The sequence below is a fragment of the Myxococcus sp. CA023 genome, assembly GCF_010998615.1.
GTDB lineage: Bacteria > Myxococcota > Myxococcia > Myxococcales > Myxococcaceae > Myxococcus.
The window spans coordinates 1-47,012 of sequence record NZ_JAAEAH010000074.1; the positions used below are offsets into that span (position 1 = coordinate 1).

The 47,012-nt window shown below is 69.2% G+C and carries 43 protein-coding genes, 1 tRNA gene, 1 rRNA gene and 1 pseudogene; 22 read left to right on the top strand and 24 right to left on the bottom strand.

What is annotated here, in order from left to right; all coding sequences use genetic code 11:
* From F8M74_RS28280 to F8M74_RS28290, 3 genes and pseudogenes are all read right to left on the bottom strand, one after another.
* Positions 1–185 (bottom strand): annotated as a pseudogene (locus F8M74_RS28280) (energy transducer TonB); the annotation flags it as partial.
* An 83-nt stretch (positions 186–268) separates the two neighbouring features.
* A complete protein-coding gene (locus tag F8M74_RS28285; protein WP_141254589.1) occupies positions 269–1,588 on the bottom strand; it encodes a glycosyltransferase family 87 protein in 1,320 nt (439 codons plus the stop codon).
* A gap of 29 nt (positions 1,589–1,617) precedes the next feature.
* Positions 1,618–3,009, bottom strand: coding sequence for an NAD(P)/FAD-dependent oxidoreductase (locus F8M74_RS28290; RefSeq protein WP_141254588.1), 1,392 nt, complete (start codon positions 3,007–3,009; stop codon positions 1,618–1,620).
* 501 nt (positions 3,010–3,510) lie between these two features.
* On the opposite strand from F8M74_RS28290, the gene F8M74_RS28295 reads away from it, so the two are divergent.
* The 7 genes from F8M74_RS28295 to F8M74_RS28325 all read left to right on the top strand — a co-directional run bounded on the left by F8M74_RS28295 (position 3,511) and on the right by F8M74_RS28325 (position 8,161).
* On the top strand, positions 3,511–3,873 hold the full coding sequence (locus F8M74_RS28295; protein WP_090490908.1) for a ribosome-binding factor A: 363 nt from the start codon (positions 3,511–3,513) through the stop codon (positions 3,871–3,873).
* A complete protein-coding gene (locus tag F8M74_RS28300; RefSeq protein WP_141254587.1) occupies positions 3,870–5,027 on the top strand; it encodes an RtcB family protein in 1,158 nt (385 codons plus the stop codon). Before F8M74_RS28295 ends, F8M74_RS28300 begins: the two co-directional genes overlap by 4 nt.
* Before the next feature lie 205 nt (positions 5,028–5,232).
* A tRNA-Gln gene (locus F8M74_RS28305) sits at positions 5,233–5,306 on the top strand.
* A gap of 61 nt (positions 5,307–5,367) precedes the next feature.
* Positions 5,368–5,895: a non-proteolytic archaemetzincin-like protein gene (locus F8M74_RS28310; protein ID WP_141254586.1), complete on the top strand. Its 528-nt coding sequence runs from the start codon at positions 5,368–5,370 to the stop codon at positions 5,893–5,895.
* A gap of 90 nt (positions 5,896–5,985) precedes the next feature.
* Positions 5,986–6,948 (top strand): PD40 domain-containing protein, encoded by a 963-nt coding sequence (locus F8M74_RS28315; RefSeq protein ID WP_141254585.1) that lies wholly within the window; start codon positions 5,986–5,988, stop codon positions 6,946–6,948.
* A 132-nt stretch (positions 6,949–7,080) separates the two neighbouring features.
* The gene (locus F8M74_RS28320) at positions 7,081–7,605 is read left to right on the top strand and encodes a DUF6484 domain-containing protein (protein ID WP_141254584.1); all 525 of its coding nucleotides are present in this window, start codon (positions 7,081–7,083) and stop codon (positions 7,603–7,605) included.
* A gap of 85 nt (positions 7,606–7,690) precedes the next feature.
* Positions 7,691–8,161, top strand: a complete 471-nt coding sequence (locus F8M74_RS28325; protein WP_171410342.1) for an ankyrin repeat domain-containing protein — start codon at positions 7,691–7,693, stop codon at positions 8,159–8,161.
* 99 nt (positions 8,162–8,260) lie between these two features.
* On the opposite strand, the gene F8M74_RS28330 is transcribed toward F8M74_RS28325, so the two are convergent.
* Entirely contained in the window at positions 8,261–10,468 is a 2,208-nt protein-coding gene (locus tag F8M74_RS28330; RefSeq protein ID WP_141254583.1) for a (Fe-S)-binding protein, read from the bottom strand.
* A 544-nt stretch (positions 10,469–11,012) separates the two neighbouring features.
* Here F8M74_RS28330 and F8M74_RS28335 point away from each other — a divergent pair.
* From F8M74_RS28335 to F8M74_RS28355, 5 genes are all read left to right on the top strand, one after another.
* Entirely contained in the window at positions 11,013–11,174 is a 162-nt protein-coding gene (locus F8M74_RS28335) for a hypothetical protein (protein ID WP_163884598.1), read from the top strand.
* Positions 11,175–11,439: 265 nt separating this feature from the next.
* A complete protein-coding gene (locus F8M74_RS28340; protein ID WP_171410341.1) occupies positions 11,440–12,687 on the top strand; it encodes a VWA domain-containing protein in 1,248 nt (415 codons plus the stop codon).
* Between the two features lie 199 nt (positions 12,688–12,886).
* Positions 12,887–15,211, top strand: a complete 2,325-nt coding sequence (locus F8M74_RS28345) for a protein-disulfide reductase DsbD (protein ID WP_141254581.1) — start codon at positions 12,887–12,889, stop codon at positions 15,209–15,211.
* 46 nt (positions 15,212–15,257) lie between these two features.
* Positions 15,258–15,839: a thioredoxin family protein gene (locus F8M74_RS28350; protein WP_141254580.1), complete on the top strand. Its 582-nt coding sequence runs from the start codon at positions 15,258–15,260 to the stop codon at positions 15,837–15,839.
* A gap of 148 nt (positions 15,840–15,987) precedes the next feature.
* Entirely contained in the window at positions 15,988–16,224 is a 237-nt protein-coding gene (locus F8M74_RS28355) for a hypothetical protein (RefSeq protein WP_090490897.1), read from the top strand.
* Between the two features lie 113 nt (positions 16,225–16,337).
* Here the strand turns inward: F8M74_RS28355 and F8M74_RS28360 are convergent, their stop codons facing one another.
* The gene (locus F8M74_RS28360) at positions 16,338–17,768 is read right to left on the bottom strand and encodes an MFS transporter (RefSeq protein WP_141254579.1); all 1,431 of its coding nucleotides are present in this window, start codon (positions 17,766–17,768) and stop codon (positions 16,338–16,340) included.
* 165 nt (positions 17,769–17,933) lie between these two features.
* Between F8M74_RS28360 and F8M74_RS28365 the strand changes: the two genes are divergently transcribed.
* The gene (locus F8M74_RS28365; RefSeq protein ID WP_141254578.1) at positions 17,934–18,227 is read left to right on the top strand and encodes a UBP-type zinc finger domain-containing protein; all 294 of its coding nucleotides are present in this window, start codon (positions 17,934–17,936) and stop codon (positions 18,225–18,227) included.
* A 71-nt stretch (positions 18,228–18,298) separates the two neighbouring features.
* On the top strand, positions 18,299–18,598 hold the full coding sequence (locus F8M74_RS28370) for a hypothetical protein (protein ID WP_090490894.1): 300 nt from the start codon (positions 18,299–18,301) through the stop codon (positions 18,596–18,598).
* Between the two features lies 1 nt (position 18,599).
* Here F8M74_RS28370 and F8M74_RS28375 read toward each other — a convergent pair whose 3' ends face one another.
* From F8M74_RS28375 to F8M74_RS28385, 3 genes are all read right to left on the bottom strand, one after another.
* Positions 18,600–19,517 carry a S1C family serine protease gene (locus F8M74_RS28375; RefSeq protein WP_141254577.1) on the bottom strand — a complete coding sequence of 306 codons (918 nt, stop codon included), beginning with the start codon at positions 19,515–19,517 and terminating at the stop codon, positions 18,600–18,602.
* Positions 19,518–19,529: 12 nt separating this feature from the next.
* Positions 19,530–20,423 (bottom strand): S1C family serine protease, encoded by an 894-nt coding sequence (locus F8M74_RS28380; RefSeq protein ID WP_141254576.1) that lies wholly within the window; start codon positions 20,421–20,423, stop codon positions 19,530–19,532.
* Between the two features lie 90 nt (positions 20,424–20,513).
* Positions 20,514–20,741, bottom strand: coding sequence for a hypothetical protein (locus F8M74_RS28385; RefSeq protein ID WP_228560480.1), 228 nt, complete (start codon positions 20,739–20,741; stop codon positions 20,514–20,516).
* Positions 20,742–20,961: 220 nt separating this feature from the next.
* Here F8M74_RS28385 and F8M74_RS28390 point away from each other — a divergent pair, with 220 nt between their 5' ends.
* Positions 20,962–21,474, top strand: a complete 513-nt coding sequence (locus F8M74_RS28390; RefSeq protein ID WP_228560478.1) for a pyridoxamine 5'-phosphate oxidase family protein — start codon at positions 20,962–20,964, stop codon at positions 21,472–21,474.
* A gap of 18 nt (positions 21,475–21,492) precedes the next feature.
* On the opposite strand, the gene F8M74_RS28395 is transcribed toward F8M74_RS28390, so the two are convergent.
* The 3 genes from F8M74_RS28395 to F8M74_RS28405 are packed head-to-tail and all read right to left on the bottom strand — an operon-like array spanning position 21,493 to position 24,811.
* Complete coding sequence (locus F8M74_RS28395; protein ID WP_216620330.1) at positions 21,493–22,338, bottom strand: ROK family protein; 846 nt, start codon at positions 22,336–22,338, stop codon at positions 21,493–21,495.
* 8 nt (positions 22,339–22,346) lie between these two features.
* Positions 22,347–23,540 carry a glycosyltransferase gene (locus F8M74_RS28400; protein ID WP_141254573.1) on the bottom strand — a complete coding sequence of 398 codons (1,194 nt, stop codon included), beginning with the start codon at positions 23,538–23,540 and terminating at the stop codon, positions 22,347–22,349.
* Positions 23,525–24,811 carry an asparagine synthase C-terminal domain-containing protein gene (locus F8M74_RS28405; RefSeq protein WP_216620336.1) on the bottom strand — a complete coding sequence of 429 codons (1,287 nt, stop codon included), beginning with the start codon at positions 24,809–24,811 and terminating at the stop codon, positions 23,525–23,527. Before F8M74_RS28405 ends, F8M74_RS28400 begins: the two co-directional genes overlap by 16 nt.
* Before the next feature lie 74 nt (positions 24,812–24,885).
* Between F8M74_RS28405 and F8M74_RS28410 the strand changes: the two genes are divergently transcribed.
* Positions 24,886–25,674: a radical SAM protein gene (locus F8M74_RS28410; protein WP_141254571.1), complete on the top strand. Its 789-nt coding sequence runs from the start codon at positions 24,886–24,888 to the stop codon at positions 25,672–25,674.
* Between the two features lie 26 nt (positions 25,675–25,700).
* Here F8M74_RS28410 and F8M74_RS28415 read toward each other — a convergent pair whose 3' ends face one another.
* The 9 genes from F8M74_RS28415 to F8M74_RS28455 form a co-directional block, all read right to left on the bottom strand.
* Positions 25,701–26,711, bottom strand: a complete 1,011-nt coding sequence (locus F8M74_RS28415) for an aldo/keto reductase (protein ID WP_141254570.1) — start codon at positions 26,709–26,711, stop codon at positions 25,701–25,703.
* Positions 26,712–26,793: 82 nt separating this feature from the next.
* Positions 26,794–28,881, bottom strand: a complete 2,088-nt coding sequence (locus F8M74_RS28420) for an ATP-binding protein (RefSeq protein ID WP_216620329.1) — start codon at positions 28,879–28,881, stop codon at positions 26,794–26,796.
* Between the two features lie 122 nt (positions 28,882–29,003).
* Positions 29,004–30,323 carry a phenylacetate--CoA ligase family protein gene (locus F8M74_RS28425; RefSeq protein WP_141254568.1) on the bottom strand — a complete coding sequence of 440 codons (1,320 nt, stop codon included), beginning with the start codon at positions 30,321–30,323 and terminating at the stop codon, positions 29,004–29,006.
* Positions 30,311–30,874, bottom strand: coding sequence for a hypothetical protein (locus F8M74_RS28430; protein ID WP_171410340.1), 564 nt, complete (start codon positions 30,872–30,874; stop codon positions 30,311–30,313). Before F8M74_RS28430 ends, F8M74_RS28425 begins: the two co-directional genes overlap by 13 nt.
* A gap of 5 nt (positions 30,875–30,879) precedes the next feature.
* Positions 30,880–32,547: a VWA domain-containing protein gene (locus tag F8M74_RS28435; protein ID WP_141254566.1), complete on the bottom strand. Its 1,668-nt coding sequence runs from the start codon at positions 32,545–32,547 to the stop codon at positions 30,880–30,882.
* Positions 32,544–33,371, bottom strand: a complete 828-nt coding sequence (locus F8M74_RS28440) for a hypothetical protein (protein WP_171410339.1) — start codon at positions 33,369–33,371, stop codon at positions 32,544–32,546. The genes F8M74_RS28435 and F8M74_RS28440 overlap by 4 nt, the downstream gene beginning before the upstream one ends.
* The gene (locus tag F8M74_RS28445; RefSeq protein WP_141254564.1) at positions 33,368–34,903 is read right to left on the bottom strand and encodes an AAA family ATPase; all 1,536 of its coding nucleotides are present in this window, start codon (positions 34,901–34,903) and stop codon (positions 33,368–33,370) included. The genes F8M74_RS28440 and F8M74_RS28445 overlap by 4 nt, the downstream gene beginning before the upstream one ends.
* A gap of 63 nt (positions 34,904–34,966) precedes the next feature.
* Complete coding sequence (locus F8M74_RS28450) at positions 34,967–35,596, bottom strand: response regulator transcription factor (RefSeq protein WP_141254563.1); 630 nt, start codon at positions 35,594–35,596, stop codon at positions 34,967–34,969.
* A 49-nt stretch (positions 35,597–35,645) separates the two neighbouring features.
* Positions 35,646–36,014, bottom strand: coding sequence for a hypothetical protein (locus tag F8M74_RS28455; protein WP_141254562.1), 369 nt, complete (start codon positions 36,012–36,014; stop codon positions 35,646–35,648).
* A 239-nt stretch (positions 36,015–36,253) separates the two neighbouring features.
* Between F8M74_RS28455 and F8M74_RS28460 the strand changes: the two genes are divergently transcribed.
* Genes F8M74_RS28460 through F8M74_RS28470 form a run of 3 tightly spaced genes read left to right on the top strand, consistent with a single transcriptional unit; the run spans position 36,254 to position 38,038 of the window.
* Entirely contained in the window at positions 36,254–37,003 is a 750-nt protein-coding gene (locus tag F8M74_RS28460; protein ID WP_228565841.1) for a transposase, read from the top strand.
* A gap of 49 nt (positions 37,004–37,052) precedes the next feature.
* Positions 37,053–37,763, top strand: a complete 711-nt coding sequence (locus F8M74_RS28465) for a GNAT family N-acetyltransferase (protein WP_141254561.1) — start codon at positions 37,053–37,055, stop codon at positions 37,761–37,763.
* Positions 37,760–38,038 (top strand): TatD family hydrolase, encoded by a 279-nt coding sequence (locus tag F8M74_RS28470; RefSeq protein WP_203330825.1) that lies wholly within the window; start codon positions 37,760–37,762, stop codon positions 38,036–38,038. The genes F8M74_RS28465 and F8M74_RS28470 overlap by 4 nt, the downstream gene beginning before the upstream one ends.
* 366 nt (positions 38,039–38,404) lie before the next feature.
* On the opposite strand, the gene F8M74_RS28475 is transcribed toward F8M74_RS28470, so the two are convergent.
* Positions 38,405–39,481, bottom strand: coding sequence for a dipeptide epimerase (locus tag F8M74_RS28475; RefSeq protein ID WP_141254560.1), 1,077 nt, complete (start codon positions 39,479–39,481; stop codon positions 38,405–38,407).
* 78 nt (positions 39,482–39,559) lie between these two features.
* Here F8M74_RS28475 and F8M74_RS28480 point away from each other — a divergent pair, with 78 nt between their 5' ends.
* Positions 39,560–41,635: an ATP-binding protein gene (locus tag F8M74_RS28480; protein ID WP_141254559.1), complete on the top strand. Its 2,076-nt coding sequence runs from the start codon at positions 39,560–39,562 to the stop codon at positions 41,633–41,635.
* 36 nt (positions 41,636–41,671) lie between these two features.
* On the opposite strand, the gene F8M74_RS28485 is transcribed toward F8M74_RS28480, so the two are convergent.
* From F8M74_RS28485 to F8M74_RS28495, 3 genes are all read right to left on the bottom strand, one after another.
* Positions 41,672–42,358 (bottom strand): suppressor of fused domain protein, encoded by a 687-nt coding sequence (locus F8M74_RS28485; protein WP_140786764.1) that lies wholly within the window; start codon positions 42,356–42,358, stop codon positions 41,672–41,674.
* Between the two features lie 84 nt (positions 42,359–42,442).
* Entirely contained in the window at positions 42,443–43,642 is a 1,200-nt protein-coding gene (locus F8M74_RS28490; protein WP_141254558.1) for a GNAT family N-acetyltransferase, read from the bottom strand.
* A gap of 55 nt (positions 43,643–43,697) precedes the next feature.
* A complete protein-coding gene (locus F8M74_RS28495) occupies positions 43,698–44,492 on the bottom strand; it encodes an acyl-CoA desaturase (protein ID WP_141254557.1) in 795 nt (264 codons plus the stop codon).
* A gap of 224 nt (positions 44,493–44,716) precedes the next feature.
* Here F8M74_RS28495 and bioA point away from each other — a divergent pair, with 224 nt between their 5' ends.
* Positions 44,717–46,048: an adenosylmethionine--8-amino-7-oxononanoate transaminase gene (gene bioA, locus F8M74_RS28500; protein WP_141254556.1), complete on the top strand. Its 1,332-nt coding sequence runs from the start codon at positions 44,717–44,719 to the stop codon at positions 46,046–46,048.
* A gap of 878 nt (positions 46,049–46,926) precedes the next feature.
* Positions 46,927–47,012 (top strand): 16S ribosomal RNA (locus tag F8M74_RS28505); the annotation flags it as partial.

Consider the following 47,012-nt stretch of genomic DNA (forward strand, 5'->3'; position numbering starts at 1 on the left):
GGAGGGGGCGGCGGACGGAACACCACGTCCGTGCCCTTCTTCTCTTTGATGACTTCCGTCACCTTGCCGGCAGCGGTGACGGCGGCGATGCCCATCAGCGCGAACACGGCGACGGACGCCGTAGTGGAGAGCGCGAATCGCCGCGCCGATTGGACGTCCGGGCCGCTGTCGAAGGTCTCGAACATGACTGGACGCGCATATAGCGACGCCATGTGTCGGGCCTGTCCGGGGCCCGTGACACTTTGCTTCCATCAACTTGACGGAAGCGTCACGGCGCGAGCCCGCCACCAAAGCAACGTGGCAGGCGTGACACGGCGTCGGCGTCCGCCACCGCTCGCGGTGCGCCCATGCGGCGCATCTGCGACAGCAGGACGATCAGCAACGCCGTGTAGACGAGCGCGAAGGGGCGCCACAGAAGGACGTGGCGGCTCCATTCCGCGCCCAGTCCCGAGTCAGAGACCAGGAGACCCGTGAGGGCGATGAGTGCCACCAGCACCAGGTTGGGTCGGTGGCGGCTCTCCACCGCGGCGCGGATCAACGGCCAGGCCAGCACGTAGTTCGCGCGCCACGCCAGCGGTGACAGCAGGGTGACACCCAGGCAACACACGGCGATGAGGTCCGCCGGCCCGGGTCTTGCCCACACCACGGCGGCGACGAAGAGGACCATCGCCACGGCCTGCGCCAGCGACATGTCACCGGGGGGCACCACGGTGTCGGGCGGGTACACCAGCGCCAGCAGCACGGTGGGCAGGCCCTGGGTGTTGGACTGGAGCGCCCAGGGCGGCGTGGTGCGCGCCAGTGTGTCGCTCCACAGTTGGAACTGGACCAGCGTGCCGTCCCATCCGTAGCGGGCGAGCGTGGGCAGGGTGAGCACCCCTCCCACCACGGCGGTGGCGCCGATGACGCGCCAGTGCCGGCGCCACAGGAAGAAGAGGCCGACGAGGGCGGCGGGCGGCTTGAGCAGGAAGGCGACGGCGAAGGCGGCGCCAGGGCGCCACACCTGTCCACGTTCGGCGCCGAGTGTGCACAGGAGGATGAGCAACAGGATGACGGCGTCCACCTGGCCGTAGAACAGCTCGAAGGTGAAGGCCGGCAGCAGGGCCAGCGTCGTCAGCGCGGGCGCCCAGGCCCAGGGCGTGGCTTCCCCCGACGAAGGCGTGGCGCGCATGGTGAGGCGGGCCACGGCAGCGAGCGCGGCGATGGAGCCCAGGTTCCACAGGGCCACGGCGGCTCGCGCGGGGAGCAGGGTGAAGGGAAGGAAGAGGGGCGCGGTGATGGGCGCGTACTTGAACGGCATGGTGCCGTCGGACAGGCGGTAGATGTCCGTGGCTTCCCAGAAGCGCTCCGCCGCCATGAGGTAGACGCGGAAGTCCACGCCCCTGCGGGGATGCTGGCCCACTGCGATGGCGGCCACGGCCAGGACGGCCAGCACGAGCCACCAGGCCCAGCGCGCCCAGCGCGCACTCACTCCAATGGATGTCCCCTCACCCGCGGCCGGTGGGGGGGATTCGGAGCCGGAGGGCCCCGGGGCGACGGCGGTCATCAGTAGGGAGGGGTGGGGTGGGCAGCGGCACCATTCCACGCCCACCCCCGCGCACGCAACGGAGGGGCGGCGCGCTAGAGGCCGTACGCCTCCAGCAGCTTCAACCACACCTCGCTCATGGTGGGGAACGACGGCACCGCGTGCCATAACGTGTCGAGCGGCACCTCCCCCGCCACGGCGATGGTGGCCGCGTGGAGCATCTCTCCCACCTCCGGCCCGGTGAACGTGGCGCCCACGAGCACCCGGCGCTTCTCGTCCACCACCCACTTCACGGTGCCAGTGAGGCCCTTGCCCACCAGCGACGTGCCGGGCACGTCCTGGAGTTGCTTCTCCACCGCGCGCACCGGCAGCCCGGCCTCGCGTGCCTTGGCCTCGGTGAGGCCCACGCTGGCCACCTGCGGGTGGGTGAAGACGACTTGTGGGGTGGCCTTCGCGTCCGCCCAGGCCTTTGCCTGCTTGCCCGCGATGACGTCGCCCACCATGCGGGCCTGGTACTTGCCCATATGGGTGAGGAGGTTGCGGCCATTGGTGTCGCCGCACGCGTAGAGCCAGCCGCCGTCCACGCCCTTCGCGCGGAGTTGGTCATCCACTTCCACGGGCTTGCCGCCCACGAGCCCCACCGTCTCCAGCCCGATTCCTTCCGTGCGGGGCACGCGGCCCATGGCCACCAGGATTTCGTCCGCGACGACCTGCTCGCCATTCGACAGCGTCACCGTCACCTCGCCCTTGCCGCCGGGCCGCTGGACGCGCGTCACGTTCATTCCCAGCAGCACGCGCACGCCGGCGTCCCGCAGCGCCTGCGCCACCTGCTCACCGGCGAAGGGCTCCGCGCGGGACAGCAATCCCTTTCCGCGCTGCACCAGCGTCACCTCGGAGCCCAGCGAGCGCCACGCCTGGGCCAGCTCCACCGCGACGGCGCCGCCGCCCAGCACCACCAGCCGCTTGGGCACCACCTTGGCCGCGGTGCCCTGGCGGTTATCCCAGGGCTGGGCGTCCTTCAGCCCTGGGAGGTCCGGGATGCGCGGCCGACTGCCGGTGGCCAGCACCACGGCCTTGCGGGCCTCCAGCTCCCGCACGGTGCCGTCCTTGTTCTCCACGCGCACCTTGCGTGGGCCGGTGAGCTTGCCGGTGCCCCGCACGACCTTCAGCTTCGCGTCCTCGGCCCACTTCACCTGGGAGTCGTCGTTGTAGTTGCTGACCATTGAATCCCGGTGGGCCAGCACCGCGCGCGCGTCGATGCCCTCCTGGAGCCTCTCGCGTACGCCGGCGGCATGCTCCGCCAGCCACCGCGCTTCCCCCGGACGCAGCAAGGCCTTGCTGGGGATGCAGGCCCAGTACGAGCACTCGCCGCCGAGCAGCTCATGCTCCACCAGCGCCACCGACAGCCCGGCCTCCGCGGCGCGCGCACCGGCGACCTCGCCCGCGGGGCCCGCTCCAATCACCACCACGTCGAACGCTTCCGCCATGTGCCTTCACCTCGTGCCCGCTGCGTAGCGCGACGGCGGGCCATGCCCACGGCCGCGTTGAGACGCACGTCCGCTGCTGGAAAGTGAGGGTGGTCACCCGCCGACACCGGACACAGGGCACGGGCCCGAGGGGTGGTTGGCTGTCAGGTCTGCCCGCGTCCTGCCGTCCGGGGCTGTCGCTTGCCGCGGGCAGGGGGGCGGTCACACCTTGCCTGCGCAGCATCACGGTCCGCGCGGGAGTCACGCACGCGGCGGGAGGTGTGTCATGGGACGTGTCTTGAATGGAGTCTCGGGTCGCTCCGCGCTGAACGTGCAGAACCGGGTGGGCCGCCTCCCTCGCTGAGCGGGACGGAGCGCGCTTCCAGGGCCTTGGATTCGGCATGTGCGCGGAGCCTTTGCCTCCGTGCAATGGGCCGGTGTGTGTCTCGTGCGTCGCTGACGGCTTGAAGCCGGGAGCGCACGAGGGGCACGCGCGGCCTTCTGGGAACCGTTCGTCCTCTCATGTCCTCTTCCAGGAATCGCCGTACCTCGTCATCGCGCCATCTGCGCGTGCAGTCCCATCTGTCCCAAGAAGTCTCCCGCACCTTCCGGGGTGAGCTGTCCGACCCGAGGCTCGAAGGCGTCGCGCTGACGTCCTTCGAGCTGTCGCCGGACGGCCGCCTCGTTCGCATCGGCTACACCGTCACGCCCGAAGCCGCGGCTGCCGGCCTTCGTCCCCTGCAGGCGGCGCTCGAAGGCGCCAGCGGTTACCTGCGCTCGCAGCTCGCGGAGCACCTCGACCTCAAGCGCGTGCCGCAGCTTCGCTTCATCTACATCGGCGTCTCGGAGCACACGCCCGGAGCGGCGGAGGAGGGCGAGTCATGATGCCCCGCTTTCTTCCGCCCGCACCGGGCTGCAGGCCCATCCTCGTCTGGGCCCGAGCGCTGCCTCCCGGCGCGGAGAAGCAGCTGCGTCACATCGCCTCCCAGCCCTATGTCGTGGAGCACGTGGCCGCCATGCCGGACCTCCACGTCGCTTCCGGCATCGCAGTGGGCACCGTCTTCGCCACTGAGCACCACGTCGTACCGGGGGCCCTGGGCGGAGACCTGGGCTGCGGCGTGAGCGCCTGGCGTTTCCCACTCACCTCGGGCCTTCCCGGACGGGACGTGCTGGAGCGCGTGCTGTCTCAGTTGGCCGAGCGCATCCCCGTGGATGACGCCGTCCACCGGGGCAGGGGACTGCCCTTGCCCCCGGCGCTGGAGTCACCGCCCCTGTCCACTCAGAAACTGCGCCATGCCTGGGAGCGGCTGGCGCCCAGACACCTGGCGACGCTCGGGGGCGGCAACCACTTCCTTGAACTGGACCGGGATGCGGACGGGGCCCTCTGGCTGCTGCTGCACACCGGCTCGCGGGGCGTCGGCGCGGCCATCGCGGACCACCACGGGCGGGTGGCCCGGGCGCTGGGGGAGGGCGGCTTGCCGGCCCTGGACATCCACACCGCCGAGGGCGCCGCCTGCCTCGCCGACACGCAGTGGGCCTGCCACTTCGCGCTCGCCAACCGGGAGGCCATCGCCGCTCGCGCGCTGGACGTCCTGGAGGACGCCCTGGGCGTGGCCGCCGACCCCACGTCGGTCGTGGACGTGCACCACAACCACGTCGCCCAGGAGGAGCACGGGGGCCGCCTGCTGTGGGTCCACCGTAAGGGCGCGGTGGGGCTCCAGGCCGGCCAACGCGGGCTCATCCCGGGTTCCATGGGGACGGCGTCCTACGTCGTGGAGGGCCGGGGCGAGCCGCGCGCCTTCCGCTCCTGCTCACACGGGGCGGGCCGCGTCCTCACCCGTGCGGAGGCACGGGCGCGCATCCGCCCGGCGGCGCTGGAGCACGTGCTGCGCCGCGTGGTGTACGACAAGGGGCGCGCCGCCGCCCTGGTGGAGGAGGCGCCCGCCGCCTACCGCGACATCACCGAGGTGCTGGAGGACGAGGCCGACCTCGTCCGGCCGCTCCTGCGCCTGACACCGCTCGCCGTCCTCAAGGGCTGACCGGAAAGGCCGCCCCTGGCGAAAATCCGGGGGCGGCTTTACTCCAGGTGTAAAGGAAGAGCGACAATGCGCCCGGCTCCAGCCGTCACCGGGGCCCGGGCGAGGGGTCCAGTGGCTGACATTGCAGGGAACCGCGTCAGGGGAGTTCCCCGCACCCGTCGGGATGCCGTACACTCGGACACCAGAAGTACACGAGAGAACCTGCTGGGGCGTCGTCTAATGGCAGGACATCAGACTTTGACTCTGAGTATCAAGGTTCGAATCCTTGCGCCCCAGCCACTCCGCTCCGGGGGGACGCGGTAGCCATGCGTCCGTCCCGTGCATGAAGGACGGTGGGCCGATGCCGCAGAAGACACTCCTTCTGGTCTCCGTGGGTAGCCCGCCAGCCTCTCTCCTGAGGGACTTGCAGGACCCGCTGGCGGCGCAAATGGGTGTCGCGGCCGTGGTGTCGAAGACGGTATTGCCGACGCCCGCCTACGCCTTCAACAAGGACCGTGGCCAGTACCACTGCAACGCCATCATGCGGCGGCTGACGCCGATGCAGGAGCCCGGCCAGTTCGCCGTGTTGGGCATCTCCGACGTGGACCTCTTCGTCCCGGACTCGCCTTTCGTCTTCGGGGAAGCGGACCGCGAATCGAAGACGGCGGTGATGAGCCTCCATCGCCTGGCCCAGGGCGTCGCCAGCGATATGTTGCGGCGCCGCGCGCAGGTGGAGGTGGTGCACCAGGCGGGACACCTGCTCGGGTTGTCCTACTGCGAGGACCCTCGGTGCGTGATGTTCTTCGCGCAGACGCCGCAGGACTGCGACCGCAAGCAACAGTCGCTCTGCAACCTCTGCCGCAACGAGCTCCAGAAGCTCAACCGCTGACATTGACCGTGCGTTGAATCACCCGTGGCGCGTTGACGTCAGTCCCGGTGCGCTCTGTAGTACGGGGCTCTCTATCGGCCGGGAAGCGGAGTGATGACGATGACGGGCAAGCGGAGGTTCCTCGGAGCGGTATTGGCGGTGGGGATGTTGGGGGGCTGCGAGCCCCTGGACGACGGTGGCGGCGGCGGCATCGGGGGCGTCCTCTTCACCCGCGGCTTCGCCTTCGTGCGCGAGGACGACCGCAACGTCTTCGTGGTGGACGACGACGGCGACGCCAACAGCCCGCAGCGGCTGACCAACGTGGGCGGCGCCTACTGGCCTTCCGTGTCGCGTGACGGCCGCAGCGTGGTGTTCGTCCAGCGCAGCGGAGGCTCCACCTCGCTGCTGACGGTGCCCACCTCGGGCGGCACGCCCTCCACGCTGTTCCGGGCGAATGATTCGACGTGCGCGCGCGGCTGCTCCAACTTCCGCACGCCCACCTTCAGTCCGGACGGGCGCAGCGTCGTCTTCGTATTCTCGCCCGGCAACAGCTCCCAGACGGCGCTGGCGCGCATCAACACGGACGGCAGTGGCTTCCAGGAGCTCACGCCCAACAACGTCATCGCCTACGGCGCGCCGTCCTTCGTGCCCAACGGGAGCGCGGTGCTGGCGGGCGCGGGCAGCGGGCTGAACCAGCTCGACCAGCTCGCGTACGTGCCGCTCAACGGGGGCACCATCACCTACTCCTTCCTGAGCACGGGCGTGCAGTTCGTGGAGAACCGCGTGGCGGTGTCTCCGAACGGCTCCCAGGTGGCGCTGGATGGGCGCTTGTCCTCCGGTGGCACGCGCATCTTCGTGGCGCAGCTGTCGGGCTCGAACGTGGGGGCGCTCCAGCGCGTCACCATCGGCGGGGCGGGGGAGGAGTCGTGGCCGAGTTGGACGGGCGCCAGCCAGCTGGGCTTCCTCATCAGCTCTGGCGGGAGCGACACGGGCATCTACCGCGCGAACCTGGGCACGGGCTCGGTGTCGCTGGCGGTGCCCAGCGCCACGGAACCGTCCTACGGGCCGATTTGACCTGGAGCCGCTGACCTCGGACCCGGTGGGGTGGCGCCAGCGCCGCCCGCTTTGCGTCCGAGGGGAGGCGGTTCGGGCCTGATTCGCGCAGTGGGGGGCGCCTGCGGTAGCCTGACGCATGGAGATGCCGGCATGAGCGAGTCACCCGACAGCAAGTCCCTCGCCTCTGGCGCGCAATCCCAGGAGCCCATCCTGGGGAGCCGGGCCGGCCATCTGGTGGGCTTCGATGCCAGCGGCGCGGTGCTCGTGGATTTTCCGGGGAACACCTCGGGCCCGGTGGTCGCGCGGCTCGCCGTCGTCGTGGAGCCGAAGGCGCTCCAGGCCTCCGTCGCCCAGCGGCAGAAGGCGGTGCTCCTCTTCGAGAACGGAGACCCCCGGCTGCCCTTCGTCATGGGGCTCATCCAGGAGCCCAGCGCGACGCCGCTGTTGGACGCGTTGCTGGAATCACCACCCCCAGAAGCCGCGCTGCGCCCGACAGAGGCCCGTGTCGACGGCAAGCGCGTCGTCATCGAGGGCCAGGACGAAGTCGTCCTCAAGTGCGGTGAGGCCAGCATCACCTTGCGCCGCAACGGCAAGGTCATCGTGAAAGGCACCTACCTGGAGTCGCGCGCCTCCGGCACCCACCGAATCAAGGGCGGCACGGTCGAAATCAACTGACGCTCCGGGCGTAAGGCGACCTGCGTCCGGGGGCAACTGGCGTCCCAGAGCGCGAGGCGCGATGCTGCCGCGCGGAGGTCTGACGATGTCCCTCTTCGATGCCGTGCTGGCGGGCGACCGTGACGCCGTGGAGTCCCACCTGTCCGCTGGAGCGGACCCGAACCCCTTCGACGAGGAGGGGCGCACGCCGCTGATGGCCGCGGCCCGCGCGGGGCGAGCGGACCTGGTGCAACTCCTCCTGGATGCGGGAGCGGACCCCGAGCTGACGGACAGCATCGGCGAGTCCGCGCTCATCATGGCCGCAGCGCACGGGCACACCGAGGTCTGCCAGTGGCTGATGCCTCACGCGCGCGCGGATGACCAGGACCTGGCCCGCACGCTGCTCTCCGGCCTGGGCATCACCGACTTGCGCTTGGACGCGCCACCTCCGCCGGACAACAGCTTCCGCCGCAAGCTCGCCTCCGCGGGGGCGTATGTCTCCGGCAAGCTGGGAGACGACGGCGCCACCAAGCGGCTGGAGCGCGTCCTGCGCTCGGAGAAGCAGCGCAAGCCCTGAAACGGCGAAGGCCCGGGGCTTCACAGTGGAAGCCTCCGGGCCCTTGCGTGAAGCGAAGCAGCGGGCGGGCCCTTCGGCGGGCCCGCCGCACCACTGGCACTACTCCGGCTTGGCGCTCACCGTGGCGCTGGGGGCCACGGTGCCCACCGCGCCGCTCTTGGTCTCCAGGGCGTCGGCGACCAGCTCGGTGATGTCCTTGATCTTGATGTTCTCCTCACGGCCGGTGTCGTTCACCGCGTCGGAGAGCATCGTGGAGCAGAACGGGCACGCCACCGCGACGATGCCGCTGCCGCCCTTCTCCTTGTAGTCGCCCACCTGGCCCGGCTTCTTCTTGTCCGCGGCGTTGGGGTAGGGCGTGTTCGGGTCCTCGGCGTGCTTCAGCGTGAGCGCGGCCTCGTTCAACCGGTTGTGGTTGATGCGCGTGCCAATGTGCTCCTCCATCCACATGCGGCCGCCACCGGCGCCGCAGCAGAAGCCCTCGCGCTTGCTGCGCTGCATCTCCACCACCTCGAGCCCGGGGATGCTGTTGAGCACCTCGCGGGGGGCGTCGTAGACGCCGTTGTGGCGGCCCAGGTAGCAGGGGTCGTGGTAGGTGAGCTTGCTGTTCATCACCGCGGAGAGCTTGATGCGCTTCTCCTTCAGCAACTCGTTGATGAGCTGCGTGTGGTTGATGACGCGGTACTCGCCGCCGAACTCAGGGTACTCGTTCTTGATGGTGTTGAAGCAGTGCGGGCACTGGGTGATGACGGCCTTCACGCCCATCGAGTTCCACGACTCGACGTTCGTCTTCGCCATCGTCTGGAACAGGTACTCGTTGCCCATGCGGCGCGCGGAGTCGCCGTTGCACATCTCCTGCTTCGACAGCGTGGCGAAGCTCACGCCCGCCTCGCGCAGAATCTTCACCAGCGCGCGGCTGACCTTCTTCTGCTTGTCGTCGTAACTGCCCGCGCAGCCCACGAAGAAGAGGTACTCGTAGGGGCCGCCGTCGTCACCCCACGTGGGGAGCGCCAGGTCCTCCGCCCACTCGTCGCGCCGGTCCTGGCCCAGGCCCCAGGGGTTGCCCTGGCGCTCGATGCCCTCGAACACGCGCTGGATTTCGGGGGGGAACTCCGCCTTCACCTGCACCTGGTAGCGGCGCATGTCGATGAGGCGCGGCACGTTCTCGATGAACACCGGGCAGGCCTGCTCGCACCAGCCGCAGCTCGTGCACGCCCACACCGTCTCCGCCGACAGCGCGCTGCCGACGATTTCGGGCAGCGGCTCCTTCACCTTGTTGGGGCCGTAGCCTTCCTCCACCCACTGCTCGTTATCCCAGAGCCAGTGCTTCAGGTCCTGGTTGACGCCCTTGTGGGTGAGCGGCTTGCCGGTGATGTACGTCGGACAGTGCGTCTGGCAGCGGCCACACTCCGTACAGGAGTAGAGGTCCAGGCCCTGCTTCCACGTCAGGTCCTTCACCGTGGCGGTGCCGAACTCCTCCTTCTCCAGGTCCGGCGTGGGCAGCTTGCCGGTGGAGTGGGTGCGCTGGAAGAAGACGGTGGGCAGGCCGGTGATGATGTGGAAGTGCTTGCCGATGGGCAGGAAGTTCAGGAACGCCAGGATGATGACCAGGTGAACCCAGAAGCCGGCCACGCCCACCACGTGCGCGGCGGTGGCGCCCAGCGGCATCATCGCCAGGCCCGTCAGGCTGGTGAACGGCTCCCACCACACCAGCGAGGCGAGGGACTGGGGCACCTGCGTGGCGCCCACCTGCGCCTGCGCGGCGTGCGCGGCCACCATGTGGCTGCCGCCGAACAGGAACTCGGAGACCATCAGCCCGCCGATGAAGCACAGGATGAGGTACGCCTCCCACGACGGCGTCAGGCGGTCCGGCTTCACCTTCCAGCGGACCCAGATGTAGTAGGCCACGCCCAGCAGGGCCAGCGCGGCGACCACGTCCTTGGCCAGCAGGTAGACCTTGTAGACGAAGAGCAGCGCGGATTGATCCGCCCAGAACGGGTGGCCCAGGTCCGTCAGCACGTCCAGCGCCGTGGTCGAAAACCCCATGGCGAAGAGCATGACGGTGCGCAGGGCCAGCACCATGAAGGCCGCGTAGATGAGGACGTGGAACAGGCCCGGCGTGAACTCCTCCGGATCCACCAGTCGCTTCTGGCCAAGGCCGAAGCGCACCAGCTGCGCCACGCGGAAGGGGATGTTGTCGAGCCGGTTCTCCTTCTTCATCGCGAGCAGGACGCCCACGCGACCGGACATGGTCATCACGAAGATGGGAATGGCGAGGGCTAGCAACAGGCCGGTGATGATGGGACTCATGGGACTCTGAGGACCTCTCGGGCGAGGCAGATGGGCCCGGGCTGCCGCGTCGCGGCAATTCTTGAGTGCACTTCAACCCTAACAGGGGTGATTCTCGAATCAAGCACCCTGCTGCCCCAGGTGTCCTTCACTGGAGAACGCTGCCCGGGTCCACTGGGGAGTGAGCGGCCATCGCACGGATTTACCAGTGGCGGGCGGCAGCCAGGCGCCCTTTGAAAATACCCGGGAGTAAACCGCTGTGGGGGTTCCTTTCTCGTACCTAGGGCTTACCTTGTGCGATTGTCACGGGCATTGTCTGACGTCTGACTGTTCGTAACCAGCTGTAAATACGAACATTCCTTGCTGGAGGACAGGCGGGTAGGCAGACGGGCTACATGGCCCCCAGAACTTTGAGACCCCAAGGGCTTTACAACGCGGGACGACATCCCCAACATGGTCGGTAAATCGGTCAACGATTGATGGAGCGGGCCTCGCATGGGGCGAGCCCGGGTCGACCGAAGCGGGATGCCCACCTTTACCCGGGTGGCCTCCAGAGGAGCCGGCGATGGTTCACGACGACACCACGTACATGGACGATGAAGGTTTGCCTTATGTGGATCCGCGGCAGGACGCTGGCGCGGAGTCTTCTGGGGCCGACGAGGGCGCGCCCGGCCGCCGTTGGGGCTACTCCGAGGAGTCGTGGGGCGGCTGGGCTGCGGCCGAGTAATTCGCGGCCCCCGCGGCCGGTGGACGCGCGGGGGCACTAGCGGTAACCGGGGCAATGGATGCCCGCGTGGTGGCTCCCTCAGGGTGAGCCCCCGGGCCCCCTTGCTCCAAAGCACGACTCCCGACATTCTCAGACCCCGCAGCCTGCCCGTGAGCGTCCCCCGCTCCCGTGCGTTGTGGCCCATGAGACGTCCGGCATCGGGGGCGGTCCGCTCCCGCAGATTGATTCGCGGCACAATGCCTCGTGCGACCACGGGGGAGTACGTATGAAGCAGACGGCCTGGGCAGTGGAGCGTGACGCCGAACATGGCCGCGAGGTGCTCCTCCTCGTCACCCTGGAAGCCGACGCCGACGCCCCCCGCGCACCCGTGGCCATCAACCTGGCCTTGGATCGCAGCGCCTCCATGCGTGGCGTGCCGCTGCTCGCCGCGGTGCAGGCCGCCCAGGCGCTCGTGGAGCGCGCCAGCCCACGCGACTACCTGGGCCTGCTCACCTTCGACGCCGAGCCCGAGCAGGTCCTCCCCATGCGCGCCATGGACCCCAACGCCCGGGCGCAGCTCCTCAAGGTGCTCGCGCGCCTGGAGTCCGGCGAGGGGACCGCCCTGCACGAGGCCGTGGAGCGCGCCTCGGAGTCCGCCCGCCGCGTGCTCGTGCCCGGCGCCCGGCCCCAGGTGCTGATGCTCACCGATGGCGAGCCCTCGGTGGGTCCGTCGCAGCTCGCCGAGTTCAAGACCCAGGGCGCCCGCATCGCCGAGTCCGGCGTCATGCTCCACGCGCTGGGGTTGGGCCGCCACTACCTGCCCGACATCCTGGAGGCCCTCACCAGCCCCTCCGGCACCGGCTTCGTTCACGTGGATGACCCGGAAGGTTTGCCTATGGCCGTGGGCCAGCTGGGCGCCGAGCTCTTCGGTGAAGTCGTCGCCGACGCGCGCGTGCACGTGCTGCCCACGGGCTTCGCCGATGTCCGTTGCCGCCACCGCTATCCCTCGCGCGTGGAAGGCGACGCCATGAGCGCCACCCTGGGCGCCATCTCCCAGGCCTTCCCGCGCCGTGTCCTCTTCTCGGGCATGTTGGGGGATGCGGAGTGGAACCTGGGCGTGTCCACGTCCTACTCCGAGCGCGGCGATACGCGGCGTATCAGCGTGCCAGTGACGCGTGTGTTGCCCGACAGTGACGCGGGCCGCTTCGTGCGCGCCGTGTCCGCCGAACTGGACCTGGTCGCTGGTGAAGCCGCCGCGTGGAAGGCCCTGGGCCGCCGTCATCAGGACGCCGCGGAGCGGGCGCTGGAGGCCGCGGACGTCGCCCTCTACAAACTCGCGCGACTCGGCTCGGCGGAGGTGCCCGCGCAACGCCACGTGGAGCGGCTGGCGGACCTGCGCCGGGTGATGGAGCGCCGGGCAAACAAGCTCCCCGCGCTGGTGATGCGCCGCGCGCACTCGGAGGTCTCCCGCATCACCATGAGCCGCGTGGGCCCCGCGGCGCCCGCGCTGCTGCCCTGGAAGACCGAGGACTGACGCCCGCCGCTCGGCTGCCCTTGTGGGTTCATGACGTTACCTCTGTGACGCTGTAACCCCTCCTGCCCGGACTGTCCGCCTGGGAGTGGGCGTGGCGCGTCATGCGAGGGGAATGCCCGCCTGCCCGGATGGTTCACTGTGCTCGGAGGCACGTGTCTGCCGCTGGCGGGCCGGCCTCCTCTGGGTTAACGGGAGTCGCATGACGCATCAGCAGTCCAAGAGGCTCGGCGTTGTTGGTGGAATCGGACTGCTGCTGGTGGCGGCGGTCGCGTGGGCGGACCTGCCCGCGTCGGCGGTGGCATCGAGCGCGCCGGACGAAGGCGACCCTCGCATCGAGGGCGCCCTCCTGGTGGACGCCACCCAGGTGAAGCCGGGAGACACCTTCCGCGTGGGCGTGCGCTTCCGGTTGGATCCGGGCTGGCACGTCTACTGGAAGAACCCGGGCGACTCCGGCCTGGAGACGGAAGTGGCGTGGGACACGCCCGGCGTCACCGTGGGGCCGCTGCAGTGGCCCTTCCCGCAGACGTTCCGCACGCCCGACGGCTTCATCACCACCCATGGCTATGACGGTGAGGCCATCCTCATCGCCGACGCGAAGGCCATGGAAGGGCCCTCCACGGGCCTGCTGACGGTGTCCGCCGCCGTGCAAGCGCTGGTGTGCGAGGTGCACTGCATTCCCGCGGAGCTGATGCTGACGCGCTCCATTCCCCTGGGGCCCCAGACGGTGCGCGACGCCGAGACGGCGGCTGTCTTCGACACCGAGCTGGCCAAGGTGCCCCGTCCCGCCAAGGACAGCGGCCACGCGGCGACGGTGGCGCTGGATGCGCCGCAGCTCACCGCGGGCCAGGATTTCACCGGCACCCTCACCCTGACGGCCCCGGGCGGCGCGGCGGTACCCGCGGTGGAAGGTGACTTCTTCGTCGCCGACCGCATCCCCGGCGTCGTGCGCGTGGGGTTGGCCTCGGACGGTCCGGGCCGCTTCAAGCTCAAGGGCAAGGCGGAGCCGGACGCGCAGGCGTCGGCGCCGGACCTGACGGGCGTGCTGCGCCTGGGCACGGCGGGCACGGGCTACCAGTACCTCGAGGTGACGGCGCCGCTGGCCCCCATGGTGGCGGCCGGTGGCGCGGCTGGGACGCCGGCCGCGGTGAAGCCGCCGTCGGTGAAGGACAGCATCGCGGCGGTGAAGCCGGTGGGCGCCGCCATCGCCACGCCGCCCGCGGCCGAGTCGTCCATGGGCCTGGGGCTGGCGCTGGTGTTCGCCTTCTTCGGCGGCGCGCTGCTCAACCTGATGCCGTGCGTGTTCCCCGTGTTGGCGCTCAAGGCCTACGGCTTCACGCGCATGGTGCAGCAGGAGCAGGGCCGCGTCGGCGCGCATGCGGCGGCCTACGCGGCGGGCATCATCGGCACCATGCTGCTGCTGGCCAGTGTCGTGCTGGCGGTGCGCGCGGGTGGCGCGAGCGTGGGCTGGGGCTTCCAGTTCCAGGAGCCGCTCTTCGTCGCGGCTGTGTGCGCGGTGTTGGTCGCCTTCGCGCTCAACCTCTTCGGTGTCTTCAACGTGGGCCTGGACGGCACGGCGCTGGCCGGCAAGGTGGACCAGAGCCACGGCCTGATGCACAGCGCTGGCGAGGGCGTGCTGGCCGTGGTGCTGGCCACGCCGTGCTCGGCGCCGCTGCTGGGCACCGCGGTGGGCTTCGCCTTCGCGGCGGGCCCTCTGACGGTGCTGGCCGTCTTCACCGCGCTGGGCCTGGGGCTCGCGCTGCCCTTCTGCGTACTGGTGCTGGTGCCCGGGCTGGCGAAGAAGCTGCCCAAGCCGGGCGCGTGGATGGAGCGCTTCAAGCAGGTGCTGGGCTTCGCGCTGCTGGCCACCACCGTCTGGCTGGTGTGGGTGATGGGCGGGCTGGCCGGCGTGGACGGCATGGCGCGGCTGCTGGCGTTCCTGGTCGCGGTGGGGCTCGTCACGTGGCTGTACGGCCAGGGGCAGGCGCAGGACGGCATGCGCAAGCTGGCCACTGTGGCGGTGGCCGCGGGCGTGCTGGTGGCGTCAGGGCTGCTGACGTTGCGTTTCGATGACCAGGACCCCGTGGCGGAGCCTCGGCTCGGGTCCACAGTGGCGCAGGCGCAGCCGTGGAGCGCGGACGCGGTGAACGCGGCGCTGGCGGCGGGCCAGCCGGTGTTCATCGACTTCACGGCGGACTGGTGCCTCACCTGCAAGTTCAACGAGCGCACCGTGCTGTCCACCGACGAGGTGCGTGACGCCTTCAAGAAGCACCAGGTGGCCTTCTTCATCGCGGACTGGACGCGCCGTGACGCGAGCATCACCGCCAAGCTGGCCGAGCACGGCCGGGCCGGTGTGCCCATGTACCTGGTGCTGAGCCCGGGCGCCCCCGACAAGCCGGAGGTGCTGCCGGAGTTGCTCACGCCGAGCGTGGTGACGGACGCCGTGAAGCGCGCGGCGGAGTGTGCACCCTCGAAGCTGGGCAACGGCGCGAACGTCCTCTGCGCCGCGGGTTCCCCAAGTCACTGAAGTCGCGCTGTCTTCCCCGCAGTCCCCAAAACTCTGGAGGAACGCCATGAAGCAGGTCTTCACTGCACTCGCGCTGGGCACGTTGTTCATGGGGGCGCCCGCCCTCGCCGACGCGGAAGTTGGCAAGCCCGCGCCGACCTTCACGCTGAAGGACGAGTCCGGCAAGGAGCACACGCTGGCGCAGTACAAGGGCAAGGTCGTGGTCCTGGAGTGGACCAACCCCGAGTGCCCCTTCGTTCAGCGGCACTACAAGAACGACACGATGGTCACCACGCTGAAGGGCTTCGACGCGAAGAAGGTGGTGTGGCTGGCGGTGGACTCCACCGCGCACAACACCCCGGAGAAGTCCGCGGCGTGGAAGAAGGATGAGGGCTTCCCCTACCCGGTTCTCCAGGACGCGAGCGGCACGGTAGGCAAGTCCTATGGCGCGAAGACGACGCCGCACATGTACGTCATCGATGAGACGGGCGTTGTCCGCTACGCGGGCGCCATCGACGATGACCCGCGCGGCAAGAACGCCAAGCCGGCCAACCATGTGAAGACGGCGGTGGACGCGGTGGTGGGTGGCCAGCAGATCCCGGCGAGCACCACCACGCCCTACGGCTGCTCGGTGAAGTACAAGAGCTAGCGCTGGCTCGGCTGTGTTGATTCCCGAAGGCCCTCGTCCCTGCTGGGGCGGGGGCCTTCTGCTTGGGCGGCAGGCGACGGCGCCATGGCAGGTGCCTTGCCCGGTGCGAGGGCGGTTCGGACCTTTCCCTCTGAAAGGGGAAACGACCATGGCCGACAACAAGGGCAGTCCGGTACGGGGCGACGAGCGGATGGACACGACGCGCCCGGAAGAACTGGAGCGCGAGGCGCGGCACCAGAAAGGCCCGGTGCGAGGCGACGTGACGGACGAAGACGTGGGCGAAGACCGCATCCTCCAGAAGGGGATCGGCGGCTACGGCGCTCAGAAGGGCACCGAGCCGGCGCGCGAGGCACCTCCGCTGAGTGACGACCACGGACGTCATTGAGGTGTGAGCCTGGGGACAGCCCGCACGCCGGCAAGGCCGTGAATTAGCCAGCCGGGGGCTGAGGCGCCGTCCCGCGACGACGTCATGGGCGCTTGTTGGACTCGCGCGGTGCGCTAGGTCCCGTGCTCCTGTTGCGCGGGGGGCGTGCGCCCGGCCTCGCGTGGAATCGTGAGCAGCGAGCACAGCGCTCCCACGGCGCACAGGCCAGCGGACACCCAGAGCGCGCGCCGTGTGCCCACCAGGAAGTCCATACCCGTGTCGCCAGCGAGGCCGCCCAGCAGCGGCAGCAGCGCCACCGCGAGCAGGCCGGCGATGCGGGCCACGGCGTTGTTCACGCCGGAGGCGATGCCCGCGTAGCGGTCCTCGACGGCGCCGAGCACCACCGCCGTGAGCGGACCCACGGTGAGCGCCAGTCCCAGTCCCAGCACCAGGATGCCAGGCAGCACGGTGCTGACGTAGTCACCTCCGCGCTGGATGCGCGTCAGGAGCGCCAGCCCCACGCCCGCGAGCAGCGGCCCCGCCGTCATCAACGGACGTGCGCCGATGTGCCCCGCGAGCCGCCCCACCGAAGGTGAGAACAGAAGCAGCATCAGCGTGATGGGGAGCAGCGCGGCCCCCGCGCCGAGCGCCGAATAGCCGAGCTGCTGCTGCAGGGCGAGCACCACCAGGAAGGTGGCGCCTCCGAGCGCGAAGTACACGACGAGCGTGGTGAGGTTCGCGCCGGAGAAGGTGCGCGAGTGGAAGAGGGTGAGCGGAAGCATCGGCTCCCGCTGCCGTGCCTCCAGGACGAAGAACGCGGCCAACAGGACGGCGCCTCCGGCCGCGGCGCCGATGGCCGCCAGGGGCCAGCCGTGGGCGGGGCCTTCGATGAGCGCGTAGATGAGGCCACCCAGCCCGAGCGCCGCAGTCACCGAGCCCGCGACGTCCAACCCGCGCGCTCCTGTCTTCGGCGCGATGTCCGGCACGTGGCGCAGCGCCGCCCACGCGGTGAGCGCGGCCAGGGGCACGTTGAGGAAGAAGACGAAGCGCCATGAGCCTGCGTCCACGAGCCACCCACCCAGCAGCGGCCCCACGGCCGTGGTGACGCCGGACAGTCCGGCCCAGGCGGACACGGCGCGCTGCCGGTCCTGAGGCGGGAACGATGTGCGCAGCAATGCGAGGCTCGCGGGCACCAGCAGCGCGGCTCCCACACCCTGCGCCGCGCGGAAGGCGGCCAGCGTCCAGGTGTTGGGCGCCAGGCCGCACAGCACCGACGTGACGGTGAAGGCGAGCATGCCCAGCAGGAAGACGCGTCGCTGGCCCTTCACGTCGCCGAGCGCGCCCCCTGTGAGCACCAGGGAACCGAGCGTGAGCAGGTACGCGTCCACGGCCCATTGGAGGCCGGACAGGCCCGTGTGCAGCTCTCGGCCCATTGCGGGCAGGGCGACGTTGACGGCGGTGGAATCGAGGAACGCCATGCCGCTGCCCAGCACGCTGGCGAGCAGCACACCCCGGCCGCGAGGACTGTCATAGGCGACGGTGGTGTCGGGGGCGTTGGTGGCCATGTGGCTCTACCGTGCGCCCGGGGCTCCGCGCGTGCCATCCGCCGCTGCGGGGTGGGGACGTGCCTCCAGTGGCTCGCCATCCTGGCTGGTGCTCACTGAAGGTCCTCGCACCCAGTGCCTACGCTGTAGAGGGCACTGGTCGCCCCAGTCACAGAGAGGTGTCACATGGAGCCGATTTGCGAGCACATCCAACAGGCCGAAGACCCGCCTCCGCGCTCGCGAGGCTGCGAGGAATGCCTGGCCATGGGAGCAAGCTGGGTGCACCTGCGTCGCTGCCTGAGCTGTGGCCATGTGGGATGTTGTGATTCCTCGCCCAACCGGCATGCGACGAAGCACTTCCAGCAGTCGGCGCATCCCGTCGTCCAGTCCTTCGAGCCGGGGGAGGAGTGGGCCTGGTGCTACGAGGACGAACTCTTCACCGAGCACCGTCCGGCGCCATCGCAAGACGCGCGGCTATGACGTGGGCCGTCATCCGCTATCATCCTCCGGGCCCGTTTCAGCTCGTGGGAAGAAAGGCGCGGCACCGCACCATGGACGCGTGGACTCTCGAAGGCTCGCGCATCACCGACCCGGACACGTTGAGCCGCCTGCGCGAGATGCTGGCGAACAAAAGCCCGCTCATCATCGAGCACCGCTTCTACCGGGAGACGCGCGCCCCGCACCGCTTCATCTGTGACGATGCCGACGTGCTGGACGAGTATCTCCAGGAGTCACGTCCTGGAGACTCGTTCTGCGTCTGGTCCTACAAGAGCCTCTGCCGGGGCGACAACCTGCTGCTCCAGGGGAAGATGCCGGACGCGCAGGGGCGGACGCCGGGCGGGGTGGCCTGAGTCAGGCGGCCACGGGCTCCATTCGCGGTCGCGTCCGTGCCCGGGCCGTCTTGCGGCCACCGCCCTTGCGCAGCAGGTCCAGCGTCACCTCGTCCTCCGTGGCCAGCGCCATGAGCCGCTGGAGGTCGTCCACGCTGTTCACCGGCCGCTGATTGATGGCCAGCAGCAAGTCATCCACCTGGAGTCCGGCCTCGTGGGCAGGTGTCCCGTCCTGCACGCGGAGCACCTTCACCGCGCGGGACTGGCCGTTCTCCCGGGTGAGTCGTGCGTCCAGGCTCACCGCCGTCGCGGCGATGCCCAGGAAGCGCCGGTCCACCTTGCCGCGCTGGATGAGCAGGCTGGCAATCCACGTCGCCGTGGTGGCGCTCACCGCGAAGCCGATACCTTGCGCGTAGGGCAACACCAGCGTGTTGAGGCCCACCACCTGTCCTCGCATGTTGAGCAGCGGCCCCCCGGAGTTGCCCGGATTGATGGCGGCATCCGTCTGGAGCATGCCCTCCAGCATGACGCCGTCGGGCAGGCTGATGCTGCGGTTGATGGCGCTTACCACGCCTAGCGACATGGACTGCTCCAGGTGGAACGGGTTGCCAATGGCCATGACGAGCTGGCCCATGCACACCGACTCGGGCTCGGCGAGCGGCAGGGTGGGGAAGTCACCGCCCTCCGCGCGGACCACGGCCAGGTCGGTGGGCGCGTCGCTGCCCACCAGGGTGCCACGCAGTTCCTCGCCGTTGGAGAGCTGGACGGTGAGCTTGCGTGAGCCGCGCACCACCACGTGGCGGTTTGTGAGGACGTAGCCGTCCGGTGTGAGGAAGAGGCCGGTGCCGTGGCCGCGTGCGTGCTCCACACCCACGACGGCGGGCGAGGCACGCGCCACCAGCGACTCCAAATCATCCGAGAAGTGTTGCAGCAGTTTCATGGCGGCCTCCCTTCACGCGCGCTTGCCCACGGTGATGGGGACTTCGCGAACCTTTCCGGCGCGCAGCACGCGGACCTGGAGGGTGGTGCCCACCTTCTCGTCGCTCAGGGCGCCGAGCAGGTCCTCCACGCCGTGGAGGGGCTGACCTCCCAGGCTCACCAGGACGTCTCCGAGCAGCAGACCCGCGTCATGCGCCGGGCCGTTCGGGTCCACGGAGAGGCAGATGAGGCCGTGCTCGTTCCCCGTGCCCAGGTGTTGGGGCAGACGCACGGGGTAGGCGCCCACGCCCAGGTAGCCACGGCGGATGCCCCCGTGTTCCTTCAGCGATGCAATCACGCGCGTGAGTGTGTCCGTGGCGATGACGACGGCGGCGGTGCGAGAGAAGGCGGCGGTAAGCAGACCGACAAGGCGTCCCTCGGTGTCCACCAGCGCGCCGCCGGAGAAGCCGGGCGGGAGGTCGGCATCCGTCTCCAGGTAGCGCTCCACGCGGCCTCCGGCATGGGTGCGCCAGCCCTCGCCGTGGGTGCTGAGCATGCCGAGCGTCGCGCGAGCCGTGCGGCCAGGGCGGCCCACGGCGATGACGAGGTGACCGACCTTCACGTCATCCAACGGCGCGGACGTCAGCGGCGCGAGGCCGGTGGCTTCGGCCTTGAGCAGGGCCAGGTCGGTGCTGGCGTCGCGGCCGACGAACTCGGCGGAGACGGTGCGGCCATCCGGCAAGCCGATTGGGAGCCGGCCCTCGTGCTCCACGGCCTGGCTGGTGGTGAGGATGTGGCCCTCGGCATCCCAGACGATGCCGGTGGCACCGCGCCTGCGCCGCGTCTCCACGCGGACGATGCTGGGCGCGGTGCGTTCGACGACGGAGGCGAGGGACTGGGACAGCGACTGGAGGAGGCCGTTGGACATGGTGTGTTCCTTTCGAGGCAAAGGTAGAGGCCTCGAAAAGGCGCCACATCGGCGGACCGGTCAGGTCGGGAACCTACCCATTCGGGGAGGTCACCTCGTCTTTGGTTCAGCCTGCCTCATGGACAGCGCCGTCTCGCGCATGTGTCGAGGCCAGAAGATGTCGCGTGCGTGGTTGGCGAAGTTCAGCGTCACGCCCTGGTACGTGAAGCCTCGGTCGATGACGTCCCAGGACAGCACCTCGCCATGCTGGCGCACTAGGTGTTGCAGCGCGTTCATGGCGGCGACCCGGATGGGCCAGTCGAGGTTCTGGTTCGTCAACCCCGCCAAGCCACCAGGTCCAGGCCGGAGGCGAGGCCGTTGGGGCCGCTCCGCCGCGCCACAAAACCCCCGACATTTCCGAACAGCGAGCCACCAAGGGAGCGGTCCACGCGACTCCAGCCCTGCTGCTTCCCCCCGGCCCGCGCGTCCCTACGTTCTCCAGGAACTTCACGATGGCGAACGAAAGGTCAGCCTCATGGAAGAGACAGGCGAGCGCACAGTGAGACAGCCGCAGGGTGTCATCCAGGGAGACCGCCGGGAGTTCGAGGAACTGCTGAAGGACTATGACACCGCCCTCCTCACCACCCGAGGCGCGGACGGACACTTCCACACGCGGCCCATGGCGGTGGCGAAGAAGCACAAGTCCGGCACCGTGCTCTGGTTCGCCACCTGGGCGGACACGCAGAAAGTGCAGGACCTGGAGTCGGACCCGCATTGCTCGCTCGCCTTTCACGCGTCGGAGGACAGCGCCACGTATCTTTCCGTGTCGGGCATGGTGGAAATCGTCCGCGACCGGAGGGCCATCCATGACTTGTGGGAGCCCGGCTGGAAGCCCTGGTTCCCACAGGGCCCGGATGAGGGTGACATCGCCCTGCTGCGCTTCACGCCCGAGCACGCCGAATACGTCCACCCGGCAGGCGGAAAGCTCAAGGTGCTCTTCAGCACCGCGAAGGCGTTGGTGACGAAGCAGCGCCCCGACATCGCGCCCAAGAAGGAGTTGGACCTGCACTGAGCCTGGGCGAGCGCCCGGTTACCGCCGTTCCAGCAGCGCACCACCCGGCCCGAAGCCCAGTGTGAGACACAACACGCGCGAGTGGTTCGCCAGTCGCGAATCACCCCGCGCGGCCTCCGTGGCCAGTTCCGCGTCATTGAGCACCAGCGCCGTCCCGCGGCCCTCGTTCCCCATGGCTGCCTGGAGGATGTCTGCCACCAGCGACTCGTGGCCTTCCCAGCCGTAGGTGCAGCCCCCGGGGACCAGCGACGCGTCCAGCGGACACGGCAGCGCGAGGCACAAGGCATCGGGCAGCCGTGCCGAGAACACGCGCAGGGCACTGGCGATGAACGCCACCGCCGCCTTCACATGTCGCCTGTCCGCAGGCCGCGCCATGCCGATGAAGTACCGGGGCAACAGCGCGGTGTCGCGCTCGAAGATGCGCGGGTCCGCTGTGTGACTCACGCACTTGATGCCCGTCTGCCCCACGTCGAGCGCCACCGGATGCGCGGGCGTGAGCGGCGCCAGCAGACGCAGTCCCGCCAGGGCCGGAGCGAAGAGTGGACGCTCCGCCACGTACACCGGGCAGGGAAGCGCGGTGGACACACTCGAGAGCATGGCACCGAAGCCCTCCAGGCACACCAATCCGCCACTGAGCCACACGGCATCCACCGCGTGCCGCTTCACCAGCGTGGACAGCGCCACCGCGAGCGCCGGGCCCAGTCGGCCCGCGAGCGCCGGCTCGGGAACCCCCGCGCGACGGTCCGCATCCACGCGAGGCGCCCCGAGCAACTCCCACAGCTCGCGTCCCATCACGGGCAGGTTCCACACCTCCAGCGGCGACACACCCGGGAGCACCAGTCGCCACACGTCCCAATCACGCATGCAATCACTCACGTCACGAGTCGGAGGATGCGTTCAGCGGCGTCCTTCGCACCGTCACGCGCCTGGTAGGACGCGGCGATGTCGGCCGCCCGCTGTCGCAGCACCGTGCCCGGCTCCAGCAGTTGTTGCAGCGCTTCGCGGCAGTCCTCCACGGAGAGCGAGCGCGGCGCTCGCACGAGTCCCGCGCCCGACTTCGCCAGGAAGTGCGCCTGGATGGGCTGGTCGTTGCAGACGGGCAGGAGCAGCATCGGAACGCCTTCGGTCAGCGCCTCCATGACGGAGTTGGCGCCGCCGTGAGACACGAGCACGGAGACTCGTGATAACAGTTGTCGCTGAGGTGTGTATGGCACGGCGACTACGTCCCCGGGAAGGCTGTGAACAAAATCTGTATCAGCCAACTCACCCGCGCTGAGCACCACGGTGACGCCCAGGGGCGCGGCGGCCTCGGTCATCGTCTGAAACAAATGGGGTTGCCACGAAATCTGGCTGCCGAAAGACACATACACCACGGGCTTGGAGCCCAGCCGCTCCCACGGGAAGGCCACCTCGTCACCGCGCGCCTCCGGAGGCTGTGACGGCCCGACCAGGTGTGTGGCGGGAGGCAATCCTGCGTCGGAGCCCAGGAAGGCCTCGGTGGCGAAGATGACGTTGAGGTCCGGCGACAGGCACTCACAGTTGCGGAAGCGGGCATCGAAGCCGTAGCGGGCGAACAGGGCCTGTCGCTCATCGGCCAGCGCGCGCACGTTGCGGCGCAGGCCGTAATCGATGGGCGGCTCCAGCAATGACAGCGCGGAGGACACGCCCGCCCAGGGGATTCGCAACGCATGGGCGGCCAGCACGGCGGCGTACTGCATGCCGTCCAGGGCCATGACATCCGGACGGAAGCGCTCGACGGCCTCGCGCACCGGCGCCAGCAGCGAGGGCACGGCGTCAATCAGCAGGCCGCGAATCCACTGCCCCAGCGCCGCTTCATCGAGCACCAACCGCGCGAGCGCCTCGCCTCCCGTCTCGATGGCGGGCACGGGCGCCTCGGCGTGGGGCAACGTCAGCACCTCCACGCCCAGCCGCCCGAGCTGCGGCGCGGGCTCGGGGATGCACAGCCAGCCCACGTGGTGGCCCATGCGGCGCAGCCACTGCGCGACACCGGCCATGGGGTTGAGGTGGCCCTTCTCGGGGGAGGTGGCAATCAGGATTCGGGACATGGGGGACGGGCGCTGGCGTGGGCGTGGAGCATGACGAGGGAGCACAACCGCATCAACAGCCGGTCCATGGCACTCGCCTCGGGAGCGTCGGCGGCCAGACGTACGTAGCGCTCCAGCAGCGCCCGGGTCGCGCCCGCGTCGACGCACTCCAACGGCGCGAGCCGGGCCGGTGTGAGCCATTCCCGGTACAGCTCCAGCCAGCGCGCGCGAACGGGGCTGGACAGCGCGGTGTGCGCATAGCGCGGTGTCTTCCGGGCCAACCGGACCTCGTCCGGCACCAGCGTGCGCACCGCATGCCGGAAGAGCCACTTGCCGGCCCCGTGCCGCGCGAGCACGCCCAAGGGGAGTCCCAGCGCCATGTCCGCGAAGTCCGCGTCCAGGTAGGGCGTGCACACGTTCACGCCATGTGCGTTCGCGCTCCGGAGCTCGGGGGGCAGCACCAGCTCCCACAGCACCCAGGCCGCGTACCGGACCTCTTCAGGGTGATCCTCGTCACCGGAAGCCAGCTCCGCGTCCCAGGGAAGGCGAAGTACCCGCTGATCCACCCCCAAGTTGTCCACAGGCCCTGGGCGCAGCACCTCATGCACGAGGCGCCGGTCCTCCGTCACACGGGCCGCCGCACCCGCGAGCGCCGCCGGGTTGCCCATGAGCACCTCATCCGCGCCCGCGCCGCTCAGCAACGTGGAGGCGCCCTGCCTTCGGGCCTCCGCGTAGAAGGCATGGCTGGCCACGGCGCGGGCGTTGAGGATGGCCGTCTCCTGGCTCAGGACGGCGGGCTCGAACAGCTCTGGCAGCACCGCGTCCGGAACGGACACGTCGACCAACTCGACACCGGCCGAGTTCGCCACCGTCCGGGCATTCCGGCGCTCCGTGGCATCCGCGAAGTGGACATCCATGGTCCAGGCGCGCACGCGTCCGGGCGCCTGTCGCGCGGCCAGGGCGCACAACGCGGCGCTGTCCACGCCGCCGCTCAGGCTCACATCCATCGCGCCCGCCGCCACGTGTTTGCCCACGCTGTCCGCCAGCGCGGCCACGAGCCGTTCCGCCAGCCTGTCTTCATCCTCACGAGTCTCCGGAGTCCCCGCGCTCCGACGCGCGCGAGGCAATGCGCCCGGAGCCCGGCGCACGCCCTGGAACACGCTTCCGTCGGGAGGCAGCGCATGGCGCAGGAATGCAGCGACGGCCTCCGGTGCCAGACCCGAGGGATTCAGCCGCCACACAGACGGTGCCAGGCGCGCCGATGACTGGTAGCGGGGCAGGGTGGCGAGCATTCCGCCGGAAGCGTGAGACACGCGGGTACTGTGACAAGCGCCAGGGGCCCCGGGCAACCTCGTATAGTCCCGCCGTGCGCTACGAGCTCCAAGACGGACGCATCCTCACCTGGTCCCTGGAGACGCATGTCGCCACGCACTGCAACCTGCGCTGTGTGCAGTGCTGCCCGCTGTCGCCGCACCTGCCTGCCTGGTCCGTGGACCCCGCCGCCCTGGGCCATGACTTGCGCCAGCTGGCCCGAGCCCTCCGGCCCAACGTCTTCAAGCTCACCGGCGGCGAGCCCTTCCTCCACCCCGACCTGCCAGCGGTGCTGGACGCCGTGCGCGCCTCGGGCATCTCCCCGCAGGTGTCCGTCACCACCAACGGCTTCCTCGCGCAGAGCGCCCCCGATGCGGTCTACGAGCGCCTGGACCGGATGACACTGTCCGTCTACACCTCCGCGCCGTTGCCGGAGCGCTCCATCGCCCGCATCACCGAGCGCTGCGAGCAGCACGGCGTCTTCCTCACGGTGAAGCGAATCGACGCCTTCCAGCAACTCACGCCGGATGCACCGCACGACTCCGAGGACGCCGTGCGAGGCATCTACGCGCGCTGCTGGCTGAAGGTCCGCTGTCACCTGGTCCACGCGGGCCGCTTCTACGCCTGCACGCGTCCGCCGCACGTGGCGACGGTGCTCGGCGGCACGTACCCGGAGATGCCCGCGCTGGGCGAGGTCGACGGCGTGCCGCTCGACACGCCGGACCTGCTGGGCCAGATGCTCGGCTACCTCGAACGGGAGACGCCATTGGCCACCTGCCGTTACTGCCTGGGCGGCGACGGCGCATGGCAGCCGCACGCCCAGCTCCCTCGTATTCGAAGCTGAGGGGCACCCCCCAGCCTCGCTTCATCTTACTGGCCGCGCGACTGGGACGCCTTGGGTAGCGAGGACTGCATGGACGGCGGATAGCGCCCGCCCGCGGCGACGCCCGGAGGCGCGACGGCGTTGATGGCGGCCACGTCCTGGTCCGTGAGCGTCACCTCCAGCGCGCCGAGGTTCTCGTCCAGGTATTTGCGGCGCTTGGTGCCGGGGATGGGCACCAGGTCCTTCCCCTGTGCCAGCACCCACGCGAGCGCGAGCTGCGCCGGAGTGCATCCCTTCTCCTTCGCCAGCCGCTCGATGTGGCCGACGAGCTCCAGGTTGCGCGTGAAGTTCTCCCCCTGGAAGCGGGGCGAGAAGCGGCGGTAGTCGTCCTGTGCCAGGTCCTCGAAGCGCTTGATTTGCCCCGTGAGGAAGCCGCGTCCCAGCGGGCTGTAGGGAACGAAGCCCACGCCCAGCTCGCGGCACGCCTGGAGCACGCCGTCTTCTGGCTCACGGCTCCACAGGGAGTACTCGCTCTGGAGCGCGGTGATGGGATGCACCTTCGAGGCCCGGCGCAGCGTGTCCGCGTCCACCTCCGACAGGCCGAGGAAGCGCACCTTGCCCTCGCGCACCAGCTCCGCCATGGCGCCCACCGTGTGCTCGATGGGGGTCTGCGCGTCCAGCCGGTGCAGGTAGTACAGGTCGATGACATCCACGCCCAGCCGGCGCAGGCTGGCCTCGCAAGCTTGCCTCACGTACTCCGGCCGTCCGTTGATGCCGCGCTTCTGCGGGTCCGTGGGGTCGCGGACGATGCCGAACTTCGTCGCCAGCACGATGTTCGCCCGGTGCGGCTTGAGCACCCGGCCCACCAACGTCTCGTTGGCGCCCGACCCGTACATATCGGCGGTGTCGAAGAAGGTGATGCCCCGCTCCAGCGCGTGCAGCAGCGTGGCCTCCGACTCCGCGTCATCCCTGCCCGCGTAGAAGTCGGACATCCCCATGCAGCCCAGGCCCAGCGCCGAAACGGTGGGGCCCTGCCTTCCCAGCTTCCGAGTCTCCATGTCCCTCGCTCCTTCCTCGTGGTGACGCCCCTCTAACTGGAGACTCCTGGCCTCGCATGACCTTCGAGTCTGGAATCGTCAGTCAGGGGGACTGGCGGGCCTGCTCCGCGACCAGGTTGCTGGGCAACTCCACGGTGAAGGTGGAGCCTCGCCCCAGCCTGCTCTCCACGTGGACCCGGCCGCCCATGGCCTCCACCAGCGTGCGGGTGATGTACAGGCCCAGGCCCAGGCCACCGTAGTTGCGCTCGGACACGGCGCGTTCGAAGCGGCCGAAGAGGCGGGGCAGATGCTGGGGCTCGATGCCGATGCCCTCGTCCCGCACCGTCAGCCGCGCCCCGCTGTCATGCGGCTCCAGGCGCACGTGGATGGGCCTGCCGCTACCGTACTTCACGGCGTTGTCCACCAGGTTGGTGATGACCTGCTCCAGGCGCAGCCGGTCCCACCGGCCCACGATGTCGAAGTCTCCCGTCTCCAACTGCAAGGAGGAGCCGGTGCGCGCGGCCTGGGGTTCATACCGGGTGACGACGTCCCGGACGAGCGACCCCAGCTCCAGTTCCTCCGGCTCCAGCGAGAGCCGCCCCGCGGAGATGCGCGACACGTCGAGCAGGTCGCCCACCAACTCCGCCAGCTTCTGCACCTGCCGTGCGCCCACCGCCACGTAGCTCTCCACCAGGTTGCGAGGAACCGGGCCTGGGTGGCGGGCCAGCTCCCGCGAGAGCGCCTGGAGCTTCAGGCTCAGCGGGGTGAGCGGCGTCTTCAGCTCGTGGCTGGCAATGGACATGAACTCATCGCGCAGACGGATGGCCTCCCGAGCCTCCGCATAGAGCCGGGCATTCTCCAGGGAGAGCGCGGCCCGGTGTGCCAGTTCCTTGGCGAACGCCAGGTCTGACGTCGAGTATTGCCGGCCGGAGTAGGCGTGGATGAAGCTGAGCACCCCCAACACCTGTCCGCGCGCAATCAATGGCACGGCGATGTAGGAGACGGGCCCCATCGCTTCCATCACCCGGGCGTGTTCCGCGTTGTGCGCGAGCTCGTGAATGCGTTCCCGGGACAGCCGCTCGAAGTGAACCGTCTCCGCCCTCAGCAGGGCGCCCGCCGGGGGATGCCGCGGATTTCCGCTGGGCTGCATTCCGAAGCGGAGGAGGTCCTCCGCCAGCGCGTCGTCCTCGAGCCGGAAGTGCGCCGCCTCCAGCCGCCGGAACGTCCCCTCTGGCTCCGCCACGTCGACGAGACACCAGTCCGCGAAGGTGGGCACCACCAGCTTCGCCAGGTTCCGCAGCGTCGTCTCGTCGTCGAGCGACGACGTCAGCACCGCGCCCGACTCCGCGAGGAGCCAGTCACGTGCCTCGGCCAACTGGAGCTCGTGCGTCAGGGCCTCGGCGCGCTGTCGGGCCCGGACCAGGTCCGTTACGTCGAACCCGAAGCCGACGATGCCGTCGACCTCACCCTGCTCGTTCCGCGTGGGCTGATACACGATGTTGAGGTACGTCTCCTGTATCTCGCCATTGGGGCGCTTGCGAGGGAACGGCACCGCATTGCCCGCGAAAGGGACGCCAGTGCGGTAGACCTCGTCCAGCAGGGTGATGAAGCCTCGCGACTCCGCCCACGGCAGGGCATTGATCGCCTCCTGGCCCACCAGCGTGTCCGTCCCCATCAGCGTGTTGTTCATCGTGTTGGAGAAGGAATAGACGTGTCGGGGGCCACGTAGGAGGATGATGCCGGCGGGTGCGTCCCGGAAGAGCGCGTGGAGCCGGGCCTGTCCGGCCTCCGCTTCGCTCCGTGCCGCCCGCTCCCGCTCCAGCAGCCGCGCCCGCTCCGCGTTGGCCTTGCGCAGCATGACGTTCAGCTTCGTCATCAGCAGCGCGAGCATGACGAAGACCGCCAGCGAGACAGCCCCTCCCGTGCCCGGCGCCAGGTTGAGCAGTGGCTCCAGGAAGTAGAAGTCCACCACCACCACCGACAGGAACGTCGTCGCCAGGGCGGGGCCCCAGCCACCCCACCAGCCGGACACCATCACCGCGCCGAAGAAGAACAGGAACGGGGTGGCTGGAATCAACGACGCCACGCCCGCCTGGATGAGCCACGCCGCGACGAAGGCGAGGAGCGCGACGCCATAACGTCCGGCGCGTGAATCCCAGAGTGGGTGATGTCGTTCCGGACGAGCGTGCATGGTCAGGGGCGGGCCCCTGGCCGGCTGCATGGATACCGCCGGGGAGGAGCCGCGCACTTCTCAGGTAAGCACCGGAACCCACTGCATGACATCTTGCTCGCCGCTCTGTCATGCAAGGCTGCTCAGCGCAGCCGGCGGAACGGCTGTGGCTTGGTGCCCACGGCCAGCGCCAATACCTCCACGTGACACACGTCCAGGCTCGGCTGCGTCCAACCCAGGTTCCGCAAGGCGCTGCCAAGCCGCTCGCGCAGTGGCGCAACGGCCGAATGGCTCGCGCCCGCCAGCTCCAACTGGAAGTGCGAGACGTCCACTTGTGTCAGTCGGAAGCCACGCAGCGCATGGTGCTTGAACACCCAGGCCAGCGCCCAGGCGTCCACCTCCCGGCCCGAAGGCATGACGAAGTGGCAGGCCCCGCGTCCGCCGAAGTGCTCCAGCGTCCATCCATGAAACCCACAAGCGCAGGCGTCACGCCGCACGCTGCCCGCGTCGCCCGGGAGGTAGCGCAAGAGCGGCAGCACGCTGGGACGCAGCCGCGTCACCACCACCTCGTCCAGTCCGGGCTCCAACCAGACATCAGGGGCCAGGACGTGGAACCGGCCAGGAGCCTCGGGCCGCAGGCACTCCCAGGCCAGCGGCCCCGTCTCCGTCGTCGCGTAGTAGTTGAGGACAGGCGCGGGCACCGTGTTCGCCAGCTCCGCGCGCAGGCCGGCAGGCAGATGCTGCGCGGAGGTGAGCACCAACTGGGGCGTGGGCACGTCGCGCTGGGCCGCCAGCCACCGCAGGCCTTCCGGGTCGGAGAAGAGCACGGCGGGACGCACGCGGCGCAGGCGCTGGAGCGCGTCCTCGCGAAGGACGGAGATTCGGTGCAGCGCGCCGTCGTGGAGGATGGGCAGGCGCACCGAGTACTCCAGCCCGCCCGGCAGCGCGTCCAGCAGCACGACTCGGGGATGCGAGGGCAGCGCCGCTCCCACGCGCGCCACGAGGAACCGCAGCACGGCCCACATGTGCAGGCAGTCGCGCCGGTCCCTCACGACGTTCACCGGCGCTCCGGTGGACCCGGAGCTCTTCACCACCACGCAATCATCGGCGTCCGCCGGCAGCGTGGGCACCGCGTCCCAGTTCGCGGCCAGGGCCTCACGGTCCAGGAAGGGCAGGTGGCGCAGGTCGTCCAGCGTCTGGAGGTCACCCGGGTGGATGCCCGCCGCGAGGAGCCTCCGGGCGTAGTACGGCGAGTCCTGCAGCGCGTCGCGCAGGAAGGACAACCGGGCGTCCAGGTCCGCGCGGGCCGCGTCCTCGTCGGCCAGGGACGCGAAGCGGTCCAGCCCCTGGGCGATGGATTCGGCCCAGGGGATGTGGGGGCGCTGCGAGGAGGTGTCCCGGCGGATGTTCGCGCGAGGCGCGACGCGCAGGTCCGCGGACAGGGCTTCCGTCACTCCCGCCACCCACGCGCCTCCGTGGCGCGCTGCTCCGCCTCGCGGAGGGCCTGCTGGCGTTTGTCCGCCTCCTTCTTTCGGGCCTCCTCCGCGCGCCGCATCTCCGCTTCCGCCTTGCGGTAGTCCAGTTGCTCGATTCGCGCGACGGAGCCCTTCGGGGACTCGCCCTTGCACTCGCCGCCCACGACGCGCACCCACTTGCGAATGAACTCCTCGCGGCGGAAGGTGTTGGAGCGAATCATCTCCGCCGTCAGCGGGGCCACGTCCTGGAAGAAGCGCTGCAGGAGCGTCGTCGCGTCGTCGTTCTTGCTCAGTGCCTGCACCGTCTCCTGCCGCAGCGCCGAGGACACGAGCACGTGCGCGAGCATCACCACCTGCTCCCGCCACAGCGGGGAGCGGGCCCGGTCCTCCAGGGCGCCCCAGTCCGCGCGGGACGGGGGGCGGACCTTCGCGAGCCGGAAGGTGTCGCAGATGATGGCGAGAGCCAGGTCATGCGAATACGGCGACACGATGGGGGCTGCCTCGAGCTGCGTCTGAATCTCGCGGATGTCGAAAGCCATGGGACTCAATTCTCCAGCAATGCCTGGGCGAGGTCGGCGGCCGCCTTCGCGAAGTCGGAGGGCCAGCGCACCACCACCAGCCGGAAACGGCGCTCGCGCAGCAGCGGCGCCAGCGCCTGTCGGGCGCGGAGTTCGTCGGGAACAGCGAGGATGGCCACCACGAGGCGCGAGCGCCGGATGGATTCCAGCACCGGCGCCAGGGGCTTCTCCGCGGTGACGTTCGCCAGGAAGTCGCTGTCGGAGATGATGATGCGCAGCGCATCGGGCCGCTCGCGTGACAGCGCGTCCATCACGTCGAAGGGGAACTGCGTGCCTCCGCCGATGTAGCCCAGCAGGAAGTCGCGTGCCTTCTCTTCGTCGTACATCCACGGCGACACCTGTGGGTCGCCGTGCGAGTACACGATGCCGCGCACCGTGGCCTTCTTCCGCAGCGCGGAGGCGGACAGCACCTGAGCCGCCAGCGTCATCGCGTTGAGGCTCAGTTCCGGGTTGGGCATGGAGCCGCTGGTGTCCAGATAGATTTCCACGGACGGCACGCCGAGCTCGGACGGGGGCGGCAGGTCCGCCTCCAGCTCGCGGCGCAGTGGTGACACTGCGGCCAGGTGGCCCTGGGACAGCACCGTCAACGTCCAGTCGATGCTGGACGGGTCATCGCCGTACTCCCACGCTTGGGGCGTGGTGCGCAGGTAGGGCTCCGGCTGGGACGGCGTCGTGGGGAGCTTCAGGATGTGCCGGTCCACCAGCCGCCGATAGTGCTTCGCCACCAGGGCTCGCCGCAGCTTCCCGCCCTGCTTGCCGGGCAGGTGTTCGGTGACGCGGTGGATGGAGTCCAGTTCGTCCTTCTCCTTCGCGCGTGTGCTCAAGGGCTCCAGCCAGCCTCGCTCCTCCGCTTCGTTCAGAGCGTCGTCCCAGCGACTGCTGCCGTGGATGGCGGCATCCAGGTCGTCCACGTCCGGCACGGAGACGTCCCCGCCCAGCGGCAGGCTGAACTCCAGGTCCGCGGGCTTCTCGATGTAGCGGATGAAGGTGGCGCAGAAGTAGAGAAACTGGAGCTTGCCGCTGGGCAGCGCGTAGAAGGTCTGCGCGAACATGCGCGCCTCGGCGCGAACACCGGGGTAGCGCTGCTCCATCGGCTCGAGCTGCGCGGCGGGCACCAGATTCCCAGGGGGCAGGCCCCACAGCTCCTCGTAGATGGCCAGGTAGAAGAAGAACAGCGGCGACATCTCGCCGCCCTGCACGTGCTGGAAGCCCCGGTACACCGCGCACAGCGCCTCCGCGTGCGTGCGGCCCACCACCTCGTTCACCTGCAAGTCATAGAAGAGATTGGTGAGGGATTGCTTCAGGCCGGGAACCAGCCGCTGCTCCTGCACGCGAAGCTCCGCGTCCCAGCCCAGTGTGTGCGGGAAGCGCGCGTGGTGACCGATTTCATGCGCCAGCACCGCCGCGAGGCTGTCAGTGGCCTCCATGGCCTCCAGGAGCTTGAAGTTGACGAAGACCTGTCGCTTCACCAGGTCGATGTACGCGAGCGGCTCCTGGGCGTGGCTGGCGTCGGGGTGGAAGCCCACGTGCGGCTCGGGTGGGCTGAGCTGCACGCGCACGTCCCACAGCGCCAGCGCGTCGCGCCAGCCCGTGGCCACTTCCTCAGGGGTGATGTGCCGCCGCGACGGACTCATTCCGGGACGAACACCAGCACGTGCTGGGAGGTGTGCAGCGTGGCCGCCACCCGCCAGTCATTGGACAGGGTGGCGAACCACGCGTCCGCGCACGGGTCTTCCCGCAGCGCCTCGTCCAGGTGGGGACTCTCCACGTGGGTCTGCTCCGGCACCTCGCGGCAGCCCATGGCGCCCAGGCTGACGGGCGTCTCCGCCAGCCAGATGCCCTGCGTGGCCGCGTCGCGGCCCGCCACGGCTTGACGGTGCCGGTCATGGACGCACACCACGGTGGGGGAGAGGAAGTGCATCGCGCCGGGGAGGAAGCGGCTGTCCTCTTTCGACAGGTCCACCCAGTGCGCCTGGGCCCGCGCGGCCAGCGGCGCGTCGGGCGGCGCCAGGGCCACGGAGGAGGTCTCTCTCAGCCGCGCCTCGATGTCCTGGAGCGACGTCAGCTCCCGGCCCACGCGCCAGAAGATGCGCTGCACCCAGGGCGGCGCGGACTCCAGGTTCTCCCCCAGGTTCCACAGCTGGGCGAACACCTGCGAGCGCTCCGCCGAGGGCACGGCGGCCAGCAGGCGGGGAATCAGGTCCGACCAGGCGAGGGTGAAGAAGTTCTGCCGGCCCGCGCTCGCGGGATACAGGTAGCCCAGGCCAATGGCCTCCGCGCCCAGCTGGAGGTAGGCGCGCAAGAGCTCCTCGCCCTGCGCCGCCGGTGTCCCCGTTTCGAGCAGGGATTGTCCCAGCCGCTGCGCTGCGCTGCCGGTGAGCTCGCGCCACAGGGCGGAGTCCCAGCGCACGAACCGGGCGCGGGCATTGGCTTCCAACTCGTCGGTGAAGGTGCTCATTGGCGACCGCCCGGGTTCTCCTTCAGCCACGTCGCGTAGTTCCGGTAGCGGCTGTACAGGGACTTGAGGTGGATGACGTCCTCGTAGACGGGGCCGGACAGCTCGTGCCGCGTGAGCAGCTCCTTCATGAGCACCGTCACCTGGTTCATGCGCTTCTCGGTGGTGCGCAGGTCCACGCCGGACAGGCCCTTGTCCAGCTCATGGCGCAGCGTCGTCACCTTGCGCCGGATGGGCTCGTGCGTGTCGTAGTGGCCCATGGCCATGTCGAACATGTTCCGCAGCCAGGCCACGCGGTCCTGGAGGAGCATGCGGTGGCCCTTCACCTCGAAGAATGCGCTGCGCGGGTTGGGCACCAGCTTCTCGTGAAGCACCCAGGGGGCAATCTGCCGGAAGTCCTCCAGCTCCACGGCGCTGTGGCCGCGGAAGAAGGCCATGGCCTTCGCGAAGTGGAGGATGGTCTGGTACGCGCGCACGCTGACGCCGTTCTCCGTCTGCGTGCAGAGGTGGACCTTCTTGTCCAGCGGGCACTGCTCGTTGCACACCGCGGCCACCGTCTGCCCGGCCAGCTTGAGCGTGTCCTTGTGCTTGAACTCGAAGCGCGGCGAGGCCATGCGGCAGAAGTCCAGCTGCCCCAGGAAGAAGGCGATGCGCTCCAGTACGTCCTTGGGCACCTCCACTTCCAGGATGGCGGCGTAGGCGCGCTCCAACTCGCCGGGCGTGAAGACGATTTCCTTGGGCAGCAGCTCCTCGGGGGACTTGTCGGCCTCCAGGCGCTGGAGGAGCTGGTCCATGAACCCCGAGTTGAAGGGCACCGCGCGCACCACCACGTCGATGCGGTCCTTCAGCGCCTCGATGACCTGGAAGGTGCCGCCGCCCTGGTCGTCGTTGGCGGTGAGGAACCAGGACGAGCGGCCCGCGTAGACGTACTGGTCCATCATCTCCGCGTAGCCCTCCGCCATGAGAGACAGGAGCGCGGACTGCGTCTTGGTGGGGATGCGGTTGTACTCGTCGATGATTTTGACGCGCTGGCCAATCCACTTGCGCCAGCTCACCTTCACCGCGGACAGGTCCTCCGCCTTGAGCATGTCGGAGGGCAGCGGCGCGCCCAGCAGGTCCGCGATGGAGAGCTGCGGATGGCCGCGCTGGATGCCGCGGTGGACCTCGTCGCGGCCCATGCCGGACAGCAGGGCCATGAGGATGGCGGACGTCGTCTTCCCGCGTCCCGGTCCGCCCACCAGCAGCGCGCGCCGGCAGGTGAAGAGGGTGAGCAGGGGGATGAGGACGAACGAGCTGTAGCTGGTGTCCTCGGGGAGGTGGAGCTCGTCACCCGCGGGCGTCTTGAGGGACGCGGACGCGCCGAACTCCAGGTCGTAGTAGGGACAGATGACGGCGTTGTTGGTGATCCACCAATACGCCTGCCGCATCTTGTCGTGGAGGCTGCCGCCGTCGCGCTCGGAAAGGTGGACATTGAGCTGCTTGTCCGCCGTCGCGCGCCCGGTGAGCAGGCGCGTCACCCAGTCCTGGTTGGCCATGCGTGCCGGAGCCTATCACCCAGGGGAAACGCGACGTAGCGCCGTCGCGTGGCGGCCCGATGCCTACAGGGTGACCAGGCCCAGCTTCGCCGCGCGGACCACGGCCTCCGTGCGTCGCTGGACGCCCAGCTTGGCGAGCACGGCATTCACATGGAACTTGGCGGTGTGCTCGCTGATGTCCAGCCGGTCCGCGATGGCCTTGTTGGACAGCCCCTCCGCGAGCAACCCGAGCACCTCGCGCTCCCGCGGCGTGAGCGCGTCCGGCGCGGCGGTCCGGGCCGGTAGCGAGGCCCGCGGCGTGGCGCGCAGCTCCGCGAGCGCGGGGTCGAACACGGCCAGTCCCCGAGCCACGGAGAGCAGCGCGGCGACCAGGGCGGAGGGCTCCGCGTCCCGGAACAGCAGGCCCCGCGCGCCCGCGCCCAGGGCCGCCTCGCCCGCGGCTTCATCCACCACCAGCGCGAGCACCGGTGCGCCCAGGTCGGGACCCTCCATGTTGGACGGGCGCAGGCCGGTGTCCCACAGCACCACGTCGGGTGGCTCGCCGGGTTGGGACTCCAGGTCCACCTGCGTCCCGGCCGCTACCTCGAAGTGCACGCCTGTCTGGTCGCTCAGCGCCCGGGAGAGCGCCCCCCGGGCGAGCGGGTCCTCCGAGACGAGGAACAGCCGGAGCGGTGAGATGGATGCGGCCAGCACGGGACTGCTTCACTAACTGGCCCCTGCGGCCGACGCTGTCCCAGTGCGCTCAGGGGCCTCGCAGCCGCGACATGAGCAGGAAGCCCACGGCGAGCACGAGGAGCACGCCCACCACGACCCACAAGGCGACGGAGCACCCAGGGGCTGACTTCGAGACGATGGGCAGCTTCTGTGTCCGGAGGTCTTCGGTAATCTGCGCGAGCAGCCCTGCGTCGTAGGCCACGGGCTCGCCCTTGCGAATCTTCCGGCCTATCTCCTCCAACTCACCCCCAGGCAGATAGCGCTCCGTGAGCAGCAGGCTGCGCGCCTGGAGCTCACGTTCGGTGCCGTGGGCGGCGGGGTCCAGTCCGCAACCCGTGCAGGGGGTGAACGCGCCCACCTTCGAGTTGCCACACCGCACGCAGACAGCCAGGGTCATGCGCCTACCCTAGCGCGAATGCCCCACGAGGAGCGGCCCGCCATGCCTCACGGGCCGCTCGCGGGCGTCACGTCAGGTGCTGCCGGATGTGCGCCACGGACGTGGTCATCGCGGTCCGGCTGGACGCGAACTTGTAGGCCGGGTTCCAGGTGTGGCCGCTGTCGTGGCAGCAGCTGAGGCGCAGGAGCCTTTGTGCATGGCCTGTGCCCCACACTGTCCCTGCGAGGCGTTCGTGGCCGGTGACCGGCTCGGCGGGAAAGGTGGCCAACTGCCAGATTGGCGTCAGCCTCAGCGTGGCCACCCGTACCGAGCACCTGCCCGTCGACTTCGAGCTGTACCTCCCCGAGTGCTGGGCCAACGACGAGGCGCATCGCCGTGAGGCCCGCATCCCCTCCGAGGTTTCCTTCAGGACGAAGCCCCAATTGGCGCTGCAAATCTCCTGGCGGACACCGCAAATGGCAGCTCCAGCGACTTTGCGTGAGCACCGTCGCTCGCTGGGCTTTCATTACGCGCTCGCTGTGGCCCCACAGACGACCGTCTTTCTCCTGGATGCGAAGGGCCGTCCCCGAAAGGACGCGCGAAGCGTTTCGGACCTGGCCCAGCGCATTCAAGAACGGGGTGGCTTCCGGCGGTGCACCTGGCGCCAGGGCACGCAAGAAGCCTTGTCGGCATGCTTTGCCCTTCGCCGCGTCGTCGCCGCGGGCGTACCCCAGCGAGAGCAGGAGCCCCTGGGGTTGCTCATTGAATGGCGAGACGGTGAGCGCGAGCCCGCCAATAGCTTCATCACCGCACGGCTCGCGATGGCGAGGGTGTTTGTCACCGCACGAACCTGGGTCGCGCCTCACGTCGCCTGCCCGGTCTCCCCGTTCACGCCTCGGGCCCCTGACGCAGTAGTGTCAAGGGCTCGTATCGCGGCGCGGTGGATGATGCGAGAGCCACGACCGAACCGCCGCCTGACCCTTCGCGTGGCGAATTGGGCGCGAGATTAACTAAACGCCACCCTGCCGGATGGCAGCACCCTGATTGCAGAGAAGCTCAATGACTGAATTCCACTTTACGATCACAGATTACTGGAACGAACAATTCCCGGTCGCCCCGGCTTCGCCATCGTCGCTCGGACTTGCCGTAAAGCCCGATTTTGACGAGGACTTCCGCGTCATGATCCTTAAGCGGCCCAATGGCGAGTCCCGCGCCGTCGTCACGCCCGAGATCGCGGCGGAACTTGGCGTTGCGCCCGGGGGCGCGTGGACTCTGACGCATCTGAAATCCCGTCTGCCTGATATCGGGGTCGAGCTTCACGGTGCGGATTTCGTCTTCTACTTTCCGGAGACCGCCACCGCATCACTGCGCAATGCTCCGTCCGATCCCGCCATCCGTCAGCTGACGCAGGACGACGTCGCGCTTTTCGCCGCATTCGAGGCCGCGGCCAGCGAAGAGGATCTGGAGGGGGCATCGGTCGGGCTGGACGACTGGATCGTGCTTGGAGCCTTTGAAGGCGACCACCTTGTCGCTGCGGCCAGCATCTATCAATGGAACGATGCGCCATTGGCCGACGTTGGGGTCCTGACGCTTGCTGCCGCGCGGCGAAAGGGTCACGCTGCCAGACTGATCAGGGCTTGCGCCTCCCGTGCTCTGGCTGAAGGTTTCGCGCTTCAATATCGCTGCCAGCTCGACAACTCCGGATCGACGGCGCTGGCGAAATCTTTGGGCCTCGCCCTATTCGGAACCTGGACCGCAGAGACACCGTGAGCCCTAAAATCTGGCTCGTCACGACGTATAGCGTCCGAGCGACCAAGGCCGTGCTCGATATGTTCGAACAATACATGCTGCCCTCTCGCGGGCGCGTGGTGCTTCATTGGTTCACCGGCACCGCAGCAGAAGCCAAGAGAACCGTCGATCTCGGCTGCTGTTTTTCAGTGAACGCGGAGATGCTTGTCAATGAGAAGCGTGCGGCGATAACCAAGGCATTGCCACTGGATCGCATCCCACGCCAAGCGATGTCTGGATCGCAGTGGAAGGCTTAGCACGCCTACACGGTGTGTCGCCGGCCGATACGTCCGCCACAATCACACGGAATCTGATAACCTTGCTCACAGAACAGACCTAGAGATCGTCGTACGGAGTCGGACGACGCCGGGCGATCATGGCGGAGGCGATTTCAGGCCAGGACATCGGCTAACTTCTCATCATCACCTGCGACGGCTCAGCAGGGAGGCGATGGTGTCATCAGGAGAGACAGGCACAGTCGGAAAGCCTGAGGTCGCTCCGACAATCCATCAAGGGCCCCCGCCGAGACAGCGGACACGGGCGCAGCGCCGCTGGAGTGTTTTCAGCAAATCGGTTTCAAGTGAGGCGGTTGCCTGTTCGCAGGCCGTGCGGCGGGGCGCGGCTCAGGCCAGTGTGACGCCGTGCCCGGGCGCATCCGTTGGCAACTCCAGCCGTGCGCCCGCGTACCGGGCGCCGCCTTGGAAGGGGTGGCTCGCGATGAACAGCGGCGTATCCAGGTCGGCGTAGGTGAACCCCCCCAAGCCGGCGGCCAGGTGCGCCGAGGCGGACATGGCCAGCACGCTCTCCACCATGCCGCCCACCATGAGCTCCAGGCCCGCTGCGCGAGCGAGGCTCCACATCGTCAGTGCCTCGACGACGCCACACTTCATCGTCTTGATGTTGATGGCATGCGCGGCGCCTTCCCGGATGAGTCGCAGCACGTCCTTCGCCGAGCGCGCCGATTCATCCGCGCATACCGGCACGCGCGAGCGGCGCGTGAGCTCCGCCATGCCGGCCACATCATGCGCGGGAACGGGTTGTTCGAAGAGGGCCAGGGGGACGTCCGCGCGCGCCAGTTCCTTCAAGAAGGCGAGCGCCTCGGCCACGTCATAGCCGCCGTTGGCATCAGCGAAGAGCCGGGCCTGAGGGGCCACTTCATGAATGGCCACCAGCCGTGCCGCGTCCTCAAGGGGCGGCAGCGCCCCGACCTTTACCTTCAGCGTGGTGATTCCCCGCGCCAGGATGGCCTGCGCGGACTTTCGCGCATGGGCCACGTCTCCCGCGGTGACCGTCATGTCGATGTCCAGCGCGGACTGCGCGCCGCCCAGCATCACGTACAACGGAACGCGGTAGTGCCGAGCCAGCGCATCGAGCAGCGCCGTCTCAACGGCGCACCGGGCGGAGGGCGCCAGCGCGAGTGAATCCCCCAGCGCCTCGGACGCGGGCCGCCACGCGCGAGCGTCCCGTCCCACCAGCCCCGCGCGCACCTGTTCCAGGGCGGCCAGCGTACTGGCCTGCGTTTCTCCACTGACGGCGGGGAAGGGGGCGGCCTCGCCCAGGCCCTCGGAGCCGTCCGCCAGGGTGAGCCGCACCAGGACGTTCTCCGCAGCGTACTGCGCGCCGGCGGCGATGGCGAAGGGCTCGGTGAGGGGGAGGTGCAGCGGCTCGAAGCGGACGGCGGTGATGAGGGTGGGTGTCATGGGCGGCCGAGGAGCCTAACCGCCCGGGCCTCCCCTGCGCGCGCGAGCCAGGTCAAGCGGCGGTTGGCCGACAGACACATGGGAACTGATACTGATACATGTCTGCCGCGTGTACTTGTGACGGCCACGTATTCGTGTCGACATGGAGCCATTCTGAACGACCGATTCCAGGCGGCTCCGGCGCCCGACATGGATGTGCTGCTGATGGCGCTCGAGGAAGCGGAGCGGCACCAGCCTGAGGGCTGCATGGTGTTGCACGCCGTGCGGGACGCGGCGGGAGCGCTCGTCGACTTCCAGTGGGCCTGGGCGAATCCCGCGGGTGCGCGCGCATTGGGGCACGCCGCCCCGGAGTCGCTGAGAGGCCGGCGGCTGTGCGAGCTGATGCCGGGCTCGGGATTGGCCGCCCGGGTGGACCTGCTCCGGGACGTGGTGGAAGCAGGGCGGCCGGCCGCGGACAGCTTCCAGGAAGGGGATGTGTGGCTCCAGGGAACGGTGGTGCCGCTCCGGGACGGTGTACTGCTGCGCCTGCGTGACATCACCAGCGCCCTGCGGTTGGAGGAGAGCGTCCGCGAAACCCTGGACTGGGTGCGGAGCATGCTGGAGGCCACGCCCGACGCGTTCTTCACGGTGGATGCGGACTGGCGAATCACCTACGTGAACCACGAGGCTGCGGCCCTCAGCGGGCGTTCGCAGGAGCAGCTCTTCCGGCAGATTCTGTGGCAGGCGTGCCCGGAGTTGCTGGGCACGCGCATGGAACGGGAACTGCGCCGGGTCGCAAGCGGCGCGGGCCACGCCATCTTCGAATGGCGCGCCACGCCTGGACGCTGGCATGAGGTGCACGCCTGGGGCGCCAACGGCAACGTGTCCGTCTTCGGACGGGACGTCACCGCCAGGAAGCAGGCGGAGGCGGAGCGGGATGTGCTCCTGTCGCGCGAGCACTCGGGGCGCCTGGAAGCCGAGGCCCTGGTCCACGAGCGCACCCGCGAGCTCATGGCGGCGCGCGAGCGACTGGTGCAGTCGGAGAAGCTGGCCATGGCGGGACAGCTGGCGGCGGGCGTGGGGCACGAAATCAACAACCCGCTCTCCTACGTCGTGGGCAACCTGCAGTTCGCGCTGGAGCAGCTCGAGCCCCTCGCGGCGCAGGGCGAAGTGCGTGAAGCCTTGGCCCGTGCGCTGGGTGAGGCGATGGAGGCCCTGCGCGAGGCGAAGGAAGGCGCCGAGCGCATTCGCACCACCGTCCGTGACTTGCAGACCTTCGCCCGAGCGGAGGAGCCGCAACTGTCGCCCGTGGACGTGCACGCGGCGCTGGAGTTCGGCCTCTCCATGGCGATGCCGCACCTGCGCCACCGGGCCCGTGTCGAGAAGCGCCTGAGCCCGGTGCCCACGGTGATGGCGCACGAGACGCGGCTGGGGCAGGTGTTCCTCCAACTGCTCATCAACGCCGCGCAGGCCATCCCGGAAGGGGACGTGGCGCGCTACCAGGTGACGCTCTCCACCTGGAGGGACGGCGCGACGGTGGTGGTGGAGGTATCGGACAACGGCCATGGCATGGCGCCCGAGGTCCTGGAGCGCGCCTTTGAGCCCTTCTTCACCACCCGTCCCTTGGGGGAGGGCGCTGGACTCGGCCTGTCCACCAGCCTGGGCCTGGTGCGAGGTATGGGGGGCGAGCTGTCGGCCTCGAGCGCACCGGGGCTGGGCAGTGTCTTCCAGGTGCGGCTGCCCACCACCGACGCGGACGCGCCATCCGTGCGGGTGGCGGAGGACAAGGACCTTCCCGGGAGGAAGCGGGTGCTGGTGGTGGATGACGAGCCGCTGCTCGCCTCGGTGCTGGGCCGCATCCTCGGCGCGCGTCACGAGGTGGTGGTGGTCCACAGCGGGCGCGAGGCGTTGGATACGCTGGCGCGCGACGCGGACTTCGACCGCATCTTCTGTGACTTGATGATGGGGGACCTGACGGGGATGGACGTTTACGACACGCTGTCCTCGCGTCAGCCGGAGTTGCTCGCGCGCTTCGTCTTCATGACGGGCGGAGGCTTCTCCGAGCGTGCACGGACCTTCCTCCAGTCGGTGCCGGTGCCGCGCATCGAAAAGCCGTTCGAGCTGGGCGTCCTGCACGCGCTGGTGGAGGACGCTCCGCCGCGCGCCGGTGCCTGAGAAGGGCGGCCGGCGCGCGAATCGGAAGCGGTGTGACTACAGCTTCACCTCTTCCCGGTCGGGCTGGGTGATGTAGCCGGAGCCCGCGGCCACCAGCTTGGCCATCAGCTTGTCCATGCCGTTGGAGCGGGCGAAGGCCATCTCGTTGCGGGTGGCGCCCACCAGGGTGAGCAGCTGCACCTTGCCGCTGGGGAGCACGAAGTGGTCGGGCCGGGACGGGTCCCGGACGAACACGAAGCCGCTCAGCTTGGACTCGCCACCGTCCAGGGAGCCTTCCACCGGGTAGCGGTGGCCCATGGCGAAGGCGCGCAGGGACACGAGGTTGTAGGCCATCATGTCCAGCAGCCGGAACACCGGCCACTTCGCCTCTTCGGGCGTGTGGATGACCATCTCGTAGCCCAGCCCGCTGGGCGCGTCGTCGGGGATGTCCTCGCCGGGTGCCGCGGTGAAGGGGTTGGACAGTCCACTGGTGACATAGGTCCAGTAGGGGTAGCTCTCGCTGGGCGGTGAGACGCGCACGCCCATGGGACCCCAGTTGGGGTCCGCTTCCTGGACCTGGGCGAGCTCACTCTCCATCCACGCTTGGATGGCATCCGTCTGGTCGAGCGTGAAGACGCCTTCGTCAATGGCGCCGAACATCTTCGGATACTCGACTTCGTCGCGGTCCGCCCAGCAGTCCTCGTACCACTGGATGAAGTCTTCGTCCGTCTCCGGGGCTTTCATGGCGATGACACTCTAGAGGCTCACCCCGGTTTCACAACTTCAAGTCGCGGAGAGGCCTCTTCAGGCTGACAGTCCGGGGGGCGTTCAGGTGCCGGTGGCCCCTTGGGTGCCCGGGGAGGCGGCCAGGGGCCAGGGTTTCAGCCCGCAGATGCGCTCGGCCTCCTCCACGGCGGGCGCCAGCCGAGCGTGCTCCCGGCGGAGGAAGCCCCGTACCGCGCCGTCCAGTGTCTTGTCGAAGATGAGGTGGGCGCTGTGCACGGCGGTGGGCTCGAAGCCCCGAGACACCTTGTGTTCACCCCCAGCGCCGGGCTCGAACACCTTGCGGCCGGTCCGGATGCAGTCCTCCACGGAGTGGTACAGGCAGACGTGGAAGTGGAGGAAGGGGTGCTCCTCGAAGGCGCCCCAGTAGCGGCCATAGAGGCGCTCCGGGGTGGCCAGGTTGAAAGCGCCGGCGATGACCTGTTGGCCGCGCACCGCCTCCACCAACTCCACCGAGCCCGGCATCGTGCGGAAGACCCGCGCGAAGAAGTCGGGGGTGAGCTGAATCTGCCCCCAAGCGTGGCGCTCGCAGGTGGAGGTGTAGAAGCCGTAGGCACGCCGGGCGTGCGCCTGGGAGAGCTCGTCGCCGCGCACCGTGCGCAGGGAGACGCCCTGGGTGGCCGCGGCCCCGCGCTCGCGCTTGAGCTGGTTCCGGCGCTTGGAGTCAAAGCGCGCCAAGTAGTCGTCATAGCTGCCGTAGCCCGGGTTCTTCCAGTGGAACTGAAGGGTGATGCGCCGGGCGAGCCCCTCGGCCTCGAGGAAGTCTGCCTCGTCCCCCGTTGGATACAGGACGTGAACGGAGGAGCAGCCCGCCTCCTGGGCGCTCCCGGCGGCGGCGGCGAGCAGGGCCCGGCGCAGCGCGGGGACGTCCTCGCCTGGGGCGATGAGGAAGCGGGGGACGGTGGCGGGGGACAGCGGCCCGCCCACGACGAGCTTCGGGTAGTACTCGACGCCGAGGCGGGCGGCGGCATCCGCCCAGCCGAAGTCGTAGATGTACTCGCCCATGCTGTGGAACTTGAGGTACGCGGGCGCGGCGGCCACCAGCTTGGGGCCACGCCACAGCGTGAGGTGATGCGGCGCCCAGCCCGTCTCCTCGGTGGCGCTCCCGCTCTCCTCCATGGCCGCCAGCCAGGCGTGCCGGACGAAGGGCGGGGCGTCAGGGTCCACGAGCGCGTCCCAGCCTTCGGCCGGGGCATCAGTCACTGCTTCGAGGATGCGGAGACGGAGCGGGGTATCGGCGGGCACGGGGGCACTCTTAACGCGCCCTGCACGTGCCCGCCGTGTGTTGCTGGCCTGTCCGTCAGGCGGCCCGAGCGGCGTCTCCGGCGCGTGCGGCCTCGCGGGCCTCCGGCCAGACTGCACGCTGCGGGGTGGCGATGCGGATGATGCGCAGCAGGGCCAGCACGCGCATCACCTGCCACGTGGGGTCCAGCTCGAACTTCCGCGCCGCGAAGTTGGGGCTGCTGCCGTACTTGTGGTGGTTGTTCTGGAAGAGCTCCCCCATGCAGAGGAAGTCCATGGGCAGGGAGTTGCGCGACTTGTCGGTGCTGTCGAAGTTCCGGTAGCCGTACTTGTGGCCGCACCAGTTGACGATGGCGCCGTGCACCGGGCCCATGAGGAAGTGCAGGGGCAGCAGCAGGAACTGCCAGGGCGAGGTGGCGAACATCACGTAGAAGGCAGAGTAGAAGGCCACCCAGCCCAGGGTGGCGAACCATGAGGTGCGCAGCGTGGTGTCCACGAGCGGCCACTCCGGGTAGCCGCCCAGGAAGCGGGCCTCGGGTTGACCGCGGCCGGCCGCGTAGTCGTCGTAGCGCGCCTTGGTGTGCCACATCATCCGCGCCACATCCTTGAAGAAGTGGGGCGAGTGCGGGTCCTTCTCGGTGTCGGAGAAGGCATGGTGCTCACGGTGGAGGATGGCGTACGCCTTCGGCGACAGGTACGACGAGCCCTGCACCAGGTAGGTGAGCAGGTGCATCACCCGCTCCGTCTTCGGCCCCATGGTGTACATGCGGTGGGCCGCGTACCGGTGCTGGAAGAAGCTCTGGAAGAACACGCAGAGCAGCCAGTGCGAGACGAAGAAGATGAGGACGGCCATTCGAGTTCCCTGGTCAGTGACTGAACCGGGGTAACACCGGGCATGTCATGGCAGCGTCACGCGGGACGGAAGAGCGGCGGCCCTGCCCCACGGGGCGACAGGCCCGCTCGCTCCGCTTCAGGGGGCCATCAGTAGAACGCGCCGTGGCATGACATGACGCGCGGCGGCGCGGCCCACTCTTCCGGTACGGAGGGGGCACGGAGCTCCAGGAGAGGAGTACACACGTGAAGCGGGCGGACATCGTCGGATTGGACAAGGCGCACGTCTGGCATCCCTACACGGCGATGGAGGCCTACATCGCTCAGACGGATCCGCTGGTGGTGGTTCGCTCGGAAGGTGCGTACCTCCATGACGCGGACGGCACGCGCTATCTGGACGCCAACGGCTCCTGGTGGGTGTCCACGTTGGGCCACCGTCACCCGCGCCTGATGCGCGCGCTCGCCGAGCAGGCCGCCGCGCTCCCACACGTCTCCCTGGCGGGCATCACCCATGAGCCGGCGGCGCTGCTGGCGTCGGAGCTGGCGGCCATCGCCCCCGGTTCGGACCGCCCCGGCCTTCCCGCGTCCGAGCGCCTCTCGCGCGTCTTTTATTCAGACAACGGCAGCACGGCGGTGGAGGTGGCCATCAAGATGGCGGCCCAGTACTGGGCGCAGAATGGCCAACCGCGCCGCACCCGCTTCATCACGCTGTCGGGGGCATTCCACGGCGAGACGATGGGCGCCACCAGCGTGGGGGGCGTTCCCCTGTTCCGGGAAGTCTTTGGCCCCCTGCTCTTCGACGTGGTGCACGTCCCCTCTCCGGCGGAGGAGGGGGGCTGGGCGCGCGCCTTCGAGCAGGTTCAGTCCACCCTGCGCGCGCACCCGGAGGAGATTGCGGGCGTCATCCTGGAGCCGGTGCTGCAGGGCGCGGCGGGCATGGTGATGTACTCGCCAGACTTTGTCCGGGCGGTGCGCGAGGCCACGCGCGAGGTGGACACCTTCCTCATCGCAGACGAAGTCTTCACGGGGCTGGGGCGCACGGGCGCACGCTTCGCGGTGGACCTGGCGGGCGTGGTGCCGGACATGGTGTGCCTGGCGAAGGCGCTCTCGGGAGGAATCCTGCCGTTCGGCGCGACCCTGGCCTCGGAGCGCGTCTTCTCCGGCTTCCTCGGGGCGTCCAACCGGGCGCTGTATTACGGGCACTCGTACTGTGGGAACCCGTTGGGCGCCGCCATCGCCCGGGAAGTGCTGGCCGTCTACCGGGATGAAGATGTGATGGGGCAGGTGGCGCGAAAGGCCCCCCGCGTGAAGGCCGCCTTCGAGCGGATGGCCGCCACGATTCCGGGCCTGGTGCGCCCCCGCGCTGTGGGAATGGTGGGAGCGGTGGACCTGGGTGGGGGTGGCTATCTCGCCCGAGGAGGGTGGCGAGTGTACGAGGCCGCGCGTCGCCGAGGGCTCTACCTGCGGCCCATGGGAGACACCGTGTACATCGCGCCGGCGCTGACTATCTCTGACGAGGCGCTCGAGGAGCTGCTGTCCGGAGTGGAGGCGTCACTCCAAGAAGTCGCTGGCGCCTGAGCCTGATGGATCCGCTGCCTACGAATGTGTGGGAGCGAACGGAAGGGTGGTTGACAGGTCACGCGTCGCAGGGATAGAAGCCGCGCCCCGCCCGACGCAGATCCGAGCGGGGAGCTGACAGCAGAATAAAAGGGTTGATGAGGATTGTTGACCCTGGACGCGGCGGTGGTAGAAGTCGCGCCCCTCCAGACGGGTGGCTGATCCAAGCACCTCAACGGAGCAGCAGCAGGAAATAGAGGGCTCGACTCAAAAGGTTGATCCCAGGGGCAGTGGTGGTAGAAGCCCTGAATCTCACGAAGAAGCCCGCGCACCGGCGCGGATCCGCTTTGAGTGGGTCGGAAAGAAAGTACGGAATACGGCGGTCAACGCAGCGAGTTGACAGGAGACGCGGTGGTGGTAGAAGCCGCGCCCCGACGAAGAAGCCCGGAAGAAAGGGCGGACGAGTCGAGGGAGTCAGCGAAGCAGCGGTTGACAGGGAGGGCGGCGAAGCGGTAGAAGCCGCGCCCCTCTGGAGGAAAGCAGCGGAAGCCACTGGGCGGCGCTGAAGGCTCCGGAAGCCAGCAGGACGGCGAAAACAGCAGCTTGACAGAAGACGCCGAGCTGAAATAGAAGCTGACGCCCCGCCGGACGAAAAGACGGCGAGGCAGTAGCGGAGAAGACGGTAGCAAAAAGTCGCCGGCAAGACAAGCGACTCGCTCTTTGAAAACCAAATAGCAAGCCCAAGAAGAAGCTAGATTGCGGAAACCGCAGTCAATTTCTTAAGACGGTGCCAGCCAGGTCGCGCTGCGAAGCGCAGCCGGCAGCACTGTAACGAATCAGCGAGTTTCAGGTTCCTTGGCCGGGCCTGAGACTGACGCCGGTTCAAATCTTCAAAAATTCAATTGGAGAGTTTGATCCTGGCTCAGAACGAACGCTGGCGGCGTGCCTAACACATGCAAGTCGAGCGCGAATAGGGGCAACCCTT

Coding starts and splice junctions, on each gene's coding strand:
- F8M74_RS28290 (WP_141254588.1), bottom strand. CDS start 3,009: ATGGCGGAAGCGTTCGACGTGGTGGTGATTGGAGCGGGCCCCGCGGGC.
- F8M74_RS28295 (WP_090490908.1), top strand. CDS start 3,511: ATGTCCTCTTCCAGGAATCGCCGTACCTCGTCATCGCGCCATCTGCGC.
- F8M74_RS28300 (WP_141254587.1), top strand. CDS start 3,870: ATGATGCCCCGCTTTCTTCCGCCCGCACCGGGCTGCAGGCCCATCCTC.
- F8M74_RS28310 (WP_141254586.1), top strand. CDS start 5,368: ATGCCGCAGAAGACACTCCTTCTGGTCTCCGTGGGTAGCCCGCCAGCC.
- F8M74_RS28320 (WP_141254584.1), top strand. CDS start 7,081: ATGAGCGAGTCACCCGACAGCAAGTCCCTCGCCTCTGGCGCGCAATCC.
- F8M74_RS28325 (WP_171410342.1), top strand. CDS start 7,691: ATGTCCCTCTTCGATGCCGTGCTGGCGGGCGACCGTGACGCCGTGGAG.
- F8M74_RS28330 (WP_141254583.1), bottom strand. CDS start 10,468: ATGAGTCCCATCATCACCGGCCTGTTGCTAGCCCTCGCCATTCCCATC.
- F8M74_RS28335 (WP_163884598.1), top strand. CDS start 11,013: ATGGTTCACGACGACACCACGTACATGGACGATGAAGGTTTGCCTTAT.
- F8M74_RS28340 (WP_171410341.1), top strand. CDS start 11,440: ATGAAGCAGACGGCCTGGGCAGTGGAGCGTGACGCCGAACATGGCCGC.
- F8M74_RS28345 (WP_141254581.1), top strand. CDS start 12,887: ATGACGCATCAGCAGTCCAAGAGGCTCGGCGTTGTTGGTGGAATCGGA.
- F8M74_RS28350 (WP_141254580.1), top strand. CDS start 15,258: ATGAAGCAGGTCTTCACTGCACTCGCGCTGGGCACGTTGTTCATGGGG.
- F8M74_RS28355 (WP_090490897.1), top strand. CDS start 15,988: ATGGCCGACAACAAGGGCAGTCCGGTACGGGGCGACGAGCGGATGGAC.
- F8M74_RS28360 (WP_141254579.1), bottom strand. CDS start 17,768: ATGGCCACCAACGCCCCCGACACCACCGTCGCCTATGACAGTCCTCGC.
- F8M74_RS28365 (WP_141254578.1), top strand. CDS start 17,934: ATGGAGCCGATTTGCGAGCACATCCAACAGGCCGAAGACCCGCCTCCG.
- F8M74_RS28370 (WP_090490894.1), top strand. CDS start 18,299: ATGGACGCGTGGACTCTCGAAGGCTCGCGCATCACCGACCCGGACACG.
- F8M74_RS28375 (WP_141254577.1), bottom strand. CDS start 19,517: ATGAAACTGCTGCAACACTTCTCGGATGATTTGGAGTCGCTGGTGGCG.
- F8M74_RS28380 (WP_141254576.1), bottom strand. CDS start 20,423: ATGTCCAACGGCCTCCTCCAGTCGCTGTCCCAGTCCCTCGCCTCCGTC.
- F8M74_RS28395 (WP_216620330.1), bottom strand. CDS start 22,338: ATGCGTGATTGGGACGTGTGGCGACTGGTGCTCCCGGGTGTGTCGCCG.
- F8M74_RS28400 (WP_141254573.1), bottom strand. CDS start 23,540: ATGTCCCGAATCCTGATTGCCACCTCCCCCGAGAAGGGCCACCTCAAC.
- F8M74_RS28405 (WP_216620336.1), bottom strand. CDS start 24,811: ATGCTCGCCACCCTGCCCCGCTACCAGTCATCGGCGCGCCTGGCACCG.
- F8M74_RS28415 (WP_141254570.1), bottom strand. CDS start 26,711: ATGGAGACTCGGAAGCTGGGAAGGCAGGGCCCCACCGTTTCGGCGCTG.
- F8M74_RS28420 (WP_216620329.1), bottom strand. CDS start 28,881: ATGCACGCTCGTCCGGAACGACATCACCCACTCTGGGATTCACGCGCC.
- F8M74_RS28430 (WP_171410340.1), bottom strand. CDS start 30,874: ATGGCTTTCGACATCCGCGAGATTCAGACGCAGCTCGAGGCAGCCCCC.
- F8M74_RS28435 (WP_141254566.1), bottom strand. CDS start 32,547: ATGAGTCCGTCGCGGCGGCACATCACCCCTGAGGAAGTGGCCACGGGC.
- F8M74_RS28440 (WP_171410339.1), bottom strand. CDS start 33,371: ATGAGCACCTTCACCGACGAGTTGGAAGCCAATGCCCGCGCCCGGTTC.
- F8M74_RS28445 (WP_141254564.1), bottom strand. CDS start 34,903: ATGGCCAACCAGGACTGGGTGACGCGCCTGCTCACCGGGCGCGCGACG.
- F8M74_RS28455 (WP_141254562.1), bottom strand. CDS start 36,014: ATGACCCTGGCTGTCTGCGTGCGGTGTGGCAACTCGAAGGTGGGCGCG.
- F8M74_RS28465 (WP_141254561.1), top strand. CDS start 37,053: ATGACTGAATTCCACTTTACGATCACAGATTACTGGAACGAACAATTC.
- F8M74_RS28475 (WP_141254560.1), bottom strand. CDS start 39,481: ATGACACCCACCCTCATCACCGCCGTCCGCTTCGAGCCGCTGCACCTC.
- F8M74_RS28480 (WP_141254559.1), top strand. CDS start 39,560: ATGGGAACTGATACTGATACATGTCTGCCGCGTGTACTTGTGACGGCC.
- F8M74_RS28485 (WP_140786764.1), bottom strand. CDS start 42,358: ATGAAAGCCCCGGAGACGGACGAAGACTTCATCCAGTGGTACGAGGAC.
- F8M74_RS28495 (WP_141254557.1), bottom strand. CDS start 44,492: ATGGCCGTCCTCATCTTCTTCGTCTCGCACTGGCTGCTCTGCGTGTTC.